General features: G+C 29.7%; 58 protein-coding genes, 4 pseudogenes and 1 CRISPR repeat array (1 of these 63 running past the window's edge). Of the genes and pseudogenes, 12 read left to right on the forward strand and 50 right to left on the reverse strand.

All coding sequences use genetic code 11. From position 1 onward, the window contains the following. From tet to IO99_RS04870, 9 genes and pseudogenes are all read right to left on the reverse strand, one after another. The coding region (gene tet / locus IO99_RS04840) for a tetracycline resistance ribosomal protection protein (RefSeq protein ID WP_035130938.1) at positions 1–1,772 on the reverse strand (1,772 nt) is incomplete at its 3' end. Continuing rightward, complete coding sequence (locus tag IO99_RS19605; RefSeq protein ID WP_278245223.1) at positions 1,759–1,890, reverse strand: hypothetical protein; 132 nt, start codon at positions 1,888–1,890, stop codon at positions 1,759–1,761. The genes tet and IO99_RS19605, both read right to left, overlap by 14 nt. Positions 1,891–2,821: 931 nt before the next feature. Further along, positions 2,822–4,795: an ABC transporter permease gene (locus IO99_RS04845; protein ID WP_035130939.1), complete on the reverse strand. Its 1,974-nt coding sequence runs from the start codon at positions 4,793–4,795 to the stop codon at positions 2,822–2,824. Next, positions 4,788–5,555, reverse strand: coding sequence for an ABC transporter ATP-binding protein (locus tag IO99_RS04850; protein WP_035130940.1), 768 nt, complete (start codon positions 5,553–5,555; stop codon positions 4,788–4,790). The genes IO99_RS04845 and IO99_RS04850 overlap by 8 nt, the downstream gene beginning before the upstream one ends. A 214-nt stretch (positions 5,556–5,769) precedes the next feature. Beyond that, positions 5,770–6,783: a sensor histidine kinase gene (locus IO99_RS04855; RefSeq protein ID WP_035130941.1), complete on the reverse strand. Its 1,014-nt coding sequence runs from the start codon at positions 6,781–6,783 to the stop codon at positions 5,770–5,772. Position 6,784: 1 nt separating this feature from the next. Next, the gene (locus IO99_RS04860; RefSeq protein WP_035130942.1) at positions 6,785–7,456 is read right to left on the reverse strand and encodes a response regulator transcription factor; all 672 of its coding nucleotides are present in this window, start codon (positions 7,454–7,456) and stop codon (positions 6,785–6,787) included. A 33-nt stretch (positions 7,457–7,489) separates the two neighbouring features. After that, positions 7,490–7,612, reverse strand: a pseudogene (locus tag IO99_RS18645) (methylated-DNA--[protein]-cysteine S-methyltransferase); the annotation flags it as partial. Next, entirely contained in the window at positions 7,603–8,061 is a 459-nt protein-coding gene (locus tag IO99_RS19610; RefSeq protein WP_084178073.1) for a helix-turn-helix domain-containing protein, read from the reverse strand. The pseudogene IO99_RS18645 and the gene IO99_RS19610, both read right to left, overlap by 10 nt. Positions 8,062–8,285: 224 nt before the next feature. After that, the gene (locus tag IO99_RS04870) at positions 8,286–10,058 is read right to left on the reverse strand and encodes an ABC transporter ATP-binding protein (protein ID WP_035130943.1); all 1,773 of its coding nucleotides are present in this window, start codon (positions 10,056–10,058) and stop codon (positions 8,286–8,288) included. Positions 10,059–10,640: 582 nt separating this feature from the next. Between IO99_RS04870 and IO99_RS19265 the strand changes: the two genes are divergently transcribed. Then, positions 10,641–10,802 carry a hypothetical protein gene (locus IO99_RS19265; protein ID WP_198028560.1) on the forward strand — a complete coding sequence of 54 codons (162 nt, stop codon included), beginning with the start codon at positions 10,641–10,643 and terminating at the stop codon, positions 10,800–10,802. 292 nt (positions 10,803–11,094) lie between these two features. Here the strand turns inward: IO99_RS19265 and IO99_RS04880 are convergent, their stop codons facing one another. The 6 genes and pseudogenes from IO99_RS04880 to IO99_RS18280 all read right to left on the reverse strand — a co-directional run bounded on the left by IO99_RS04880 (position 11,095) and on the right by IO99_RS18280 (position 14,955). Beyond that, complete coding sequence (locus IO99_RS04880; RefSeq protein WP_035130946.1) at positions 11,095–11,562, reverse strand: NUDIX hydrolase; 468 nt, start codon at positions 11,560–11,562, stop codon at positions 11,095–11,097. A 284-nt stretch (positions 11,563–11,846) separates the two neighbouring features. Then, positions 11,847–12,422, reverse strand: a pseudogene (locus IO99_RS04885) (His/Gly/Thr/Pro-type tRNA ligase C-terminal domain-containing protein); the annotation flags it as partial. 502 nt (positions 12,423–12,924) lie between these two features. Beyond that, positions 12,925–13,497 (reverse strand): hypothetical protein, encoded by a 573-nt coding sequence (locus IO99_RS04890; RefSeq protein ID WP_156964287.1) that lies wholly within the window; start codon positions 13,495–13,497, stop codon positions 12,925–12,927. A gap of 130 nt (positions 13,498–13,627) precedes the next feature. After that, positions 13,628–14,074 carry a hypothetical protein gene (locus IO99_RS04895; protein WP_035130950.1) on the reverse strand — a complete coding sequence of 149 codons (447 nt, stop codon included), beginning with the start codon at positions 14,072–14,074 and terminating at the stop codon, positions 13,628–13,630. Between the two features lie 53 nt (positions 14,075–14,127). Next, complete coding sequence (locus IO99_RS04900) at positions 14,128–14,424, reverse strand: BhlA/UviB family holin-like peptide (RefSeq protein WP_051823925.1); 297 nt, start codon at positions 14,422–14,424, stop codon at positions 14,128–14,130. A gap of 12 nt (positions 14,425–14,436) precedes the next feature. Next, positions 14,437–14,955, reverse strand: a complete 519-nt coding sequence (locus IO99_RS18280) for an RNA polymerase sigma factor (protein WP_051823926.1) — start codon at positions 14,953–14,955, stop codon at positions 14,437–14,439. A gap of 472 nt (positions 14,956–15,427) precedes the next feature. On the opposite strand from IO99_RS18280, the gene IO99_RS19270 reads away from it, so the two are divergent. Further along, positions 15,428–15,856, forward strand: a complete 429-nt coding sequence (locus IO99_RS19270; protein WP_051823927.1) for a hypothetical protein — start codon at positions 15,428–15,430, stop codon at positions 15,854–15,856. 140 nt (positions 15,857–15,996) lie between these two features. Here the strand turns inward: IO99_RS19270 and IO99_RS04915 are convergent, their stop codons facing one another. The 3 genes and pseudogenes from IO99_RS04915 to IO99_RS19800 all read right to left on the reverse strand — a co-directional run. After that, complete coding sequence (locus IO99_RS04915) at positions 15,997–17,343, reverse strand: IS3 family transposase (protein ID WP_051823928.1); 1,347 nt, start codon at positions 17,341–17,343, stop codon at positions 15,997–15,999. A 367-nt stretch (positions 17,344–17,710) separates the two neighbouring features. Then, on the reverse strand, positions 17,711–18,004 hold the full coding sequence (locus IO99_RS18290) for a hypothetical protein (protein ID WP_051823929.1): 294 nt from the start codon (positions 18,002–18,004) through the stop codon (positions 17,711–17,713). Positions 18,005–18,091: 87 nt separating this feature from the next. Further along, positions 18,092–18,388: pseudogene (locus IO99_RS19800) on the reverse strand (DNA methyltransferase); the annotation flags it as partial. 563 nt (positions 18,389–18,951) lie between these two features. Between IO99_RS19800 and IO99_RS19275 the strand changes: the two are divergent. Further along, positions 18,952–19,113 carry a hypothetical protein gene (locus tag IO99_RS19275; RefSeq protein WP_167402960.1) on the forward strand — a complete coding sequence of 54 codons (162 nt, stop codon included), beginning with the start codon at positions 18,952–18,954 and terminating at the stop codon, positions 19,111–19,113. A 259-nt stretch (positions 19,114–19,372) separates the two neighbouring features. On the opposite strand, the gene IO99_RS04930 is transcribed toward IO99_RS19275, so the two are convergent. The 3 genes from IO99_RS04930 to IO99_RS04940 all read right to left on the reverse strand — a co-directional run bounded on the left by IO99_RS04930 (position 19,373) and on the right by IO99_RS04940 (position 22,023). Then, a complete protein-coding gene (locus tag IO99_RS04930; RefSeq protein WP_035130954.1) occupies positions 19,373–19,900 on the reverse strand; it encodes a GNAT family N-acetyltransferase in 528 nt (175 codons plus the stop codon). 283 nt (positions 19,901–20,183) lie between these two features. Next, positions 20,184–21,224, reverse strand: coding sequence for a tRNA (adenosine(37)-N6)-threonylcarbamoyltransferase complex transferase subunit TsaD (tsaD, locus tag IO99_RS04935; protein WP_035130958.1), 1,041 nt, complete (start codon positions 21,222–21,224; stop codon positions 20,184–20,186). Between the two features lie 415 nt (positions 21,225–21,639). Further along, a complete protein-coding gene (locus tag IO99_RS04940) occupies positions 21,640–22,023 on the reverse strand; it encodes a nucleotidyltransferase domain-containing protein (RefSeq protein ID WP_051823931.1) in 384 nt (127 codons plus the stop codon). A gap of 369 nt (positions 22,024–22,392) precedes the next feature. Here IO99_RS04940 and IO99_RS04945 point away from each other — a divergent pair, with 369 nt between their 5' ends. Next, positions 22,393–23,061 (forward strand): RusA family crossover junction endodeoxyribonuclease, encoded by a 669-nt coding sequence (locus IO99_RS04945; RefSeq protein WP_035130962.1) that lies wholly within the window; start codon positions 22,393–22,395, stop codon positions 23,059–23,061. A 109-nt stretch (positions 23,062–23,170) separates the two neighbouring features. Here IO99_RS04945 and IO99_RS04950 read toward each other — a convergent pair whose 3' ends face one another. After that, on the reverse strand, positions 23,171–24,094 hold the full coding sequence (locus IO99_RS04950; protein WP_035130964.1) for a hypothetical protein: 924 nt from the start codon (positions 24,092–24,094) through the stop codon (positions 23,171–23,173). Between the two features lie 80 nt (positions 24,095–24,174). Beyond that, positions 24,175–25,017 (reverse strand): class I SAM-dependent methyltransferase, encoded by an 843-nt coding sequence (locus IO99_RS04955; protein WP_035130966.1) that lies wholly within the window; start codon positions 25,015–25,017, stop codon positions 24,175–24,177. A gap of 280 nt (positions 25,018–25,297) precedes the next feature. Here IO99_RS04955 and IO99_RS04960 point away from each other — a divergent pair, with 280 nt between their 5' ends. After that, the gene (locus IO99_RS04960) at positions 25,298–25,567 is read left to right on the forward strand and encodes a hypothetical protein (protein WP_035130968.1); all 270 of its coding nucleotides are present in this window, start codon (positions 25,298–25,300) and stop codon (positions 25,565–25,567) included. Positions 25,568–25,719: 152 nt separating this feature from the next. On the opposite strand, the gene IO99_RS04965 is transcribed toward IO99_RS04960, so the two are convergent. Next, positions 25,720–25,935: a heavy-metal-associated domain-containing protein gene (locus IO99_RS04965; RefSeq protein WP_035130970.1), complete on the reverse strand. Its 216-nt coding sequence runs from the start codon at positions 25,933–25,935 to the stop codon at positions 25,720–25,722. A 253-nt stretch (positions 25,936–26,188) separates the two neighbouring features. Between IO99_RS04965 and IO99_RS04970 the strand changes: the two genes are divergently transcribed. Further along, entirely contained in the window at positions 26,189–27,211 is a 1,023-nt protein-coding gene (locus IO99_RS04970) for a branched-chain amino acid aminotransferase (protein ID WP_035130972.1), read from the forward strand. A gap of 160 nt (positions 27,212–27,371) precedes the next feature. Continuing rightward, positions 27,372–27,602 carry a BhlA/UviB family holin-like peptide gene (locus IO99_RS04975; RefSeq protein WP_035130974.1) on the forward strand — a complete coding sequence of 77 codons (231 nt, stop codon included), beginning with the start codon at positions 27,372–27,374 and terminating at the stop codon, positions 27,600–27,602. A gap of 339 nt (positions 27,603–27,941) precedes the next feature. Next, positions 27,942–30,599: direct repeats of the CRISPR family, unit length 37 nt; unit sequence GTTTCAATCCTTGTTTTAATGGATTAGCCTCTATGGC. A 200-nt stretch (positions 30,600–30,799) separates the two neighbouring features. On the opposite strand, the gene IO99_RS04980 is transcribed toward IO99_RS04975, so the two are convergent. The 22 genes and pseudogenes from IO99_RS04980 to IO99_RS05090 form a co-directional block, all read right to left on the reverse strand. Next, positions 30,800–31,450 (reverse strand): CRISPR-associated endonuclease Cas6, encoded by a 651-nt coding sequence (locus IO99_RS04980; protein ID WP_051823932.1) that lies wholly within the window; start codon positions 31,448–31,450, stop codon positions 30,800–30,802. Between the two features lie 12 nt (positions 31,451–31,462). Beyond that, the gene (locus IO99_RS04985; RefSeq protein ID WP_035130977.1) at positions 31,463–33,775 is read right to left on the reverse strand and encodes a CRISPR-associated helicase/endonuclease Cas3; all 2,313 of its coding nucleotides are present in this window, start codon (positions 33,773–33,775) and stop codon (positions 31,463–31,465) included. Then, on the reverse strand, positions 33,759–34,427 hold the full coding sequence (gene cas5b / locus IO99_RS04990; RefSeq protein WP_035130979.1) for a type I-B CRISPR-associated protein Cas5b: 669 nt from the start codon (positions 34,425–34,427) through the stop codon (positions 33,759–33,761). Before cas5b ends, IO99_RS04985 begins: the two co-directional genes overlap by 17 nt. Positions 34,428–34,447: 20 nt before the next feature. Beyond that, positions 34,448–35,368 (reverse strand): type I-B CRISPR-associated protein Cas7/Csh2, encoded by a 921-nt coding sequence (cas7b, locus tag IO99_RS04995; protein ID WP_035130981.1) that lies wholly within the window; start codon positions 35,366–35,368, stop codon positions 34,448–34,450. 1 nt (position 35,369) lies between these two features. Beyond that, positions 35,370–37,098 (reverse strand): annotated as a pseudogene (locus IO99_RS05000) (TIGR02556 family CRISPR-associated protein). A gap of 180 nt (positions 37,099–37,278) precedes the next feature. After that, positions 37,279–37,890, reverse strand: coding sequence for a CRISPR-associated protein Cas4 (gene cas4 / locus IO99_RS05010; RefSeq protein WP_035130997.1), 612 nt, complete (start codon positions 37,888–37,890; stop codon positions 37,279–37,281). Next, positions 37,865–38,155 (reverse strand): CRISPR-associated endonuclease Cas2, encoded by a 291-nt coding sequence (cas2, locus tag IO99_RS05015; RefSeq protein ID WP_035130999.1) that lies wholly within the window; start codon positions 38,153–38,155, stop codon positions 37,865–37,867. Before cas2 ends, cas4 begins: the two co-directional genes overlap by 26 nt. Then, on the reverse strand, positions 38,155–39,141 hold the full coding sequence (cas1, locus tag IO99_RS05020; protein WP_035131001.1) for a CRISPR-associated endonuclease Cas1: 987 nt from the start codon (positions 39,139–39,141) through the stop codon (positions 38,155–38,157). The genes cas2 and cas1 overlap by 1 nt, the downstream gene beginning before the upstream one ends. Positions 39,142–39,314: 173 nt before the next feature. Then, positions 39,315–39,890 carry a hypothetical protein gene (locus IO99_RS05025; protein ID WP_035131003.1) on the reverse strand — a complete coding sequence of 192 codons (576 nt, stop codon included), beginning with the start codon at positions 39,888–39,890 and terminating at the stop codon, positions 39,315–39,317. A 111-nt stretch (positions 39,891–40,001) separates the two neighbouring features. Next, positions 40,002–40,196, reverse strand: coding sequence for a hypothetical protein (locus IO99_RS05030; protein ID WP_156964290.1), 195 nt, complete (start codon positions 40,194–40,196; stop codon positions 40,002–40,004). Between the two features lie 20 nt (positions 40,197–40,216). Further along, positions 40,217–41,188, reverse strand: coding sequence for a hypothetical protein (locus IO99_RS05035; RefSeq protein ID WP_035131007.1), 972 nt, complete (start codon positions 41,186–41,188; stop codon positions 40,217–40,219). An 11-nt stretch (positions 41,189–41,199) separates the two neighbouring features. Beyond that, a complete protein-coding gene (locus IO99_RS05040) occupies positions 41,200–41,454 on the reverse strand; it encodes a Smr/MutS family protein (protein WP_051823933.1) in 255 nt (84 codons plus the stop codon). 415 nt (positions 41,455–41,869) lie between these two features. After that, positions 41,870–42,484, reverse strand: a complete 615-nt coding sequence (locus IO99_RS05045; protein ID WP_035131009.1) for a hypothetical protein — start codon at positions 42,482–42,484, stop codon at positions 41,870–41,872. Positions 42,485–42,947: 463 nt separating this feature from the next. After that, the gene (locus IO99_RS05050) at positions 42,948–43,634 is read right to left on the reverse strand and encodes a DUF4352 domain-containing protein (protein ID WP_035131011.1); all 687 of its coding nucleotides are present in this window, start codon (positions 43,632–43,634) and stop codon (positions 42,948–42,950) included. Positions 43,635–43,651: 17 nt separating this feature from the next. Further along, complete coding sequence (locus IO99_RS05055; protein WP_035131013.1) at positions 43,652–44,215, reverse strand: DUF5028 domain-containing protein; 564 nt, start codon at positions 44,213–44,215, stop codon at positions 43,652–43,654. After that, complete coding sequence (locus IO99_RS05060) at positions 44,199–44,873, reverse strand: ATP-binding cassette domain-containing protein (protein WP_035131015.1); 675 nt, start codon at positions 44,871–44,873, stop codon at positions 44,199–44,201. The genes IO99_RS05055 and IO99_RS05060 overlap by 17 nt, the downstream gene beginning before the upstream one ends. 17 nt (positions 44,874–44,890) lie before the next feature. Continuing rightward, complete coding sequence (locus IO99_RS05065) at positions 44,891–45,763, reverse strand: DUF2705 family protein (protein ID WP_035131017.1); 873 nt, start codon at positions 45,761–45,763, stop codon at positions 44,891–44,893. Next, positions 45,756–46,493 (reverse strand): hypothetical protein, encoded by a 738-nt coding sequence (locus IO99_RS05070; protein ID WP_035131019.1) that lies wholly within the window; start codon positions 46,491–46,493, stop codon positions 45,756–45,758. Before IO99_RS05070 ends, IO99_RS05065 begins: the two co-directional genes overlap by 8 nt. Positions 46,494–46,518: 25 nt before the next feature. Next, positions 46,519–47,343, reverse strand: coding sequence for a hypothetical protein (locus IO99_RS05075; protein WP_156964291.1), 825 nt, complete (start codon positions 47,341–47,343; stop codon positions 46,519–46,521). 517 nt (positions 47,344–47,860) lie between these two features. Further along, positions 47,861–49,189, reverse strand: a complete 1,329-nt coding sequence (gene dnaB, locus IO99_RS05080; RefSeq protein WP_035131022.1) for a replicative DNA helicase — start codon at positions 49,187–49,189, stop codon at positions 47,861–47,863. A 1-nt stretch (position 49,190) separates the two neighbouring features. Continuing rightward, complete coding sequence (locus tag IO99_RS05085; RefSeq protein WP_035131023.1) at positions 49,191–50,069, reverse strand: conserved phage C-terminal domain-containing protein; 879 nt, start codon at positions 50,067–50,069, stop codon at positions 49,191–49,193. 636 nt (positions 50,070–50,705) lie between these two features. Then, a complete protein-coding gene (locus IO99_RS05090) occupies positions 50,706–50,918 on the reverse strand; it encodes a hypothetical protein (protein WP_035131024.1) in 213 nt (70 codons plus the stop codon). A 309-nt stretch (positions 50,919–51,227) separates the two neighbouring features. On the opposite strand from IO99_RS05090, the gene IO99_RS18300 reads away from it, so the two are divergent. The 3 genes from IO99_RS18300 to IO99_RS05105 all read left to right on the forward strand — a co-directional run bounded on the left by IO99_RS18300 (position 51,228) and on the right by IO99_RS05105 (position 52,235). Beyond that, the gene (locus IO99_RS18300; protein WP_051823934.1) at positions 51,228–51,653 is read left to right on the forward strand and encodes a hypothetical protein; all 426 of its coding nucleotides are present in this window, start codon (positions 51,228–51,230) and stop codon (positions 51,651–51,653) included. A gap of 80 nt (positions 51,654–51,733) precedes the next feature. Beyond that, entirely contained in the window at positions 51,734–51,958 is a 225-nt protein-coding gene (locus IO99_RS05100) for a DUF1659 domain-containing protein (RefSeq protein WP_035131025.1), read from the forward strand. A 58-nt stretch (positions 51,959–52,016) separates the two neighbouring features. Continuing rightward, positions 52,017–52,235 (forward strand): DUF2922 domain-containing protein, encoded by a 219-nt coding sequence (locus IO99_RS05105; RefSeq protein WP_035131026.1) that lies wholly within the window; start codon positions 52,017–52,019, stop codon positions 52,233–52,235. 98 nt (positions 52,236–52,333) lie between these two features. Here IO99_RS05105 and IO99_RS05110 read toward each other — a convergent pair whose 3' ends face one another. After that, a complete protein-coding gene (locus IO99_RS05110) occupies positions 52,334–53,272 on the reverse strand; it encodes a hypothetical protein (RefSeq protein ID WP_051823935.1) in 939 nt (312 codons plus the stop codon). A 193-nt stretch (positions 53,273–53,465) separates the two neighbouring features. Between IO99_RS05110 and IO99_RS05115 the strand changes: the two genes are divergently transcribed. Next, a complete protein-coding gene (locus tag IO99_RS05115; RefSeq protein WP_051823936.1) occupies positions 53,466–54,077 on the forward strand; it encodes a DUF4230 domain-containing protein in 612 nt (203 codons plus the stop codon). 120 nt (positions 54,078–54,197) lie between these two features. On the opposite strand, the gene IO99_RS05120 is transcribed toward IO99_RS05115, so the two are convergent. From IO99_RS05120 to IO99_RS18650, 3 genes are all read right to left on the reverse strand, one after another. After that, positions 54,198–55,430: a DUF2812 domain-containing protein gene (locus IO99_RS05120; protein ID WP_035131027.1), complete on the reverse strand. Its 1,233-nt coding sequence runs from the start codon at positions 55,428–55,430 to the stop codon at positions 54,198–54,200. Beyond that, positions 55,427–55,756 (reverse strand): PadR family transcriptional regulator, encoded by a 330-nt coding sequence (locus IO99_RS05125; protein WP_035131028.1) that lies wholly within the window; start codon positions 55,754–55,756, stop codon positions 55,427–55,429. Before IO99_RS05125 ends, IO99_RS05120 begins: the two co-directional genes overlap by 4 nt. 180 nt (positions 55,757–55,936) lie before the next feature. Continuing rightward, positions 55,937–56,950: a DUF4351 domain-containing protein gene (locus tag IO99_RS18650; protein ID WP_084178076.1), complete on the reverse strand. Its 1,014-nt coding sequence runs from the start codon at positions 56,948–56,950 to the stop codon at positions 55,937–55,939. Between the two features lie 301 nt (positions 56,951–57,251). Between IO99_RS18650 and IO99_RS05135 the strand changes: the two genes are divergently transcribed. Continuing rightward, positions 57,252–57,671 carry the 5' portion of a lytic transglycosylase domain-containing protein gene (locus tag IO99_RS05135; RefSeq protein ID WP_035131029.1) on the forward strand. 159 nt of this gene lie beyond the right edge of the window, so the window shows 420 of its 579 coding nt (coding positions 1–420); its start codon is at positions 57,252–57,254; the stop codon falls past the right edge of the window.

Raw genomic sequence — 57,671 nt, forward strand, 5'->3', positions numbered from 1 at the left:
TTTGAATTTTCTACTGGTATTAACCCTTTTATTAAAAATTCATCTTCAACAATAATGTAGTTATCAAAGGTTGCTCTCATAGTTTCTAAGTCCCAAATAGCTTTACCAAAAACATTTTGTGGAATCCTTAGTTCAAACTCATGCAGAGGTTCCAACAAGTAAGTTTTAGCTTCATATAATGCTTCCATAAATACCATAGGAGTTACATTTCTAAAGTCCGCTGGAGTGCTAACTGGACTAGAAAACTCTCCACATGTGAGTGTAACTTTTATATCAGTAACTTCCCAACCAAACAGACCCTGTTTGCTTGTCTTAACAACTGCTTCCTCAATGGCATTTTGAAAAGATTTTGGTAATGATCCTACTGAAACAGTGGAAATATATTTTAATCCCTCGCCTCTACCTGCAGGTTCTATTTTTAAACCTACTGTTGCCCAGAAAGGATTTAATTCTTCCTGCATACGCATTATCGCTGTACCAATATTTTTAGGAGTTTCTTTATAAATAGTCTGGATATTTGAAAACTCTACCTTAATTCCATAGAAATCATCTAATATAGAACTTAGTATTTCCATTTGAACTTCACCAAATAAGTTAATATAAATCTCTTTATCTCCATCATCCATACCTAATTCTAATAGTGGATCTTCTTCTGTGAGGAAGGTTAATGCCTTAAATAGCTCTCTATTTTCTTCTTTGTTAACAGCAGATATATTCGTTTTTAATGTTGGTTTAACTATAGATATATTTTTAGTTCTATCATTTGCAATTCCAATAACATCTCCAACCTGAAAATTTGTGAGCCCATATAAAATACCTATATCTCCTGCTTCTATACTAGATGTTTCAACAAGTTTACCATTTTCTAAGCCACTAATTTTATTCACTTTTTCTATCATATCTTTATTGGGTACTTCAATTTTATCTCTTACAGATATTTTACCGCCAAATAATCTTACATAAACTTTCTTTTCATTTGTATTTGTTCTTTCAATTTTAAAAACTACTCCAGATAGCCCACCGATGCAATCTTCACTGGCAAATGGTAGATAACTGCAAATTCCATCTAATAAATCTTTGATGCCAAGTCCAACTGATGCGGCGCCAAAAAGCACAGGATATAAACTTCCTTTCCTTGAATAGAGTGAAAGCTTTTCTTGTATTTCTTTTTTATCATATTCTATTCCGTTAATATATTTCTCTAAAAATACTTCATCTATATCTGATAAAACATTAATAACATCATCATTTGTTTCATCTAAATTATTTAGATAGACACCTCTGCTTCCTTCACCATCTACCTTTTGTAATCTGACTATTTTATTAGACATTGTCTTTTTTATTTCTTCAAAAACTTTATTACAATTTGCTCCAACTCTATCTACTTTATTTATAAAAATTATGGTTGGAATTTTTAAAGCCTTTAATGTGTTAAATAATATTCTCGTTTGTGATTGAATACCTTCTACTGCAGATATAACTAATATAGCTCCATCTAAAACACTTAAAGAGCGTTCTACTTCAGAAATAAAATCCGCATGTCCTGGGGTGTCGATAATATTTACTTTAACATTGTTCCAAGTGTAGGATATTGCTGATGATTTTATAGTAATTCCTCTCTTACGTTCAAGCTCCATTGAGTCTGTTTGAGTATTACCTAAGTCTACCATACCAATTGTTTTTATAGCTCCACTGTAGAATAAAAGATTTTCAGTTGTAGTTGTTTTTCCCGCATCAACGTGAGCCACGATTCCTATATTAATTGTTTTCATATGCATCATCTCCCTCTCTAGTGCTCTTAATATCTTCTTTTTCCATCTTCTCAGCTATAACAGTCCTTATATTACAAAAAAGTTTGTTTGTGCGTTGTGATCTCGATATCTTAATCATCCTAATAATCTCCTTAAAAAACAAAAAGCCGCAAATGAACACAGGTTCACTTACAGCCTCATAATTATATGATCTAAATATAAACATAAAATATATGACTTTAATTTAGGCACTATCAAATAAATAATAGATCAGTTTTCTCGCCTATTTACCACGAATACTGCGTCGTTAAAATCCTTGTCTCGTGACAAATATACTTCGAATCTTTGGTCTATTATTTATTTTCACGTGCCTTATACAACTTATTACTAAGTTATATACACTAAAATCTTATATCATATTTATAAATGCAGCAAAAATAGGCATAAAAATACCGTGTTTAGAACACGGCTTTCCTACTTATGCAAATAAGGTGTAACATGCTCATTTTAATACTGATTATTTTAGAAGTACATAAATAAGCATGGTAGTCATTAATATTTCTTAAATTAATTCCACCACTAATAAACCTTGATAACTCAAGATTTTTTAAACGTACTTTCTAAAAACAATCCTTATTCAGTTAGTCTACTTAAAAACTACCTCTTTGCGCATATTTACAACACCTTTTCATTTATATTTTTTTCATGTTTATATTTAAATCTATTTATCTATATTATACATAAATTTAGTATTTTTTCAACAGTTTAACATATTATTTCATACAATTGTTCCTTAATTATATATAAAAAAAGCCATAGATTTCTCTATGACTTTAAATAGAATTAGCTTCAATGCACTAATTAGTATCTTATCATATCTCTAGTAATTTCTTCTAAAGAATAAGAAGGAGAACCTCCTCCCTCTAGATTTGGCTCTCCTCCAATACTTAAATACGTTGTATTGAAAATTATCTGCAATTGAAATTTTAAAAAAACATAAGGGATTGTCTCAAAACCTCTGAATCCAGCATGTTTTAAGATAGTCCCTTTTTATTAAACTAAAAATCAAATCAGCTGACAATTTTATAATAAACTCGTGAAGTGAGAAAATAAACAATAGCATAGAAAATAGCAAAGACAAAAATTGTTCCTGCTGTGCAGATTGCAAACAATGTAACATTAGTGAGATTTAATACTGCAAGAAGCTTCACGATAACCTTGAAGGCAAAGGCAATATGAATAATTGCTGTTACAACTGGAAGGAAGAACACCATAAGCACTTGGTTACCAATTGATTTTTTAATCTCTTCTTTGCTCATGCCAACCTTCTTCATAATTTCAAAGCGCTCCTTATCATCATAACCTTCTGAAATCTGCTTGTAGTATATAATAAGAACAGTAGCCATAATAAAGAGTGCTCCAAGGAATATCCCTAGGAAGAAAAGTCCTCCGTATAGAGAAAAGAAAGATTCTCTGGATTCTTCCAAGCCTTCACAACGTGCATCAATAGATAATTGTTTTATTTTGCTATTAATTTCATTAGTTAAAGCAATTTCCTTTTCCGCATTATCATCAGTATCAAAGGCAAAGTAATAAGATAAATCCTCTATTTTGCTATCAGCCTGAGTGCTGGAAGCATATATTTTTTCAATTGTCTTTTCATCAGGTACGATAATAAAGTAGCCGTTAGCAACTACTGCGGAGGATATTCCATCCACTGTCATGCTATTTATACGTTCTTTGATTTTAAACTCATTGCCTAGAATATTAATGCTGTCTTCAGCTATTTCTCCTCTATAAGTAAAGAGAAGCACTTCATTTTCCTTTAAAGTAATAGATTTATTTTCCAAGTCATTATATTCACTTAGTGGTACAAACTCTAGGAAGCCTAAATTGTTTACGTCCAAATCACTGCCATTATCTGTGAAATAATTCTTATCTTGTATCATAGCTAGAGATGAAGAGCGGTATTTAACTATATTTTTCAAAGTAATATTATCTTTGTCTGCTTGCTCTTTTATAAGATTATTAATCATTTCTGTCTTTTCTTTTGATATATTTTTTGCGCTTATTGAAATATCTCTTGGATATCTTGTTCTAAGCACATCTTCCATACCAATATACAGCGACACTGTTGTAGATAACATCACTAGAACAGTAGTTGAAAGAATACAAATGTTAGCAAGCCCTACTGCATTCTGTTTCATACGATAAATCATGCCAGACACATTTATAAAATGATTGGTCTTATAATAAAACTTCTTATTTTTTCTAAGGATTTTTAAAAGGGCAATACTTCCTGCAGTAAATAAAGCCCAAGTACCTATCATAACAAGAATTGCTGCCAGAAAGAACATATTAAGTGCAGCTAGAGGCGATTCTGTAGTTAAGGCAATATAGTAGCCTGCTCCAAGGCTGAGAATTCCAATTAAAGTAAGAATCCACTTTGTTTTTGGTTCCTTTTCACCAACCTGACCGCCCTTAAGAAGCTCAACAGGTTTTGCAAGATGAATTTGTCTCATATTATTTATAAGAGTTAAGACAAAAATAAAGCCAAAGAGAATAACTGTTTTAACTATGGAGTTAGTTGATATAACAAATCCCATTGTAACCTTAAAGTTTAAAATCTTAAGAAGTACTAAAAACATAAGCTTACTTACTGCAATTCCAGATATCAGTCCCAATATCATGGTTATAATTGCCACCAAGAGGGTTTCCCAAAGCAACAACCTAGCAATATGCTTTTTCTCCATACCTAAAATATTATATAAACCCAGCTCTTTTTTACGCCTCTTTATAAGAAAGCTGTTAGTATAAAAAAGAAAAACCACTGAGAAAAAACCAATAACATAAGTACCTAAATTGAGTATTATTTTAAGTGACCTTCCCCCAGACATACTATTTAGTCCATCATTTACTGATATAAAATGCATGATATAAAACATGGCAATAGTGCTTATACAAGTTAGTATATATGGAAAATATGTCTTTCCATTCTTTTTAATGTTATTTACAGCCAGCTTTTGATAAAACATCTTACTCATTTTTTACACCGCCTGTAGCAATTATAGTAAGTGTATCGGAAATTTTTTGATACATTTCTTCTTGGGACATGGAAGCTCTATATAGCTGATGAAACACCTCTCCATCCTTTATAAAAAGCACGCGACTTGCATGGCTGGCTGCTTTAGTGCTGTGAGTAACCATTATTATAGTTTCTCCTTCTTTATTTATATCATTAAACAGGTGAAGAAGCTCATCACTTGAATGAGAATCCAATGCTCCAGTAGGCTCGTCTGCAAGAATAAGCTGAGGATTAGTAATTAATGCCCTAGCAACGGCAGCTCTCTGCTTTTGACCTCCAGAAACCTCATAAGGATATTTTTGCAAAATATCATCTATTCCAAGTTTCTTTGCAATAGGTTTTAAACGATTATTCATTTCATTAAAGGACTTACCAGATAAAACAAGGGGCAAAAATATATTATCCTGCAAAGAAAAGGTATCAAGAAGATTAAAGTCTTGAAATACAAAGCCTAAATTATCACGACGAAACTTAGAAATTTCCTTTTCCTTAAGATTCATACTGCTTATACCACTAAGCACCACCTCGCCGTTTGAGGGCTTATCTAGAGCTGCAATAATATTTAAAAGGGTAGTCTTACCTGATCCAGACTCCCCCATGATAGCTAAGTACTCACCCTTCTCAACTGAAAAGGACACATCGGATAAAGCCTGAACATGGTTTGTACCAAAACGGCTGGTATATATTTTTTTAAGTTTTTTTACTTCTAATATTGACATAATTTTCTCCTTTCACTCGAAACACTGAATAGTCTGCCTTACTCGTTCCCTTTTAGGAACTTGTTAATCTAGAACACCCATCAAAGTTTATTTAGTAATGTTATATCCTAACTTCTTATCATGTTCAGTATAACAAAAGGAAGAAATGTATGCCTTAACTTTGGCTTACATTTCTTCCTTTAACCTTACACAGTTGTAAGGCTGCATCAAAATCTTATTCTATTTGCACTTCAATTGTTGCCAGATTGATCATTACTTTTGTCCCTTCATCAACCCTGGAGTCTATAGCTATACTGTGAGATAGCTTACTTAAAATCTGCTTACATAAATATAATCCAAGGCCTGTAGACTTTTTATCCCATCGACCATTATAGCCTGTAAAACCTCTTTCACATATACGATTTATGTCTTCTTCCCTTATGCCAATACCCGTATCTTCTATTACAAGAGTCTTTTCACTGAAATTATCCATGTATATTGAAATAGTCCCCTCTTTAGTATACTTCAATGCGTTTGATAGAATCTGCTCAATGACAAATACCAGCCACTTTTCATCCGTTAAAACCTCACAGCTTAATTCTTTAAAATCTAACTTAATTTTCTTTCTTACAAACATCCTTGCATATTTTCGTACTGCCTGCTTTACTATATCATCAAGACTATATTTTTTTAACACAAGGTCAGAAGACATGCTCTCAAGCCTTAGATACTGTAACACAAACTCTACATACTGCTCAATCTTAAAAAGCTCCATGGAAAGCTCTGAGTTTAGCTCACTTTCCGACCACTGAAGAATTAGACCCATCGCTGAAATAGGTATCTTAATTTGATGCGCCCATAAAGTATAGTAGTCTATTAAATTACTTCGACTCATATCTGCGCTATGAGCAATCTGAATATTATTGCTATAGAGGGTAGTAAGCAAATCCTTATAGTCTTTTTCAATTATATCTTTAGGCTCAGGGAGTTTATCAAAGCTTAAGGTAATGCTGCTTTTTAAATCTTGAAGCAATTTATGTCTATTATATAATCCTATAAAATCTATTATAAGGAAGATAACACCTATGCATGCACATAGTACACTAGCATAAACTACTGGCTCTACAGGAAGATTATATAAAGAAAATACAAGTGCAAAGGTGGTACAAAACAATCCTAATAGAATAATTCCTTTAACACGCACTTTGAAATAGGAAATCATAAAATTAAAAACCTCTGTTTTCTTCATATCATTCCACCATATACCCTATACCTTTTTTTGTCGTAATAAAATCAGACAGGCCTGCCTCCTGTAGCTTTTTACGAAGTCTTGTTATATTAACGGTTAAGGTATTGTCATCGATATAGCTGTCAGTTTCCCAAAGCCTTGTCATAATGGTATCCCGAGACACAGCCTTGCCTTTATTTTCGAGAAGAATCTGCAGTATCTTGTTTTCATTCTTCGAAAGCTCAATTTTTCTGTCGTGATAATTTAAGGTAGCATCACTTATATTAAGTATTGAACCTTTATGCTCAAGCAAGTTAGTCTGTCCTGTAAAATCATAGGTTCGACGTAATAAAGCCTGTACCTTTGCAGTCATCACGTTAAGGTCAAAAGGTTTTGCAATAAAATCGTCTCCCCCCATATTCATAGCCATAACTATGTTCATACTATCTGATGCTGATGAAATAAAAATAATAGGAACCTTAGAAACCTTTCTAATCTCACTACACCAATGGTAGCCATTAAAAAATGGCAAGGTAATATCTAAAAGAACAAGCTGCGGACTATAGGAAACAAATGTAGCAAGTACATCCTTAAAATCAGTCACACATTCTGCCTCAAATCCCCAAGACCTTATGTGGTTCTTCACTGTTTTAGCAATTATCAAATCATCTTCTACTATAAGAATTTTATACATTTATTGCTCACCTTACTTTTCTTTCTAATATTTCTAAATCGATAGTATATTCTTCTCATGGTTTAAAAGCCATTGCTTTCTATCTATGCCACCAGCATATCCAGTTAAACTTCCATTAGTTCCAATAACCCTATGACAAGGTACTATTATCCATATTTTATCTCAATTATACTATTTCTTTTTCTATACTCCTTAGGAGCAATACCTGCATTTTGTTTAAAACATTTATAAAAATTAGAAAGGCTTTTAAAGCCTACATCGTATGCAATCTCTAAAATAGTATCATTACTTTTACTTAAAAGCTGCATCGCTTTATTTATTCTTATTTGTGATACATATTCGTTAGGTGTTAGTCCTGTATATTCTTTAAACAATCTTGTTAAATGACTAATACTAACACCAAATTCCTTTGAAATAAACCTGAAATTAATTGGTTTATTATAATTCTGGATTAACTTTTCCTTTACTTTTTCAATTAATTCTCTATTCGGTTCAAAATTATGTTCCTTTATATCAGGTCTGCATAATTTACATGGTCTGAAACCTGCTTTGATGGCATCATCTACACTATTAAAAAACAATATATTCTCTGATATGCATTGCAAACTCTAACGATATAGATCTAAAAATGAAATCCACTTATCCATATTTAGATTCTGTCTAAACAACTTATTAGAACATTTTTTATAAATAGTTCATATAAATCTTATTTTATTATAATACTATATTTTCACTTATAAAAATAGTCCTAACCATTCAATACCAATGGTTAAGACCAGTTTTCGCATTTATTTATGATAAGGTTCTCCGTGATAGGTATAACAATTCCCTAAACAGTGTTCTCCTGCATCATATACTTCTGCCAAAGTGTCCTGAAATGACCTTCATTACTTACTAGATTTGAAAAATGACCTTCTTGAATAATTCTACCGTTATCCATAACCAATATTTTGTCAAACATATGAAGTAAATGAAGTCTGTGAACGCTACATATAATGCATCGGTCTTTATAATTATCAAATATATTCTGCATTATGGCTCTTTCGTTTATTGCATCTATACTACTTGTAACCTCATCCAGCAGCATAATACTCTTATCTTGAGCAAAATAAAGCCCTCTTGCCAATGCAAGCCTTTGCTTTTCCCCGCCTGATAAGTTTATTCCCTTTTCTCTTATATCTGTTTCTAAACCCTTTGGCATTCTAGCTAATACCTCATTCAGACAAGCCATTTTCATTACCCTTTTAAGCTTTTCTTCATTTAGCTCCAGTCCAAAATTAATATTCCAACCAATAGTATTTTCGAATATTGCAGAATCCTGAGGTACAAACAGAGCCATATCCTGAATTACTTTTAAATCGTTATACTCTTTTCCATCCATTATAAGATTAACATGATCAGGCTTGTATAAGCCTGCAAGCATATTAAGAAATGTACTTTTACCTGACCCACTAGAACCTACCACAGCAATCTTTTCACAAGACTTCATATCAAGATTAACATTGCATAGAGCATTGCCCTTATCTCCATATTTAAAATCAAGTCCTTTAACCGACATACGCTTCCAATTAAATCTACTCTTTTTATTCTGTTTTAGTACTTTTGTGTATTTCTCCATGTGTTTTACTAAATAACTTTGCTCTGCAGCTAAATTTATTGGATCTACAGACTTTATTGATGCCTTCCAATGTATGATTTCATAAAAATTACTTGTAATCTGAAAGAATGCATCCCTCAACTGCCTAAAATAGTTAACAATCATTACAAGATTTCCTGTCATTATAGGTCCACCAGAATTACGGCATGACCATAAATAAAATATTATAATTGTAAGTTCTGTAAATATACCTCCAAAGGCAATAATAAAGCAGCGAGGCTGGTTGATCCAGAATTCATTCATGTTCTCGCTATAATACTCATCATACTTCTCATAAAGGTCTTTTCCTGTCTTTCTACCAAGCCCAAGATTTATAATTGTTTTAATATTTCCCACAAAATCGGATATCCTGGCAGAAAACACATGAAAGCTCTCATTTTGTCTGTCTAGAATAGGCTCAATTGCCTTATTCATTTTCGAAACAACAAATAAGTTAATTGATAAAAGTGTAATGCTTATTAGAGCTATCCTGATGTCAACCGTTGACAGGATAATAACTGGTCCTATTATTAAGATTATATTCTCCATATAATTATTCTGTGAAAATCCAAAGTTGCGAATAGCCTCACCTGCAACCCTCACCCTGTTTACTATCTCTCCGGAATGATGTTCTGCATGCCACTTCAATGGTAGAGTACATAATTTATCATAAACATCATCTACTAAACGCTGCTGGTTTTTTAAGGCTGTACTAAACTCGAACCATCGTCCCGAATGATGAAAAACCTGAAATATAAAAAATCCTGCTACATAAAGTCCAAACCATTTTATGATTTTCGTTGGGTCATTTAACTGATAGGTTTGAAGAGAATTTATAGCCATCCCAAATGTATAGGGCTGTAAAAGTTCCCCGCATATGGAAATTGAATGTAAAAAATATAGCGTAACCAATTTCCACCTATCTTTACCTGCATATTTCCACGTACTAACGAATAAATATAACATACTTTTTCCTCCTGTAAACTTTCATTCAATAAACTCAACATTATATTGAACAATAATTAGGAGGTGACCTTATGCGATATTTACTCTTCTTTCGTAATACATATCAACGTCACAATTTCTCAAATAACCTTTTCATTTATATTTCACCTCATCTCTTTTAAAATTATCTAGTATTAATTACCAATCTTTACCCAACATTATATCATATTGTCAATGCAAATCCACTTTAAACCTTAATTAACGTTTTATGTAATATATCAGACTGTAGACTAACTTTATATTTATTTCATTTTGATAATATGCTTCCAACGTTACTTATGATATGGTTCTCCATATCACCTCTAAGTGAGATTTTTCCATTTTATTCTTGTGTATATATTCTACATAGAGGAAACTCACTATTCACATACGTTCATAGGAGTAAGTTCAATTAACTAAATCATAGATTTAGAATTTCACTTATGGTATAATTCTAAAGTAGAATTTAACAATTCCGTAGTGGATGGCTACGGGGGTTTTGAACGTTTTATCCCCCTTGGACTATTGGTGACATTTCATCATAGTTAGGGGGTGGTATTGGATATGCTAGAATTAACTATAAAAGGCTTTTTTGCTATTTATATTATACGCTTAGTTTTAAAACATAATCTTTTCATTCATTATTTAAAGATTTCAGTAAAATTTATTGGTGTTGATATTGAGATTAAGAGCAAAGAAAAAAGTGCCCCATCCTTCAAAGAGTAGCACTTTTTCTAGAAATTAATATTTTATTAAATTCATCCAATAGCCCTAAAACAAAATAAATGTTCTAAGGATTGCTTAGTGTTACAGCACTAAGCTATTCTTATTTTGCTTTGCATAAGTTCGATTAACTAAATCATAGATTTAGAATCTTACTTATATTATATCAAATTTTTATAAAAAATAAACCTATATAATTTTTTCTATTTAAAAATTTTAATCTCAATAATATAAATTGGAATTTATCTAACTGTGAAATATGATCTTAATTTGTTGCAACATGATACAATTGTCATCAAAGTAAATTCATCTTTATTTTGTTATCTAATTCCCACAAGGTTATCTTATTACTTTCAAATTTCAATAATTCAACTGCTGTATCATAATTAACCCATCTATATTCTTTATGTTCATCAGATATTTGAATATTATTGTTCCTAACGTAAACAGCAAATTTATACTCTGGAATTACAAGGCAATCCATTCCCCATTTTTTGCGTCTTTGCATTGAAAAACAGTTCGTTGGTACATAACTGATACTTTCTAAGTTATAAAATATAGCATTTTCTTTTATACCAGTTTCTTCCCATGTTTCTCTTATCGCTGCTTCTAACGGCTTTTCATCATTTTCACCACCACCAGCCACAAACTGCCAGAAATCTTCATTGTCTTCTGCATCGGCTCTATTGAATATACAATATTTTATTTCCTCTTCATTTTTAATATACGGAATTATTAAAACTTGCATTTTTGCTCTTGACATTTACTATCCCCCCTATAAATCCCTATTTATGTTTACTTAAAACTTATTATAAAATATTTTGTAAATATGTTATTGCTTATGATACGGTACTTTTAGACATAAAAATAGCCTTAGGCAAGTTATATCAATACCTAAGGCTATAAACCTCACTTAGTCTTAAAGGAAACTTGACTCACTTCGTTCGCTGAGTAAGTTCGCCTAACTAAATCAAAGATTTAGAGGCTTACTTATGATATAATTCTCCGTAACACTCGCAAGTGATATAGCAACAATAATAATAAACCTTAATATGCTTTCCCCCAATAAATCATTTTTTCTTCTTTTCTACCACAGCATGCACACTTGGTATCAATCTCTTCTTGTTCAAATGGAATACATCTAGAAGTTAATCCTGCTACTGCCTTAATTTTTTCTTCACATTCTCTTTCACCACACCATATCGCTTTAGTGAAACCTGATTTATTTTTAGCATTATATTTAAGCTCTTCTATTGTTTTAGCAACAAAAGTTCGTTCTTCCCTATTCTTTAACGTCTTCTCATATAAGCTCTTGTGAATTTCATCTAGTACAGCTAAAATTCTATCATTCAAACAATTTAAATTACATACTTCTTTTGCTCTAGTATCTCTTCTAACTAAAACTGCTTGATTGTTTTCTATATCCTTTGGTCCAATTTCAATTCTAACTGGTATCCCCTTCATTTCATATTGATTGAACTTCCATCCTGGCATCTTATCAGAATCATCTAGCTTAACTCTTACAACACTAGAAAGAATATTTTTTAGTTCATTAGCCTTATCAAGAACTCCCTCTCTATGTTGAGCAATTGGAACAATGACTGCTTGAATTGGTGCTACCTTAGTATTATTAACTTAATCTCTTTATCCATGTATTATATGTCCTTTAAAATTGACTAGACTAACATTTTATACCACATGTTAAAATATAGATTATATAAACATTGTTTACTATTAATTGTATTATTTTATTAAGAATTGTATATTTAAGTAATTTTTATTACTACTTATAATAATCTATTTTTCACATTTATTTATACAGTGTATAAATTCTACTCACCAAATCAAAGATCTGGAGATCACTTACGGTACGGTTATTAACAACATCCCTAAGTAAATTTTCCCATTTTCCCAGTTTGATATTCCTCCTGCTTACATCCTATTGTTGGGAGTGTGGTGGTGCTATCAAATCTATTTTTAATCACTATTTTTTAATATGTAAAATATATTTTGTATGAGATTCAAAATTTTAACAATATGATTATACTCTTTTGCTTTAAAAAACAACCTAAATCACTTTAGCTTAAAGTTGATTCAGGTTGTTTCTCTATTCAGTTAAATAGTTTCATTCACCATCTTCTACTATAGAATTTATCTCATCAAAATAACCCTTTACCTTAGGAGCAAGTTCAAAATTATGATTAAAATTAAATTTAAATTGATAATAATAATTTCGACTAAAATCAGTAGCGTAAAATTCTTCTGATGGTATTCCAGCAATCTTCTGTGAAATTATATATACTTTATTGATTTTTTCTATTGTATCATTTAAATATTCAGTATCATTCAGTAATGAACTGTCATTAAGTCCAGCTAAGTAATCAACAACGGGTTCTATTTTTGAAGATAAATCTTGATTAAAACGGCTATTATTCATGATAGTACTTAAACGGTCTAATCTAGGTAACATTTTTTTTATCGAGTCATATTTTTCAGTTGTTGTTTCAGCCTCCATAATAATTTCATTATAATCTTCCATTATGTATCCAAACAACTTTATAGTGTTACTCGAATTAATATATATAGTATTGTTTACTCTATATACCATATTAGAAAAAGACCAAATTAGAAAAACTACTAAGATTAATAACCCAACTATGGTTATACCATAAATATCTTGAGTCTTCATTTTTCTCATAAAACTCCTCCTATATTCATTTTTGAAATTAGCATCATACCTAAATAACATTATACCACTTATTGATAATACAATAAATAAATGGAAGGAAAAATCCCTTCCACTTATCTTATTAATTTTCATTTTATTGTTAGAAAGTTACTGATGCCTCCAAAAACTCCGGTGCTATTTTCCAATACTGCTTGTTTTTTCCTTGGTATTCCCATACATATTTCTCCTTAAGTATAATAGTTGTATATCTTCCAAGAGCCAGCAAGTCTATATATTTATCTACTGCTTCATATATTTTTCTAGCATGGTTCTTTTGGTCTACAGTAGACAGCATAGATATGAGATCAACTGCTGTTAATGCGCTTCCAAAGTATTCTGTTGAACCTATTATTACTGACACTATTTCTTTAAACACACTTACTTGTCCAGAATCAAATACATTAAAACATTTTCTTTTCATATCGCTTGCTTTTTGATAGCCATACAAATATGTTGTTTTGTATTTAACTGTCCCTGCAGCTGGATCTCCTAAAAGAGATACTTGACCATTTACTAATGACTCATTGATTACTTTTTCATTTTCCATAATTATCTTAAATCCTCCTTAAAATTATAAATATCTTTTATTTTCTTAATCGATTAAGTAATTACATATATAAAAGAGTGTTTTTCTATAAGATTTAGCAATATTGATTTTAATTTTTTTTCAAATTTTTTTATGACATGTTTTTTTATTGTATCAACATCCTGTTTCACAACCTCTACAATATTAAGCTTTTCTGTCATCTGCTCAATTATATCCTGATAGTTTTTTTCTCTTTCTTCCTGCCGTTGGTCCCTTTTTTCTTGAGCTTTTAATATATAGAAAATTAAAAATATACTTAATATTGCCCACACACCTTGCCCTATTGCTCCTTCCATGAGTGCATTCTCCATATTATCACCCCTTTAATTTAAATAATTACGTAAGTTTGAAATAGCTGTATTATGAAGCCTAGTTACAGCTTGTCTACTAATTGAAATCTTAATAGCTATTTCCTTATCAGTAAAATCATTAACATACTTATCCTTTAAAACTAATCTCTGCTTTGGTGTCAATACATTGCTTTGAACTAAATCACTTAGAAATACATCAAATTCTTTATCTCTAAATTCGTTATCTATTTCTGAATATATATCTACAAGTGCTATTGTTTCTACTTTTTTTATTTTTAATAATCTGAGGCTTTCATATTTCAATGAATTGACTAAATACATAACTAATGCACCTTCACTCAATTCTTCAACCTTTTCATTGTCAATTTTATATATAAGTTTAAGTAAAAAAATCGTTAAATCAGTCTCTAGATATTCATTTTTATACTTTCTTGAGATTGACTGTATAAGTTTTTCAAATCTTTCTAGTATTATCTTTAAGCTCTCACTATTCCCCATTTTTGCTAAAATAATATTATCCTTTAACGACACTATTACATTCCCCCTTATAATATTATAAAATCATTATATTATATAAAGAGTATTTTTATATCAAAAAGGCAACATATGTTCTTAAATTTTGAAAAAAATTTCCTAATGTTCTCTTGACAGGGCCTCAATTATCGATTAACCATATTCATGATTTTTTTAATCATTTAGTTGATCTAACCGAGCCTATTTGTAAAAGCTAAACTCTGATTTATCAAAATAATAATTGCTGATACTACTGAAATCAAAGCTTACACTAAAGAAAATAATCCCAAATTCTTCGAATCTATCTTAAATACAGATAAGACAGCTAAGAGATCTAATCCAGACATAAATCCATACATATTTGCTTGTAGTAAAATGCCCAAGTCAACCTATGCTAACGATGAAATCAAGCGTTCATACATCAATGGTCATTATTGCTACGCATTAAAAGCAACTATATTAGTTAATTGCCTTGGTATCGTTAGACACATTGATTTTAACGACTCTCACTCTCAAGTCATTAGATTTTCAAAATCACGATACAGCTGAAAGTGCTAAAGATGATTATGCTTCAAAAGCTTTAATTCCCATAATGAGACGTTATTTTTCTATTCACCAGGACTTTAAATATAATTTCTTTCTTGGTGATGCTGCTTATGATTGTGATGATAACTATAAATATTTAACTAAGGATTGTAGCATAGTTCCAATAATACCTATTAATTCTCGTAATTCTTCTTCTTTACCACAGCCTAGCCGCTTTACTGATTATGGCACTTCTTTATGTCCGAATGACCCTAGCCTCCCTATGAAGTTTGATGGTATAACTAGAGAAAAGGGCCGTGTTATAAGAATCAAGTGGTTATGTCCAAAATCTAAAAATACTTATGAAAATAAAACAACAAAATACATTCTTTAAGAAGATTAGTCTCTTAAAGCCTATCCATAGTGTTTAAAACTTCCAATTAAATATCCTAGAGCTACTTTAGCCTAAATTCTTTTAATAGTTTTGCAATAGGCTATAAAAAAAGAGTTATTCAATATAAAGTGGTCCCTATGTCAAGGACATTTTAAAAAGAGAGCTATGCAGCTAAAAAGCTGATTCCTGTATTGTACGGGAGTCAGCTTTTTCAAATTCCACTGACATCTATAATTGTTATAGTAGTCTATATAGTTATCTATACTAATTTGAAGTTCATCTAATGTAATGCAATTTTTGTAGGCAACCTCATCTTTCAAGTGACCAAAGAAAGACTCCTGCGGAGCATTATCCCAGCAGTTTTCTCTTCTAGACATAGATTGTCCAAGTTTGTATTTCTTTAATAAGTGTTGGAATTTGGGGCTAGTATAATGTACACCTTGATCAGAATGTATAAAAGCAGCATTATCTAGATGTAGCCCTGGCGTAGCCATTAGTTTATGAATTGTACCTGTAGCTATATCAAGAGTGATTTTATCTGACAAGTTATATGCTAATATTTCATTTGTTGAAGCATCTTTAATGGTCGATAAATAGGCCATATGATTATCACCATATGGAAGATAAGTAATATCTGTTAATAGTACTTTACCTGTAATTCCTTGCTTAAATTCTCTATTAAGCAGATTAGGAAGTACTGAATGTTCTTTAGTTGCTTTCGCAATTCGTTTATATGGATTGGCACATCTTATAGGGCATACAATATTATACTTTTTCATAATACGTTGAATTTTTTTCCTACTATAGACTATATTAAATTCATTTTCTAATGTCATTTTGATAGAACGAGAGCCCTTTTTATAACCTCTATGATTAAAAGCAATTAATATGGTATCACGCACTACCAAGTCTTCTTCTTCGCGTTGTTTCCTTTTATTATTGCATTTTAAGTAGTTATAATATCCCGAACGGGATACATTAGCTGTTTTACACAAATGAGTAACAACATTAGAAAAACTAGAACTATTGACAATAGACTCAATTAATCCAAATGCATCTGTTGTTGCTAATTTATTTCTTTTCACCTGCCTTTCGCATAGCTCTAATTTTTTTAGCATTTCTACCTCTGTCTTGAGATATTCAATTTCTGCATCTTTTCTAGCTATTATTTCATCCTTTGAAAGCTCACGCTTGAGCTTTGCTCCACTATTATGCTTTCTAGTATCATCTAAGCCTAATACGCCCTTATCTTTGAAAGCTTTTCGCCATCTAGCCCCAGCGACTTCACAACGCCTTTCACCTATAATACCAATATCAAAACCAGCTTCTTCGAAGATTAATCTAGATGTTTTTCCTTTCTTAGATTCAGCTATAAAATGTATTTTAAATTCATTCGAATATGTTATTGATTTTTCGCTTACACTTTGAACATATTTATTCTTTGATAATAATTCAACTTCTTCAACAGTAAAAGTCTTTTTACTCATTTTAATCACCTCATACTTTTATTGTACAAAAAAAGAACCTATACTGATAGCTCTCTTTTTATAGTGTCTATCATATAGGTTCCATTTTATAAAAGAACACCTCTTTTATACTTCATTATAATATATATTTATGATAATAATTAATTAACACTAAAAATACTTATATTATTAAGGAAATTGCACAATTCCTTGAGATCCTTCTAAAATATTGTTATTCATCCATACCGGTAAACAATCATGGTGTTGTAAAAATTGTATATGTTCGTCACTAATCCTAAATTCAAATAAAGCTATTTTATATACACTACCAGTATTTAAATTATATAAATAGTATATATTTATCATCTATTCTTATTTTATTTATAAGTTAGATAATATCACTATGGAACCTAACAAATTCAGATTGATTTCTGAAATCAGACACAATAATGCACATATACTTATTTTCCTTTAATACCCTTGCACTTTTAATAAATATATCTTTTAGTTGAATTAAAAAATCTCTATAATCATCTATATTAGCTAAATCTCTCTTATCATTGGAATAGTTTGTAGCTAATCCTTCTTGAACTCTTTTTTTAGTTTTTGGGTCTATCTTTTTATTTAACATAGACCAATCAGGCGGACTTGTTACAATTAAGTCTATACTTTCTCTTTCCATAGCTTCAAGAGCTTCCCTACAGTCTTTGTTTATAAATGTGTGTTTTTCAGATTCCCCTTTTCCAACCTCATATTCAATCCTATATTTTTACAAATCATACCAATGTTTAGACAACTCTATGCCCACTCCGATACGATTTGAAACTGCACACGCTTTTATTGTTGAACCTGTACCACTAAATGGGTCTAATACTTTTTGACCTTTTTTAGTGAAAAATAATATCAACTGTTCAACATCTTGAAATGAAAATGGTGCTGGGTGCTGTTTTTCCACTTGAGCATGAGGATGATTTGCTCCCAATCCTTTTTGATACCAAAAACTCTTTGTTTCTGGCAGCCACTCTTTTCCTGTTAAATCATTTAAGTTGTTCCTAGAATCAACAGTTGGCTTTAAACTATCTCCATGTTCATCCTTATATTTTTATATTTCCGCTCTACTAAACTCATTTCTACTCTTTTCATTTTTATGTACACCTATCTCTCCATCTTTTATTAATTTATTTAATTTGTGCTTTCTAATATCTAAATACTCCATAACTTCAGATGTTTTTAGTATTTTACACTATTTATTTTCTGTATTTATTAAATCAAATAGTGTATCCATTATGTTTCACCTCATTTTACTAGCATAGCTATTCCATAGTATCAACTTATTGTTTTTTACACCATTGTTATTATATGTTAGTAAAGAAGTCTTATACATTCTTATTATAGTATCTATGAAAAATATGTAAAAACCGCCTTTACTTATGATACGCTTCTACGTATCGGTAGTAAGTGAGGTTTTCCCATTTTATTCTTGTGTATACTTTCTACATAATTATGGTATAATTCTAAGGTGCTATTTTGAAATCCGTAGTAGGATGGCTGCGGAGGTTTTGAACGTTTTATCCTCCTTATGGGCTATTGGTGAATTATTTCACTGTAGCTTAGGAGGTGGTATTGGATATGTTTGATACTTTTATAAAATGTATATCAGTTGTTTATGTGATTAGATTAATTCTGAAACATAATCTTTTTATACATCATTTAAAAATTAAGATTAAATTTCTTGGTCTTGATATAGAAGTTAAAAGCAAAGAAAAAAGTGCTCCATCCTGCAAAGATTAGCACTTTTTCTAAGATTCGTAATTAAAACATAAATCTAATCCAATAGCCCTAAAACAAAATAAATGCTCTAAGGATTGCTTAGTGTTGACGCACTAAGCTTTTCTTACTAGAATTCCTAGAAACTTGTTTCTTTAGAATTCTGTACTCCTCAGCTCGCCTGAGTGAGTTTCCTATTTATATTATATCAAATTTTTATAAAAAATAAACATATATAACTTTTCTCTATAAAAACTTTTTAACTAATAAATAAATTAGAAATTTATAAATCTATCCAATATCGTTCAATAATACAATTCTCATCTTCAATTAATACTTCATTTTCTATTTTTCCACCTTGAGATAAAATAGTTTTCTGAGAAGCAAAATTATCATTATCACAAGTTAATAAAACTCTATTAATACGTAATATCTCCTTACAATAAATTAATGCTTGCCTTAATTCTTCTTTTGCATATCCCTTATTTCTTTCAGACTTTCTTACAGAATATCCTATATGACCACCATATTGTAAAAGATAATCATTTAAAAAATGCCTTATTTGTATCATTCCAACAATACGATTATCACTTTTCCTAATTGCTAATAATTGTGTTGATGTAACCACTCTTCCGTCTACTTCTTTTGTTTCATTCAATAATGATTTCTCAATATATTCATTTGGAGAATTCGCACTTCTTAAAAAACCTGTTCCATCCATTGATTCATCATTATAAATAAACTCATTTTTATACGAAAATATGTCATCACCATATTCTATTGATACTTTCTTTAATACCAAATCTTCCATAAAATCACCTCTATAAATTACTATTTGTCTACTACTTAAACTTGTTCCTAATTTTATTATAACATATTTTGTAAATATACCATTACTTATGATACGCTATTTTCACTTATAAAAATAGCCTTAGGCAAGTTATGTCAATGCCTAAGGCTATAAACCACGCTTAGTCTTAAAGGAAACTTGACTCACTTCGTTCGCTGAGTAAGTTCCCTAACTAAATCGAAGATTTAGAGCATCACTTATTATACGTTTCAACATATGAAATCCTAAATTTAAATCTTTACGCCTATCTTTGTCCTAACTTCAAGTTTGGTACTGCATTTAGTGTTAAATCTGCAATTCTACCAGCTTTATACTCATAATAAGCAGCACTTCCAATCATTGCTGCATTATCTGTACATAAAATTGGTGCTGGGAATAAAACTTTTATCCCTTCCTTTTCTCCTCTTTCCATAAGCTTTGCTCTAAGATAAGAGTTAGATGCAACTCCTCCTGATATAGCTATTTTATCTACTTGTTTCTCTTTACAAGCCTTCATAGCATTATCTACTAGTACATCTACCACAGCCTTTTGGAAGGAAGCAGCCACATCAGCTTGATTATAGCTTTCACCCTTCATTTGAAGAGAGTTTAAGTAGTTAAGTACTGCTGATTTAACTCCACTAAATGAGAAATCCAGTGTCTTATCGTGGAAATTTGCCCTTGGAAACTTAATGGCATTTTCATTTCCCTCTTTAGCAATCTTATCAATTTTAGGTCCACCAGGATATCCAAGTCCAATAGCTCTAGCCACTTTATCATAAGCTTCCCCTGCTGCATCATCTCTAGTTTCTCCTAGAACCTGAAAGCTGCCATAATCCTTCATATGAACAATAAAGGTATGTCCTCCTGATACTACTAAAGTAATAAAAGGTGGTTTTAGATCCTTATGCTCAATAAAATTAGCACTTATATGACCTTCAATATGATTTACTCCTATAAGGGGAATATTTAATCCATAAGCCAAAGCCTTAGCATATTGAAGCCCCACAAGTAAAGCTCCCACAAGCCCTGGCCCATAGGTAACGCCCACTGCATCTATATCTTGAAAAGTCAGATTTGCTTCTCTAAGTGCTTCTTCCACCACAGCACTAATTGCCTCTATATGCATTCTTGAAGCTACCTCTGGCACAACTCCACCAAATTTTTTGTGTATATCAATTTGAGAAGCTATAACATTAGATAAAACTTCTCTTCCATTCACTACTACTGAAGCTGCTGTTTCATCACAACTTGACTCTATAGCAAGTATTTTAAAATTTTCTTTTACTTCATTTGCTTCTTTCATATTTTTCACCTACTTTTAAATAATTTACACACTATGAAAGTTTATATTAAAAGTTTACCCTTAAGGTACTAACTTAAACTTATCCACATGCTAAAATAATATATCCACACATTTATACAATTATATCAACAAATGTGATTACTTCATACATTTTATCATTTTTTTAATCTTCATAGAAGCTAAAAATTCTGTTAGTAATCTTCAAAGAAGCTAAAAACTCTGTTTATCCTGTAAAATTACTATTATCCTCACATTTTGATAACGTGTCAAGGATACTCTTTATAAATATTTCATACATTTCTTTATTATTTTTGTAGTAATCTATAAGAATTTCAGTATTAGGTTGCTTGTATCCATGGGCAATTCTATTTCTTAGTCTAACAGAAGGTATAACTAATTTTATTGATTTTAGACATTAGGCACGTCCCCTTTCAGACATTAGTTTTATCCAAAACGGATATTCAGTTTTATACCAATAATTTAATTTATCTAAATACTTATCAAAGTTCTTGTAATCCCTTATAAACAAAGCTTCATTCCTTATACTTATATCAAGTTGAATATGCTCAGGAAGTTCATCTAATATATTTAAATCAACTTTAACTCCTACCTTATTTTCAAGAAGTTCTTCTATTTCTAACAAACCTATATAGCTTATTTTCTTATTAGTTAAAATTGCAATGTCTATATCACTATCATCCATAAAGTCATCTGTTCCAAAGCTTCCAAACAAAAATGCACAATCAATAAAATCATATTCTTTAAGAGTACTAACTATTAAGTTTAGTATATTTTCCACAATAAATACCACCTCTCTATTTTAGTTTCCCTTGATACTTAGTATTATATACCAAATTGACTTTTTTAGTATAGATAAAGGTTTTTTGACCCTGAAATATCTAAGAGTATTTTATTCTTATTCAAACATAAGTTCCTGTGTTATAATATACTTACTAAAGTTATTTATATCAACAATTAGGCATCTGAAAATAAATAATAAGTCAAAGATGGGAAGTATATTTTGAGTTAGACAAGGAAACGGGTTCCGCAGATAGTAGCACTATCTAAGGGTTCTGTTGACGCAGTATAACACAAAATAGACGAGCATTCCGACTTACTTATTTTTTGAAGATACCTTAATCACACAATCATAGAAAGAGGAATTAAAATGAAAGATATTAACTATGCTAAAGTTGTGGTAAAGGGATCACCAATTTCTAAATCTAACTTTAAACTTTTCAATAGCAGTAACAGAGCTATTCTACCATATAACTCTGGAAAATATCATGATAGATATGCACTATACGAGGAAGAAATTGCCTACGAATGTAGGGTTCAAAATCCAAGTGTAACCTTAACAGAGGCGCTTATAGCTGTCCTTAAGGTTTATTATAAAAGTGAAAAACGTCATCCAGACACAAATAACATAACAAAAAGCATTTTAGATGGTGTTGAAAAAAGTGGCCTTATCATAAATGATGCCCAAGTAAGAAGACTTATTATAGAAGAATTTTACGATAAAGAGAACCCAAGATTTGAACTAGAACTCTTTGGGGAAAGTTCCTATGCCATGGATTATAAAATAGTTAAGCTAGAAGAAAAACAGCCCATAATAAATTATGAACCTCCTAGTAACAAAAAAAATAAAACCTTAGATAGCTATAGTGCCTCAGGTTTATGCAAAGAGTTTTCCCCTGGAGATAACAATCTATCTTCCAGTAAAGGCTCTAAACAAATCTGTGAACTTTGTCTAAAGGAAGTTTCCAAGGATAACATCATGTCCTGCAATAAAGGAAAAACTCTAATATGTAAAAGTTGCTTTAAAAAACTATTCTAAAAAACACAAGGAATTTAAAGTAATAAATTTATTTAAACAAAGATTGAGCATGTCCTTATAATTATTAAGTACATGCTCAACCTTTTATAACTTACAAAAGCCATAAATTTTAAATGGTTCTTCCATTAATGAGAACTACTCGTTTAGAAAACATGCCATGAACAACTTTAGCCTCTTCTCCCCGAGATATAAAAGGATAATTATAAGTTCTATAGGCAATTTCTCTTTTATTTTTAAAGTCAGTAACATAGACAGTCCAATACTGGCTTCTATTTTTGCTCTCCTGTGATTCTGTCACCCCAGTGCATATACCTATTAAAGATGTATATAATCCTAAGATATACTCTATAAGAGAAAAAATTTCTCTTATAACAATTATAAAAAATATAACCTCAAATATATCAGTTATTTTACTTTCTATTAGGGTATATGTAAATATAACCATAACAACAATATTATATAATCCAAGACTCCTTTTACTAAATGGCACCCTTTCAAAAGGCATAAACCAAGGTTTAAATCTCCAAAATATACTACTACCTTCCACAGGGTAATCCGTACCATTTACTGCTGCTCGCCACTTCATTTGATGGTCATTCAACCCTAAGACTATAATTTTCTCTGTAATAAATATTAGGTTCACATAAATTCCTAGCATTATAAAAGCGGCAACAATAAAATATGACTTCTTTATTATAAGTGCAGAAAAAAGAATATATAAAATAAAGAAAATAGTACCCGATTTCATTAATTTCATTTTAGATCTCATCTCATCCTTAGCTTCTTGGGATAAATCCTTAGCTCTATTTATTGCACTTGCAATAGCAGTAGCCACAAAAGGCAAAGTGAAAAATTCAACATAATTTTTTATATTTATTTCTTCAATTATACTAATTTCATATCCTAAATCTTGAATCATATTAACATCATATCCAAAATGCCGAAGTACAAGTACTATATTAATTACAATACTTATTAACAACATACATACTGAAAAATTTCTTACGGATTTCAAACCACGTTGATCTAACATTAATTCTGCTCCTTCCTAAAAATTTCCTTGGGGTCAGACCCCCTTACATTTTATTCCTGGGGGTCTGACCCCATTACACTTTATTCCATCTTAACGCCTCTAGCTAATAAAAACTCTCCGTTATCAGCTAAAGTTCTCTTACAATAAGACTTAAGCTCTATTTCAAGTAAAGTCTCCCAAGCTATCTTATCCTTCTCAATGTCATTTACAGCTTTCCTAAACCCACTAGATATACAAGGACTTCCCCCTAAGGTTATATTCTCTAATCCACAAGTTGATAGCAAATCCTCTAACTCTTCTGCTTCAAAAAAATGTCTTTCAGGATGAGACACTAACTCATGTTTTGGTAAATTACCAGTTTCCACAACTTCAGGTATATACCAATAATTTGGTTTTCCAAAGAAGGATACATAATCAAAATCCTCCCTACCTAATTGTGTTCTTATCACTCCCCATTTGCTATTTACGCTAACTAGAACTTGTCCACCTGGTTTCGTAACTCTAACTAGCTCCCTAACAGCCTTTTCCACATTTCCTAAAAGATAATTAAGAGGTGCTCCATAACAAATCACCGTATCAAAGGTATTATCTTCAAGCATTGATAAATCCGCTAAATCTCCATTTATAATTCCATCCACATAAGCCATCAAATTATTTTCCTTTAATTTATCTTCAGCAATTCTTAACTGCTCTGTAGATATATCAAATAAAGTAACTCTATTTTTTAGTTTAGCTAATTCTATACTAAATCTCCCTGCTCCACAGCCAGCATCTAAAACCTTTTTGCCTTCTCCTATATAGTCCTTAAGAAAATCCATGTGAAGATAATAATTAATCCTATCATAAGGTGTAAGCTCTAACCTTTGCCATTCTCTCTCACCATAGTTGTTATAAAAACTTTTAATTTCATTTGGATTATACATTAATATCCCTCCATGTCTTCTTAAAATAATACTGATATATTATTCTGCAATTAATACCATAATACCTTTTTATTTACATTGTAATTTTTGTAATGGGGTCTGACCCCCTTACATTTTATTCCTGGGGTCTGACCCCATAACATTTTATTCCAGAGATTTTACCCACTCTAAAGAATGTTCCCTTGATTAAATTCATTGATAAAGCAAGTCATTATAGGAAATACTAATTACGATTTACAATACAATAGACTTTTTAATAAAATAATGGAGGAATAAACCTATGGAAAACCTTGAAAGAGCAATTGACAGAATAAAAATACTTGAGTGTCCTACTGGAGACTTAGAAAATCGAGTTGCAGATATTCTTGAGGATTATAAGGTTGCAGATAAAAATAAAATAACTATAAATAGAGCCGAACAATTAGATGTAAATGGTGCTGAAGCTTATAGTGCTAAAATTTCAAGCAATTCACCACAGTCTATCACTATACTAGCAAAGTCAGGCATGGATGATTATGTAGCTAAAGTAATTGATGTGTCTATAGGTTAAGTTGCAGTAATACGTAAAGCCTGTTAAAACTTTCTTTTAAATTAAGATGCCTTATATTAACTTATTAAGAATATGCTAAATAAAAAATGCTTTTGCTAAACTTTAAGCAAAAGCATTTTTAAAGGTAAAAGGTATTCCATTACTTTTTTAAACTAAGCCTGCTCTATTTTTTCTACTATATAACCTGCATCTTCAATGGCACACTTCATTTCTTTATCATTAACAGAATCTGTTCCATCAACCACTACTATTTGAGATTTTAAGTGTACATCCACATTATCAACCCCATGAACTCCTTGTAATGCTATTTTCACATTGGTAACACACTTTCCACAAGTCATGCCTTCAACAGTTAATCTTTTTTTCATTTCTAATTTCTCCTTTCATTAATATACATATAGTATTAATATAATCATGAAAAATTATTGATAAAATATTTAAAAGTGTTAGTATAGTATTATAGGCACATAATTCTAAATTTTTTAAACATAAAAAAGTATACGATTTCATTTACATAGTTTCATTTTCAAGTATACGATTTCACTAAAAATTAAGGATTATGTTAACTACACATTAAAAAATCAAATAAAAAAGTTAATTTTATTAGGGGGAGATTTGGTAATGGAAAAAGAATTTAATTGGAAAGAATTAGGGTTCAATTACCTAAAAGCAGATTTTAACTTTATTTCTCATTATAAAGATGGACAATGGGATGAAGGAAACTTAGTTGAAGACGATAAAATAACAATTAGCCAAGGTTCAACATGCTTGCACTATGGACAACAATGTTTTGAAGGTTTAAAAGCATATACTCATAAAGATGGAACAGTATGCTTATTCAGACCTGATCAAAATGCTAAAAGATTAAACGAAAGCTGTAGAAGAGTTTTAATGCCAGAAGTACCAGTAGAATTTTTCTTAGATGCTTGCAGAAGAATTGTTAAAGCAAATAAAAGACTTATCCCACCATATGGAAGTGGAGCAACACTATATCTTAGACCTTACGTAATAGGCGTAGGTGACAATGTAGGTGTTCGTCCTGCTAGCGAATATATATTTGGAATCTTTGTTACACCAGTTGGACCATACTTCAAAGGTGGAATGGCTCCAGTTAACTTCATAACTTCTGACTACGACAGAGCTGCTCCTATGGGAACTGGTGCTGCTAAAGTTGGTGGTAACTATGCTGGAAGCTTATTACCTCATGCAGAAGCTGTTAAAGCAGGTTTTGCTGATTGTATCTATTTAGATCCAGCAACTCATACAAAAATAGAAGAAGTAGGTGCTGCAAACTTCTTTGGAATAACTAAAGATGGTACATTTGTTACACCTAAATCTCCATCTATACTACCAAGTATAACTAAGAGATCTCTATTATACTTAGCTGAGCATAACTTAGGTATGAAGGTAGAAGAAAGAGACGTATTAATAGATAACTTAGGTGAATTTGCAGAAGCTGGAGCTTGCGGTACTGCAGCTGTAATCACTCCAATCGGAGCAATCCAACATAAAGAAAACAAACACGTTTTCCATAGTGAAACAGAAGTTGGCCCAGTAACTAGAAAACTTTATGAAACTTTACTAGGAATTCAAGCTGGCGATATAGAAGCACCAGAAGGCTGGATATTCAACGTAGAAATTTAATATAATATTTAAGGCTCATCATAGATAAATTATGGTGAGCCTTTCCTTAGCTAATTGCATTAATAAACACATCTGCATATATAGTAATAAGGGATATTTTAAGCATGAGTAAAAGTTTAAGTATTATCCTAACTATAACTATGGGGGGGTGTTGAAATTAATGGAAGGTGAAATATTGAAAATAGCAATGTCTCAGGGAATATGGGCAGTGCTCAGCATATTTCTAATATTCTATATATTAAAAGCTCAAGAAAAAAGAGATGAAAAGCAAGAAGAGAGAGAAAAGAACTATCAGGAGATAATATCAAAAATAACAGATAAATTAAGCATAATGGAAGACGTAAAAAAAGATGTTGAAGATATAAAACAGCATGTTATAAAGAATAAATAAAGGTAAGCCAATGACGCTTTAGTGTCATTGGCTTATTTTTTATTGCTCTTACTATTGAGATTAAATCATGTTTAATAATATTTCAACACCTCTTGCTACTACATACATAACTGCACCTATTATCATTAATTCCATGCTATCATCTCCTTATAGAATAGATGTTTAAAGTTTTTATTTTTACACTAATAGTATGTCCAACTCTTTAAGGCTACATTCGTATTAGCTAAAATATTAAAATGCACTATGATAAAAACGTGGTTTCATAAAATTTTCAATCCTTATTTTAATGGAATAATCCTATGTCTTAAACATAAGATTAATTTGAACATGAAATGTATTGTTTCAATCCTTGTTTTAATGGATTAACCTCTATGGCACTAAGAACGAACCATCATAGTGCGCGTTGTCTGCGTTTCAATCCTTGTTTTAATGGATTAACCTCTATGGCGTAAGCCTGGGCTACGTTCTCTATTAACTTCGCGCGTTTCAATCCTTGTTTTAATGGATTAACCTCTATGGCACTGCTAAAAATGCATTAACGGATTTAGGAGTAAGTTTCAATCCTTGTTTTAATGGATTAACCTCTATGGCTTGGTTCATATAGTTCAAGACTCTTACTTTTTCCCTGTTTCAATCCTTGTTTTAATGGATTAACCTCTATGGCTTAATTCATCCGTATCATATCGAGTAATGAAATCAAGTTTCAATCCTTGTTTTAATGGATTAACCTCTATGGCTTTCTTCATAATCTATACTCACTTGCAATTCATCTGTTTCAATCCTTGTTTTAATGGATTAACCTCTATGGCCTGGGTGACTAATTACATCAACTTCCTTTGTTTCATGTTTCAATCCTTGTTTTAATGGATTAACCTCTATGGCATTGACGAGGTCCTATATAAATATGACATTAGGACGTTTCAATCCTTGTTTTAATGGATTAACCTCTATGGCCCAACAGAAACACTTTGACCTTCGTACGAATTAGGGTTTCAATCCTTGTTTTAATGGATTAACTTCTATGGCAATCTATAATACTAAGTGGAAGTGTAGAAATACCAAGTTTCAATCCTTGTTTTAATGGATTAGCCTCTATGGCATTTAATAATAAGATATGAGTGAAAAAGGGAGGTAATGTTTCAATCCTTGTTTTAATGGATTAGCCTCTATGGCGCTTCTGGGATAGACGAGTTTTCTTGTGAGTTATTGTTTCAATCCTTGTTTTAATGGATTAGCCTCTATGGCAGTTACATGCAGACTACACAGTTTCTATGTATTATTGTTTCAATCCTTGTTTTAATGGATTAGCCTCTATGGCCGGTTATATAATCATATACTCTACATGCTATTGAATCGTTTCAATCCTTGTTTTAATGGATTAGCCTCTATGGCCACTTTCATAATAATTCCTCCAAAATAATTACTTCTCTTGTTTCAATCCTTGTTTTAATGGATTAGCCTCTATGGCACTACCCGCGGAAGAAATACCTAGCAATGCAGAACGTTTCAATCCTTGTTTTAATGGATTAGCCTCTATGGCTTCTTGGTCTGCGTATACAGCCGCGCCGTCCCTTACGTTTCAATCCTTGTTTTAATGGATTAGCCTCTATGGCTCTGTCGCCTATATTTACAGCTACACTGTCTACTATGTTTCAATCCTTGTTTTAATGGATTAGCCTCTATGGCTTACCATTTTTCCAACCCCTTACTTTTATTAGAATTTGTTTCAATCCTTGTTTTAATGGATTAGCCTCTATGGCTTGTTCCATGAAGTAGGTATCTCTCGTCATCATATGGTTTCAATCCTTGTTTTAATGGATTAGCCTCTATGGCTTATCAAATAACCTTCTTTAATATTTTCTTTACTAGTTTCAATCCTTGTTTTAATGGATTAGCCTCTATGGCAACATTAAGAAAGGCAGATGGTGTCCAGTATGTAGTGTTTCAATCCTTGTTTTAATGGATTAGCCTCTATGGCGATTTAGGAGGATAGAGAAATGACTTGGGAGGAAGTGTTTCAATCCTTGTTTTAATGGATTAGCCTCTATGGCAGAGAATAAAGGTTATGATGTAAAACAAATGACAAGTTTCAATCCTTGTTTTAATGGATTAGCCTCTATGGCGGAGAGGTCGATTAAGGAGGTAAATATGGACTTATTGTTTCAATCCTTGTTTTAATGGATTAGCCTCTATGGCAGTATGGAGGAATAGATATGGAAGTGGTAAAGGATATGTTTCAATCCTTGTTTTAATGGATTAGCCTCTATGGCGGAAAGCTACTACAGCTACCAGGGGATACCTTAAGTTTCAATCCTTGTTTTAATGGATTAGCCTCTATGGCAATAACTAGAAATCTTATATCTCAAATAGAGAATAAGTTTCAATCCTTGTTTTAATGGATTAGCCTCTATGGCTCGACCTAGCAATAGCAGACGTAAGCAAAAGAACACAGTTTCAATCCTTGTTTTAATGGATTAGCCTCTATGGCAGGGGGCGACGGCATGGCAATAGCTTACTTAGGACTGTTTCAATCCTTGTTTTAATGGATTAGCCTCTATGGCGAAGGTGGTACGTGATAGCATACAAGCTAAAAGAAAGTTTCAATCCTTGTTTTAATGGATTAGCCTCTATGGCAGCTTATAGGGATGGTGAATTAAATCTAGCAGAAATGTTTCAATCCTTGTTTTAATGGATTAGCCTCTATGGCGAACTGTGCATCCTGGCTGTAGAGGATTTAATACTAGTTTCAATCCTTGTTTTAATGGATTAGCCTCTATGGCGCTAGGGTCATAGGAGTAACAGCGACGCCCGACCGGTTTCAATCCTTGTTTTAATGGATTAGCCTCTATGGCACAGAATTTAGGGAAGTAGGACCCGACGAGTACTTGTTTCAATCCTTGTTTTAATGGATTAGCCTCTATGGCAACTCATACAAATGACAGCCACAGGCGACGACAATAGTTTCAATCCTTGTTTTAATGGATTAGCCTCTATGGCGGCATTTTCTTAAATTCTATTGAATTAGTGCCCTTTATAGCAGTTTAAAGACAAGTTTAAAAATTTCATTAAGTATACTTTTTTAATCTAAAAGATGCTTATTTCTGTCCACATTACATACTTAGTATACCCTAAAACCTATTGATTTATCAACGTTATAAAACTTACCACTTGTCTACTTCTTAAAATTCAAATATATTTTATACTTTCTCTATGGTTCCAAATCCTCTTGATACAGATTTACCAATGCCAAAATAGTTTGGAATATTGAAGTTCACTTTAAAATCTCCTGTAAATGCTATATGCTTAATACCTTTTAACTTAACTTCTTTTTCTTTTAAATTAACCCAACAGGTAATTCTTTTATCCACAGTGTAGCCTATTCCCTTTGCCATAGAAATAATATTTCCTATTAGAATTTTCTTTAATATTTCTTCCTGCTCTATTTTATTTCCCTCTCTATAAGCTTCAATATTTTTTTGACTTAAAGATATCCAAGGAGTTAAAAATTTATATTCAATATAATCATCTTCACAACCAAATTCAAATTCTTTCTTAATTATTTCCTTTTGAAATGTATCGTATTTAATACCATCAAGTACTAATTCATCATCATTAACCCCTATCTTAGCTACAGTATTTGCTCCTTCCTTAATTCCTATAATAATTGGAATTTTTGATAACACCTTATACTGTACCATTGGATATCTATATATAAATTTATCTTCTTCATGATTATGTAGAAGATTATTTTCACTATATTTATTCCCTAAATATCCTCTTATCTTTTCCCCATGTCTTGGAGTTAATTTTATATCATCAAACATTACCTTACAAACTTCTAATCTCAATAATTTTCCTCCTTAAATACAAGTAGTATTTCTTCTTATTATTCCTCTATCCTTATCATAATCTTCTTTGTTTAAAAAATTGCTCCCCTTTATCTCATGTACCATATCTATAACATCATTTTTATTTACAGCTATTCTATATTTATTTAGTATCCTCCAAGCATTGACAACTTCCTGTTCTTCATAATTTTCACTGTTCTCAATTATTTTTATGCAATCTTCCGATTCACTATTATATCTAATAATTACATCTATTTTATTCTTATTTTCTTCTATCAACTCTAATTTTCTAATGTTTTGTAGCCTTAAAGCTTTTATTTCTTCACAGTACTCTTTATAATCCTGCAAACTTTTATTCTTAGTAACTTCTCTTAACTTAGAAAAATATTTATTATTAATTTCCCATAATTCATTCTCTTCAAATTTTTCTCTATCATCTAGTATTTTCAACGTAGCTTCTAATAACGGTCCAGCATAAACATATGAAGCAAATGTTTTTCCACTTTCACCTATTAACCTATAAATCTTAACTATTCCTTTACCATTAACCCCATTTCTATTAGCCCTGCCAGCCGATTGATTTATACAATCCATTGGAGCTATATCTCTGTACACAATATCAAAATCTAAATCTACCCCTGCTTCAATTAACTGTGTTGATACTAATACATATTTTTCTTTACTATTTTTGATTTCTTTTATTATCTTTAATCTTACTGCTGGAATAATTTCTGTACTTAAATATATAACTTTTCTAGTCCCACTTAATTCTTCTTTTAAAAAACCAAATACTCCTAAAGTTGATTTTACAGTGTTTAATATTATAAGAAAACTTTTATTTTTATTCTCCTCAATATCCTTAACTACTATTTCTTTAAAATCATCTAAATTCAACATATTTTCAGTATGATTTTCAAATACTATTCTATTCATTTTACTAAATATAACATCATTATCCTTAACTAATTCTTTACCTTGTAAAAATAAAGGCTTAGTTGCTGTTACCGTTATAACGTAACAATTAAATTTATCACATAAAATATTAAATAAGTCTTCAATTATATGATAATACTTAGGTGGTATGGCTTGAACCTCATCAAGTATTATTATTGATCCTGCAAGCTTATGAAATCTATGCATTATTGAATTCAACCCTGACTTAAACATAGTATTAAATAATTGAACAAATGTTGTGGTTATCACTGTACTCTGCCAGTTATCAACCAAAAACCTTGCATCATAATTTCTATATTCTTTCTCTTCGCTGTCCTTATATTCTATTGGTGACATAGAATGATGTTTTAGTATTAAATCACTAGTTACATCCATTTTACTCAAGTTTATTATTTCTTCTAATACATCATAGTTTTGGTCTATAACACTCATAAAAGGAATATTATAAATTATATTAGGTATTATCTTCTTCTCGTCTATCAATCTTTCACTTAATCTAAATGCTGCACCATAAACAGATATGGTTTTACCTGTACCTGTTGGCACATTAATAGACATTATCCTATCCTTATCTAAATCTATATTACTTATTGAATCTATAGTGTTATTATATATATCATCTCTAATACTAAATAATGGTGATTTTTCTATATCAGGAACTTTATTTATTAAATCTTTTCTCAATTTATTTTTATAATTTCCAGTAAACTCATCAGTTAATATTCCCTTATTTTTAAATGTATTTCCTGTAATTAGCTGAGTTTTATCTCCTGTAAGTAATAATGACCATAAATATTGAAGCCACATAAATTCTTCTTCTTGCTCTTTTATAGATTTCTTTTTAACAACTAATGCTCTTTTTATATAACTTAGTTTTACTTCTTTGATAAGGCTTCCATCCTTCATCTTATCAAAGAAATCTCCTAGATTCTTATTATATATTGATTGTAACTCATCTATATTTTTTCTAATATCTTCACTTATATCTTTTAAATTTTTCTCATTATCAGTGTTAAAAAAACTATTATCAATATCTATGTTCCCATGATGTCTCTTAACACATATAAATCCTAAAATCTTCCAAGAAGCAGGTAACATATAATAAGTAAAATAAGCTGATATCTCTCCATGTTGCTTCAGCTCACCATGATATCTACCTTGCAAATACTCTTGAAAATATGAACTTGCCTTTCCAAAATCATGACATAATCCTATGGTTTTTATAACTTCTTCTAGCTCATTATTTATAACACCATTATATTTTGTAGTATTCAAAGCTATTTCTGCAACACCAGTTAGGTGGTCAACTAAAAGTTGATCACCTTTACTGTTATCAAATATATGTGATTTTAACTTAAAAGAAGTACACATTAGATTCTCCCACCTTTAAAACACTTTTTAATTGTGCAACCATACTTCCTCCTGGTGCAAATCCTACTTTTTCATATTTAATGTATTCTCTATTTTTTTCATTCTTTATTGGAATTCTATCAAGGCAAAGTTGCACCTCTTGATTATCCTCCAATATAATTTGATCTTTAGGTATTACACAATTAGTTAATCCTACATCTTCTGATACCTTAGTTACTTCTTCTATACTTTCAAAATTTAACTTTGCTATATGTTCACTAGCTCCCAAATAAGGAGTAAATATATAACTTCTATTTATTAATATCTTCTTTATTTCCTTTAATTTTTCCTCAGAGTCCATAACATAAATTCTATAACCTACATCCCTTAAAAACTCTATTCTTGACGGAAATGTGGGTGAACCATTATTTTTAATTTGTGGAACTAAATTAAAACTTTGAGTATCTTTTTTTATAGGTTTTAATACTTCAATTCCTATCTTCATTTCCTTAGTATACTCATATAAATCTTTATAATCTATTCCCATTAATGCACCTATAAGGCCTTTTATCGCTATAGGATGCATAACAGTGTAGGTTAAAGCAGAAGTTGTTGTATAGGGGCACCTAAACCTTGCAAAATCTCCAGACGCTCTAAAACTTAAAGCCTTCATTATATACACCTCTAAGCTTTCTACATGTATACCACATTAAATTCTTCAGATATGTTATCTACTTGTACCTTAGGATGAAGATATATATTTACTTTTTCAACAACATCTTTATGCAAATCTACAAATCTTTTTAAGTTTATAAAGTCAAAAGTAAACTCATCTATTCCTCTTAATGCCAAATCTTCTTTATCATATTTTACATCTACATAATCAAGCTCACCGTCTATATAATTTTTATTATATATTACTTCAACTAATACTCTAGGCATTTGATTTTTAGATGTACTTTTATAGTTTCTAATACCAGATAATAACATATCCTTAAAGTTTTCTAATTCTTCATCAGTTACATTTATATCTTGTCTTTTCGCACATTGGTCATTATATACCATATATGTTTTAAACAAAGCATATGGTGTATAGTATTTAGACCATATTGTTCCTTGAACTTTACCTTCACCTGATGTAAATGAAGCTGTGCCTTGGGCAAATTTTATTTCAGCCTCATGTATACTTTTGCTCCACATAACTTGAAGCGGTCCAGTTATGTTAAATTTAGGTTCTGTAACAACAGCTCCAAATAATTTAACATCTATATAATCTGATTTTAATAATGATTCCAACTCTACTTTACCTTTTTCAGTTAACTCTTTTACTTTCTTTTTATCCGTTTCATCCTTTACGAAATTATCTAATATTATTTTATTTGCTACTCCTTTGCAATCTAAATACTTATCTTTATCATCTTTAGTTGCTCTAACAAATACTTTTAATCCTCTATTATCTGCTTCTTCTCTAAAATATCTTTTTATCCTAACATCAGACATTTCTAATTTTCCTGTACTCTCATCATATCTAGGTCTATTTTCATTTATCATATCACCATTAGGATTTGCCATAGTACAATCAGTAAATAACAAAAATTCTCTTGTATTCGTCATTTTATATTTCCTCCCTATTTTCTTGTATTTCTTCATTTTTATCATTTTCTAAATCAAGGACATTCTCTTGAACTTTTTTAAAGTAGCTATCCATTCCCCAAAAGAATATATATTTAGCTTCATCTGAACTTAGCTTACCACTAGGATTAGCCATTAGCTCTTTAGATTCTGTAAGAATATCTTTAAGCCATGCAGATGAAATTTTATATTTAATCATTTTATCACTTAACAAATTACTAAAATATATAAAATCTTTAAAGTTAAATTTTCTTGCAAAGAAGAAATTTTTATCTAGTGAACTTCTATCTGCAATCTTTCCTTCTTCATTTGAGTTTCCTTTTTTTATCATATAATTAACAAAATTATATGCCATACCAATTAAAAACCAAGATTTTTTTTCATTACTATTAAAATAACTTAGATTATCCATAAACAATTCTTTATAATCACCATATTGAGTCATAACTTTAAATCCTCCCTCTATACACCCTGCATCAACTAAGAAATTATAAACCTTACCTATATTGCTAATAGTAAATTTATTTTTACCGTTTATAAATTCATATTTATGCACCATCATAGCTCTAGTAAAAAAAGTGTTTCTATTAATACTTTTTCCTAAAAATATAGCATCTACCATTCTTAGTTTCTCTTTATTAGTAGTCTCAATTCCTTTTAATCCCACCTTTATAGCAGTGGAATAGTTTATAATATTATATAATTTAATACCATATTCAGTAAGTAGTACAGATAGTTCACCAAATCTTGATGGTAGCATACTCTTTATTGTATGTTGTATATAAAATGTCTTATTTCCTTCCTTTTCAAAGAAAATTATATCTGTCTCAGTATTTCCTTCACCTAATAATTCCAAGACTATTTCTTCATCATTATATATATTAGATATAAAATTCTTTTTATCTTCGCTAACAATTGTGCTATTCTCATATATCGCTTCTGTTTGTTCATTAAAATTATGTGGTAAAAACATTACACTTTTATCAATCCAATAAGTAGTTAATTTATCTTCAACATACTCTTTACCTATCAAAATATCATTTAAGCAGCTTTTACACATAGTTACTCCAAATTTATCTTTTTCATCTACAGAACCATATACATCCTTATCATTGGTGTAAAATTTATAAGTTGTAGTATTAAAAACCTGTTTTTTTTTCTCCACAAAAATGGCATATATGCTTTCCACTTATAGCTTTAAATCTAGTAGCATACATCTTATCTAAAAATTTATCTTTAAATAATTCATAAGGATATTTTCCATTTAATAATATTACTACTATAAAATTTTTATGTTGATTACTTATCTTTTGATAAATTATGTCTTTAACCTGGTTGTAATTGTTTTCAATGCCGCAATAAGCTAATGTAGTTTTTATTTTTTTATCAAACTTTTCTATTTCTTTAGAATCCTCTTTATAAAAATCTGCTCTTAAAGCTCCACCCTGAGCATCATTTCCCGCTTGATAAAAAAGTGCTTTAGTAGTTATATCTCCATAAAATTCTTCACTTTGTGTCTCTATTTCACCATTATCCTTAATATCTATATAAAGAATTTCCTTTACTGTATCCCCTTCAATTTTATTAACTAAACTTCTTACAATATCAACTTCTGTTATTCCATTATTTTCTCTTAAGTATGCTCCTATATCTCTTATTGCATTTATCATTCTTTCACCTCCTAAATTAAATGTTATTCTTATTATCTTCATTTTTATTAATTTTATACTTTAGTAATATCTATATCTTATGATTAATATATTTTATATGTATATTTTATCATGTAATTGTTAAATATTAATAAATACAGTAAAATAAGTTTTGAAATGTAATGTCTATTTCTTATTAGAATCCATTAAAACAAGGTTAAAGGGAGATTAAATCTCCCTTTTTTATTTTTCGCATATATTTCTATAACAACAGTCAATGCATCTAGCTTTACTTGAAGTAGCTTTTGGATAATATCCATCTACAACCTTTTTATAATCATTAATATACTTAATAGATTTCTTTTTCAACTTATCATCAAAGTCAATCTCTTTAAGTAAATTTTTACTTCTTAAATATACTAAAAACAATTTATTTACCTTAACTTTATATAACTCTTCAATAACTAACCCATACATAGCCATCTGAGTTTTATAAGTTTCAAAATCTTTATCTTTGTACTCTGCAAATTTATAATCTAATGGTGCATAGGTTCCATCATTTAACAGATATATTTCATCTACTATCCCTTTTATTCCATATCTTTTAGATACTATATATTTCTCCTGTTCCTTGCTTACTCCACCTATTCTTTTCCTAACTTGATTCACATTTTGTGATTTCTTATCTAAATGTTTCTCTCTTCCTATTTGTACCTTAAATCTATTTTCTTCATATTGTCTTATTGCTAAGTTCTTCATAAAGTATATAAATCTAGGACAATATAGAAATTCTATTATATCTGAAGGTGTTACATACTCCTCAAATTCACTAAAGGAATTTTGATACAATTTCATTGCTAATCAACTCCCTATCAAAACCATTGCCAATTATATCTGTATCATAGATATAATCTTTACTAGTTGGAAAAATATATATAGAATCTGTGCCATCATCCACTAATCTTTCCATGATAATCTTAAGCTCATCTTTTTGATTTTTATTAAGCTCTCCTAAAAAAATACTCTTTTGAACCCTATATAATCCTTTATTCTTACACGCTTTAACTGCTGTATTTCTAGCTCTATTCTCTGAAATATCATACATTACCCAATAAAGCATCACATCACCTCATTTAAAATTTTATTAGCAATGTTATGACAATCATATTGAATTACATTATTAAGCCTTATAACTCTACCTTTATATTTAATTTTTTCTTCAAATCTATTATTTACCGCCTCGATTAATGTCTGTTTACCTAACTTATTTAGCCAATATCCTCCACCTTCTATCTTATCAAACATGTCCTGCTTTATTTTCCTCTTAGAAAACAAACTAAAAACAACCTCATCCATATACCCTCTATACATTTCTATGAGATCAAAAACCAGAGCTGTTCTATTGTAATTATCAGTATGCATTATTCCTATATACGGATCTAATCCTGCAATTATACATGAACTTTCTACCCTAGAATAAAGTACCCCATAAGCATAATTAAGCATACAATTAAATTGATCACTAGCTGGATTTTTACTTCTACCCTTAAATTTATACTTCTCAGGTATCAGCTCTCCTAAAGTACTAAAATACCTTCTAGCACAGTAACCCTCATGTCCCTCCATTGTTCCCCTTATAATATCTATCGGCACATTGTTTAACACGGATAAAGCACACTTGTGTTCTTCCATATCTTTAATAGCTTCATCTATCAACTCAACCTTTTCTTCACTTCTATTTAACTTAAGTTTATTTAAATGATTTATTTGATTACTTATTTTTTGGTCTATCCATTCTTTAACAAACTCTGTTCCCATAGATATTTCATTTAATTTTAATTGATGTCTTCTAATTGTAGTTATACTACCTAACTTTGAATGCCATACCCTAGCAAAAGGTTTTCCACTATACTCCAAAAAAACAACATCAATATTATTTTCTATTGCTAACTTTAATGCATCTGTTGTTACAAGAGCAGATGTTGTTATTAATATTTTTTCTACCTTTTTACTTGAAAATTCTTGTTTAACTCCATCTATTGTAACTTGAAATCGCTCATCAACTTTGCTAATATGTGCTCCCCTTGAGTTAATTACTAATTCCATAAATATACCCACTCCTTATTATTTATATCTTAATTGTGGACATGCTTTTACTATTTTATTCTTCTTCTTACCTTTTCTTAATTATTAACCTTAAAATTATCCCCTTTACCAAATAAACACAAGCCATCTCTAAAAAGAAATGGCTTGTGATTATTTATATATAATATAACTTATTATCCTATTGATGATTTAATAAATACATCAAAAGTAATATCCTTATAAATTGGAATTTCATCTTGTAATTCAACTTTTTTAATTTGGCTTATTTTAGTTGTGTAAAAAGAGCATCTATCCAAGTTATTATAATCTAAGTCTATTGTAACCTCTATAGTATCATCATTTGTATTTTTTAAAACAGATAATACCTTTCCTTTTACCCATTTATCTTTTATTAAAAGTTTATATACGTATCCTTGTACTATATGATCTAATTTATATGGTTCAAATGGATTATATCCCTCCCCTTCAAGTTCTTGAAATGCTTCTATTACATACTCTTTGTCTTTTTCATCTATGATAGTATAATCTTTAATCATTGGTATCTCATCTAATAAGTATATTTCTCCATCAATAATATCCCCTCTTGATATAACTTCAATAATAGCTTTATTACTTAATCTATATTCTGTATCTATATATATACTTGAATCATCTATTCCAACAATAGTACCTATAAATTCAGCTCCTATTTTCATTATAAATCTGTACACTCTATTAGGCTTTATTTCATTAAAATCTATCTTTTTCATTTTACTTCCTACTTTCTATAAATTATTTATGATAGATAACCAAAATATTTATCTGTGCTTTTATATAATTATTCTTTTATTTAGAAAAATCATTAGAAATACTTCAATTCACTAATTAAAATTAGGAATATCAACAAATTTTGGTTCTTGTACTTCTAAATTTTTATCAATCTTTTCTTTTATAGTTGACATTGAAAAATCTATAGCAAAATTTTCATCATAAACATTTATTACATTATATTCTTTAGACTTAAGCCACTGTTCTTTATCTGTAAAATACTTCTTACTTTTTATCAAATTTATCATTCCTCTCTAATTTAATGAAATCATTTTCTAATCTCATCTTGATAATCGGTTTTATATTCTTCTACTAAATTTTCAAAATAAGAATCATCTATATCTGAAAAACCCCAATAAAATTCTTCTTCGTTATAATCTTCAAGACATATTTCTTCATAATACAACTCTTCATCATAAAACTTTTCTTGTTCTCTCATTTCTTTTTCCCATCTCATAGCTAATTCTAGGTTATGCTCTTCTTGCATATTGTTTCTTTTTTCTTTCTTTTCCTTTTCTAACTTATATTCTTCATTATCTAAGAACCTACCACTGATTAGTTTTTCAATTTTAAAAATTCTCTTACTTTTGTCCGGTTTAGTTGTAATCGATATCAAAGCTAATCCCTTAAAATACTTTTCTTTTTTATTTCTTATATTATAATCATGATCACAGATATCTATAAATTTATCTATCATCTTTAACTGATATTTTGTTCCTATTTTCCCTTGGTATTCTTTAACCTTTGAACCATTAAATCTAACTACAGTATTATATTCTTTATTTCGATTTACATTGTTAAATTCTTTTATATCGTTAAAGCTTTTTACAAAATTATAAATATGTTTTACTTCATAATTTTCAATAATATAATTATATTTTTTATAAAGTTTACCTATATTACTTTCACCAAGCTTTCTAAAATCACTAGTAATTCTTAGCAAGTTCAAATATTTATCGCTATTATAATTGTTAAAACTAGCTTGTATTACTGTATTTATGCTTATTTTTGAAATTTTTTCATTATAAGTATGCAATCCAAACTTAGCTCCATTAGTATCTATAATTCTAATAACTTTACCAGTAAATACATCAATCCCTATTATTTTTAAATACTTAACTTCTCTAAACTTTATTGTTTTTGTTACTTCTCGATTTAAAATTATCACTATATTTCTAGTTTTTTTAAAAGAGATATCTTCCATTAAAAATTCTTTATTTTTATTAATTATATCCGCCATTGTAATACCCCCTAATTAAGAATTAAACTAGTTATCCCCTGATTTATACCTAGTAACTTTTTCCCTACTCTTTTATTAATAAAGTCTTTTCTAACCATATCTAATAATGATGTGCCATTATGATAACCATGAATAACAATGATTTCCTTAATATTTTCAGGTGCATTATTAACCGCTTCATTTAGATACATAGCGGCTTCCCATACCCTCATCCTGTGAAGATCTACTTTCATTATTTCATTTTCTTTAAATTCATAATACAACATTGTAAGATTCCTCCTTTTATTTTGCTAAAAATAAAAAGACACTTCTAAAAAATGATTTTAAACTTAAAATAATACAACAAACTAAACCCTACAGAATTCTATTCCGTAAAGCTATGCTCTGTTGCGCTAACAACAAGAGTAATTATTGTATCAATCAAAACTAAATCACTTTTTACAAGCGTCTATATTAATTATAAATACCTTTATGCCAATTGTCAAATATTTTATTATTTATATTTATTATGTATATAACTTAATATTTAGCAATGACACTCACCATTTTATTTCTAACTTAAATAATTCATTACTAAATACATTTATATAAATATTAAAGTTTCAAATAATAAAAATTATGTTTATAAAAAATCACAAAAATAGTAGTACCAAAATGGATACTACTATTCCCACCTTATCGCTATTCTCCACCCTTACCTAGCGCTGAAGAATCCCCACTTTCAATAACTTCTCCAGTGGCTTTATCTTTAAAGTTCACTATTGTTTTTGCTGTATCAAAAGATTTTCCATTCATAGCTTGATACATATTTCCAGACATATAAAATCCTACTGCTACAAAAGGTTGAAGTCCACCATAGGATGCTTTATCAACCATAATATCAAATTGTGTCAAATCATCATTATATTTTATCTCTGCAAAAGAAGGATAATTTTCTTTATCAGCTAAAGTCTCCTTAATACTGTCGTCTACTGCCTGTTTCATACTTGCTAATAACTCTTTATGAGTTTTCTTATCCATAATGTAGGTTACAGAACCGTCTTCATTGACTTTAACTTCATGTACCCCTTTTGCTTTTGCTTCTGTCTCTATAGTAGTCTTATCACTTCCGTCAAAAAAGGCTGCAGGCAATGTTACTTCTACATCAAATAAATTTTTTTGTGAAGACATCTCTCCCCCGTTACTTTCTGTTTTCTTTTCTGCCTTATCTCCATGGTCTGAGTCCTTTACACCACAGCCTACCATTGCAATTGCCATTGTAGTTACAAGTAGTAATGCTAAAATTCTCTTCTTCATAGATTTTTACCCCCATATTTAGCTAATTATAGCCTTATTTTTATGTTCTTTAACATAATTTTTATAATAACTATGTAAAAACATTATATTTTTTATATTATACTTAAAATTTTAACATAAATTATATTATATATCATTAATTTTACTTAAAAGTATAAATTCAATACATGAAATTATCTATTAGACCTCTACTGAAGCCCCAAGACTCTCTGATACTTTCCAATCCATCCTAGATTTACATTTCTCACTTCACCATTTCTATTTTTACCTATGCAAATTTAACATAATAAAAAAGCAAGTAAGTTTTAGAGTAATACTTGTCTCAAAATCTTACTTGCTTACATTTTTTATTTATTACTATCCTTGCCTAGTGCTAAAGAATCCCAACTTTCAATGATTTCTCCTGTAGCTTTCTCTTTAAATTATATTTTATCTCTGCAAAAGAATGATAATTTTATAATCATCAATACTTTATTTTTATATATCGTGAATCATCATCATAACCAACAACTCCTGAAATATTTATATCAAAAATTTGATTATTATATTGTAATTTTTCATCTTCTACTATGTATACTAAATCACATGTATATTCTTCTTGTGGCTGGAAATTATATTCAAAATAATCCTTTTTATCAAAGTCTTCTAATTTGCTAGACATCCAACATTCATAATTATATATTTCATTTTTATCATCTATTACATCTAAACAACATGAATTAAGTGGAAACATTCTTTCTGTCTCTCTATTATTTTTAATTGTTACATTTACAATGACATATGACATATTATTAATTAAATTTCCTTTTTCATCTGTAACAAATTCATCACAATCTGGAGGATTTGGAAATTGTTTTTTTTCTTTTGTCTTTTCTACTGAGTTAACCTTAAATGTAAGATCAACCGTAAGAACATCTTCACCCATTTCAAAGATTTTATCAGCTTCAAATTCGTTAGCTGCAGCTAAACTCTCTTCTGCTTTAATTTCAGCATTTTCTTTGGTTTCTATACCTTCTTTTGTTTCTTTTTTGTTACTCCATAAGTTAGACTTAGGAAATAATTCATCATTTTTAAATACACTAACACCAATAATAACAACCATAATTATCATAGATGCAATAACAATTCCTTGTTTCGTTTTTCTATTCAACTTTATACCCTACCTTTCTAACTAAAATTAAGTTCTACGCATCTTTTTACCGGATACATTTCCAACGTTAGATAAAATTTTCTATTCTTCAATTCTTTCCATGTTTCTTTATCAAAATGCCTTTCAATCATAGAGTAGGGTAATATTAATTCTTTTTCTTCTCCAGGCTTTAATTCTACTACAGGACTTGCATCATCTTCTTTATTAACTTCTTTAAATAATTCTAAACTCAGTCCATTATGCCAACTTACTGATTCCGCCTCAAATTCATAAACCTCTATAGTTTTAGTCTCCTCACTATTATTCTTAAAGTTAACTTTTACAAAAATAGCCTTCTTTTCTTCATCAGGGAATGGATCCTCTATAGACGCATATATTATTTTAAGTTCATCATCATTTACAATTTTTGATTCTTCTACACTTAGCTGAACTCCTTCATAATCAAAGGTTTCATTTAAAGTAAATTTTTCTAGTGGTGCTTCAGGATATTTATTATTTATATATCTAAATCTCATAAAACATACACCTACTAAAATAAGAACTAAGCCTAAAATTATATAGTTCTTACTTCTCTGTTTCATTTAATTTTACCTCCTCCTTCACCTTTATATATTTTTTCATTTCTCCATTTTCTATAAAAAATATTTCATCTGATAGATAACTTAACTCCTCACTATCATGACAAGATATTATTATTAATGCTCCTTTATCACGAAGATCTCGAAGTATTTCACTAAGGTTTTTGATGCTGTTTTCATCTAGTGCATTAGTAGGTTCATCTAATACAATAATTTTAGCATCTTCCATAATAGCTGCTGCAATTCCTAATTTTTGCTTCATTCCTAGTGAATATTTTTTGAATTTCTTCTTATCTTCAGGATCTAATCCCACTAATGAAATAGTCTGTTTTATCTTTTCTTCACTAATTTTCCCTTGTATATCTGCAAGTATCTTTAGATTTTTATATCCTGAATAATTAGATATAAAACCAGGGCTTTCAATTAATGCTCCAATACTTTCAGGAAAAGAAAGCTCTTTACCTAAAACTTTTCCATCAATTATAACCTTTCCTTCAGTAGGAATCATAAGTCCACAAATTGCCCTCATAAGCATAGTCTTTCCTGAACCATTTTTTCCTTTTAGCCCATAAATTTTACCCTGTTCCATTTTTATATTTATATTGCTTAAAACTGTATTTTTAGAAATTACCTTAGTTAAATTTTCAACTTCAATATACATATTATCTCCTTTTACACTTAGTTATTTTTTCCTATAATATCATAAGTTTTAAACTTAAAAATCCCTAATGTTATTGATATAAAAGATATAGCCATGCTGAGTATTATACCAGTTGATGTTTCAATTCCCTTTATACCTACCATTAAGCTATTTCGTAACAACATTAAATAATTTCCCATTAAAATAGGACTACAATAATAGATCGAGACTATCAAAAAAGATATAATAAAAATATTGCTATATATTAAATTACTGAACATTGCTATGGTAAGCTGCATTAGAGAAAGGGCTACGGATGTGACTATGGGTAAGACTATGCAAGCACTAAACACTCCATTAGCTGCTAAACTAGAAGTATCTAACTTTAAAACAGCTAAACTAACCTTATGATTAGGAGTTAACGATAGTTCACCATTAATTAAAGAAAACATTGCAATAACTATATACCCTATTGCGTAAAAAATAAGAACATTTCCCATAATCCAAAGGCATTTACTAAGCCACCACTGCCATCGTTTTTTTGAACGTATTAATATTTGAGTTCCATATTCTTTTAAATCATTCAGTGGATAATAACCTATCACTATTGAAAGAAATATATTTAATAAAACCCATCCCGGTGGTATTTCAATTTTTTCTTTATTATCTACTCTATTAGAAATATCAACACCTTTATATAAATCAATAATGTAATTGCCAAAGGTTGGTTTCTCTTTGAAATTATCATATTCTCTACTGATTATTAATCCCCTTTGAAAATTAGCACATAGTAATATAAATATAATTAATACCACAGCATACTTTTTCCATCCTTTAATAGTTCCCATGTAATAGTCATGCTTTATTTGCATTAAAAAACTTGACTTATTTTCTCCTTTAAAACTATTCATTTAAAAATTCCTTTCTGTCAGCTTTGAACATACCCACATATGTAATAGAAATCATTAAAAAAATCCCATAGATTAATCCTATAGCCATGTTAATGGGATTTACCCATTTTGTATAATAAATACTTATAAGTCTATAAAATATAGGACAATAATAATCGACTATTCCCACTGTAATAATTACAATGAGAGAGATACTACTTTTATTGGTTATCCAATAAATAAGCATAGTTAATAAAGTTATAACAAGTATTCTAATAAAAGATATTATGAAAAATGCCATTACAACATTAATAAACTTAATATCACTACAGATCATATTGGTTTCTCCAAAGAAAATACTTCTTCTCCTATCCCAATTTATATAGCTATTGCACAATAAACCACCTACCCCATAGGTGCATAGTAGCAAATATATAGTTGAAAATAAGGAGAACAGTATACTTTTATACACTTCTTTTAACCAAAGTAATTTTTTACTCTTTTGCTTTAATACAAACATAGTAGAAAAATCATTTTTAAATAGGTGCAACAGCAAGAATACATTAACAATCATTAACTCAATGCCAAAAAATAATGTTCCAGAAACATCTACAAAGTAATCAGCTAATGTAAATTTAAATCCACCTAACAAAGAAACTTTCATTGAGTGTCTTAAATATAGAAAAGTTAATGATGCTACGATGATCATGTATACTATTACCCATAAAAAATTAGACTTAATATTTCTCATAAACTCTTTTGTCCATAATTTACACTTAATATATATCTTCTCTCACCCCACTAATTAAAAATGTTGTGGACGTTATAATTCCTAAAAATAAAGTTTCATATAAAATTATTCTATAATCACAGGTTCCATAACCTGGTTGTAGAAAATAAAGTGGTTCATAATTATTTAATCCCAAAGATGATAATAATGAATATAAGAATAAATAAATTAAGAATGGCGCAACTATTACCATAAATCTGTATTCTACTACTAAACTTATGGATAAAGCTATAGTAGCTAAAAATCCACTAAAAATAAAATCTATAATTAGATATCCTAATATATAAATAAATGGGTGAATAAAAAATAGCTCTCCCCACATTTGTGCAGCACCAATTAAATATCCTTCTCTTGCTTGTGGTGGATATGATGGTAAAAACATAGCTGTTATAATAAGACTTATTAATAGCGGTATTACTATAGCAAGTCCACCAGAAATAAATGTAGCTAAATATTTAGATATATAGTAATCTCGCTTCTTAGCTCTTATAAGCACATTTTTTATATATCCATTTTTCCTATCTAAGAAAAATGAATCTGCAAAGGGAATGGTAGCTAATATAGGAAGTAGCATATAAAATAAAAAGTTATGCATACTATAGCCAGCATTTCCTATCCACCCAACAAAAATCGTTGGTGGACAATACATTTTAGATTTATTATATTGAAGTACCTCATCTATCCCCATAGAGGCTGGAATAACAAATTGAATCACATAAGATATCGTTATAAAGCTACCTATAGCTAAAGCAAATAGCATAGATTTACTCTTTAAAGCTCTTTTTAATTCAATTTTAAATAAATTTTTCAAAATTTCACCTTCTTTTATTCTATTTTTAAATTCTATATTAATAAAGGTTAAGGTAGAAATAATATGTAATACTATTTCTACCTTTAAATTTAAAGTTACATAAAAACTTGCCATAATTTAATAAATATAACTCTCTATTAAATTGTATAAATACAGTATTGCTTCTGTATTTTTCAATTACAATACGTATCAATTAATAATATTATATAAATCTAAAATTACCAATAATCCTGTTATGTATTAAGTGATTTATCATATCAACTTAATAGTATACATTTCTAATATAATAATGTGCGCACATTATCTTCACATAAATGTTTAGCCTAGATTTAATATAACAAATTACATGTTACTCACTTGTTACTATTGTAACTAATGTTAAATTTTGCTTAAACCTTTAATGCACGAAAGGCTTAATTCTGTACCTAAAATTCGATAAATTTACATTTATTTCCACGAATTTTGAAAGATTTCAATATTTTAATTGTCTATTCTCATATTTTTTAAGAGTTTTTATCTACTGAAGCCCCAACACTCTCTGATACTTTCCAATCCATCCTAGATTTACATTTCTCACTTCACCATTTCTATTTTTACCTATGATAATTTCCATGATTTCCTTAGGTGCCTCCCCCTCTTCCTCTTTATTTTTATCTTTATTTTCAGTGTCATAATAACTTTCTCTGTAAGGAAAGAGCACCATATCTGCATCTTGTTCTATGGATCCAGATTCTCTTAGGTCTGACAGCATTGGTCTTGGATCATTTCTGCTTTCTGCTGCCCTGGAGAGTTGAGCTAATGCTATGACGGTGATTTTTAAGGATTTTGCCATTGCCTTTAGCTCCCTCGATATCTTTGCAACTTCTTGTTCTCTAGATGAACTTACTCCTACAGATTCTATGAGCTGAAGATAATCTATTATTATCACATCTAAACCTTCCTTTTGCTTTAAAGTCTTTGCCTTTCCTCTTATGGTTGGAAGTGTAGTTGATGTGTCATCTATAAAAATTTTTCTCTTTGAAAGTTCTGAGGCTCCTATGATAAGTTTATTTAGGTGATCTTCTTCTAGATTTCCACTCTGTATATTTTTTAAAGAAATCAAGCATCTAGCAGAAAGCATTCTTTGTACAAGTTGGTTCTTTGGCATCTCTAGGGAGAATAAGCCCACCTTTGCCTCTTTAGAAACATGTTGGGCAAGGTTTAAAGCAAAGGCTGTCTTTCCCATGGAGGGTCTTGCAGCTATAATAACTAGTTCTCCAGCTTTTAAGCCTGAGGTCACTTCATCTAAGTCCTTATACCCTGTGGAAATACCTTCAAGGGCCCTTTTATCCAGGTATCTTTTTTCAATGTGGCTTATGGTACTCTCCAGTGTATCCATAATGGGTTCCATATCTTCCATTGCTGCACTGCTATAGGCTTTATGAATATTATCCTCTAACTCTTCCACCACTTGGTCTACAAGGAACTCTCCATGACTCTCATCAATGGCTTTTCTGCAAGCTTTTATAACCCTTCTTCTGCTTGCTTTATCTATGATGATTTCACAATAATTTCTTATATTACTTAGGTACACAGCAGAACTAGAAAGCTTAGAAAGGTATGTTATACCATTGCATTTTTCTAAAACTTCCCTAGATTTTAGTTCCTCGGAAAGGGTTATTAAATCTATATTAATCTCCCTAGCTCTAAGATTTAAAATTCCTCTATAAATAACTTTATGATTTTCATAATAAAAATCGTCTAAGTTTAAAATATCCTCCACTTCATAAATTTTATCCTTATCGTTAATTAGCACCCCAAGGACTACCTGCTCTGCTTCTAGACTATGTGGCATCACCATATCCATGCTACATGTCCTCCTTCAAAACTATATTCTTTAACTTTTCCTTTAACTCAGCTTTATTTCTTTCATCACTAAGGACCATATTTCCCCTCTTAAATTTCCCGTCACTTTCCTTTTCTGGTTTTCTTTCTTGATTTAAATAGGTCTCAAATTTATTGCCAAAGAGAGTAGTAGGAACTAAATATTGCTGAAACTTGGTGCCTGTCCATTTATATTTCATATTATCAATAACGGTTTTAAAGTCCTCTACGGTAAAGCCTTCACTAAGCCTTGCTTTAATAAGCCTAATAGTTATCTTTGTTGAGCTTCTAAAGTTTTTTCCTGTTTTCAAATTCAGATACTCTATTATTTCAAAGGCACTTTTCTCCAGAAGAAGATTTTTATTTATTTTAGTAGATGAATCTTTAGTAGAGGGATTATTTGTTGTAGATTTAAATCCACACCCCTTAGGTTCTTCACAGATACCCTTAGATTTTTCATCAATACCCTTAGCTTCTTCACCCATACCTTTAACTCCTTCACAGATACCCTTAGAGTTTTCCTCCTCTGCTCCTTCTCTAGTTATAAGCTCCTTATAATTTTCACCTATGCCAAAAAAGGAGTATGTTCCCTTTTCCCTCACAACCAGATGAGTAAGCATTCCTGCATCTCTCAATTTAAAAAATCTAGATTGAACTGTACATTTCTTCATTCTAAAAATAGGAAACTCTCTTAAAACTGCATCATAACGAAGCCAATAATAAATATGTCCCTCTACCTCCCTTATGTTCATTCCATTGCTTTCTTTAAAATCAATGAAATACCTAAGAATACTTGCATCAATAATATCTAGTCCAAACTTTATTAATTTATCCTGCCTAAAACCCATAATTGTATGTTTCATAATCTTCTCTCTCCTATCCTTATTTAAATAAGTATCTCTATATACTAAATAAGCAATTTAGACGAAAAGTGGAAAATTATTTTATTAAAAATAAAAAAAGTGGCATGCACCACGTTCCTAACGGTAAAACCAATAAAACGTAAAAATCTATACTTTCCTATACATTGAAAAAGACAATCCAGAAGTTAATCCTGAACTGTCTAAAATACTTATACAATATTATTTTTTTAATTGGCTCTGTTGAAGATTACAGTGATAGAATATACAAGCTATGTGGATATTGATGGACATCCCATAAAGATTCTAGTTAAATACACAGCTTTTTATTTTTAATAACGTGGTCGAAACCAAATTATAAAAATCTTATTTTCATTAAGTTATATTATTAAAATCTCACCTTAAATTACACCACATTTTACCTAGGAAACTAGATAGCTAGAAAACTATATACCTATAGAAATATATAAATATGGATATATAGATATATAAAACTAGCTTAATAGTAATATATGAACCTAGTTAAATAGTAAAATAGTTAACTATTTGTTGTGTTCATGGGGGTTTCAAGGCTTTCTCTAATAAGCACTGTATGTTAATTACTAATTATAATGCTTTCTTAAACTTTTCTAAAATAACTTACTGAGTTTTACTTTTATAATACCCCATATCTTTCAAAAGTAAGGTAATAAAATATATGGCAAGCAATAAATAAGCTAAATTAAAAGCAACTAATAGGTTTCTATTTTCAATAATTTTACTAATAGGTTGATGTAATATAGCTATAACTAAAATGAAAATATTCCTACTTAATTGAATTCCTTTGGATTTCTTTCTCCTTATATCCTTCATACTTAATTCTCCTCAACTCACTATTATCAATTATTTTATTCTTCCCTTTAAAATCAAAATTCAACCCTTCAATATTTTTTAGCACAACCTCTTAGTTTGCATATGCCTTAAATTTATTATAATGCATTTAATGTTTTACATTCCATAAAAATACATGAAAGTACGATTTTACTGCATAAGATTACAATTTTATATATTGAAATCCCAGTAAATAATATCCAAAAACTTTTTTAAAACCCTTATCTCTAGTGAATTTTCTTAATAAAAGCATATATAGTAAGTGTTAAATAATTTATAAGGAGGTTTCTCATGAAAAAAGAAAATAAAATTAATGATTCCATAGATGAATTTAATTCTGAAGAAGATTTGGAAGAACTTAATGGCATCTGTGAGTCCATCACTGGTATTCCCATATCATCCTTTAATTTTGAAAAAGATATTCTCTCTAAGGAGAATTTATCCACAGCTAATCTAACTTCTCTACCATCTCCTGTTGATAGTTTTACTGATAATCGCAAGGTTAAAACTGAAGCTCCTGGAATAACTCCACCCATAGATGGTGAATTCTTTGATACTCAGAGATGTTATAAAATAAGAAATTCCACTGCTAGAATGCTAAATGAAATTAAAGCTGTTCATCCCAATGTTAATGTTTATATGAATACCATTGTGGATGCAGCAATTAGAAATTACTATGACTTTATTTTCAATAGAGATGGAATTAATACTTTATAATTATTCATCATTTATACTTTCCACTTATTTTTCAAAGTGCATATATAATCATTGAAACCACTGATAAGGAGGTGAATTTAATGGCAGTAGATAAAGTTTTAAACACCACTTCTTTTCATATTGAAGTTGAAAACGGAACTGATAAGACTGGAGCTACAATTTATAAGAAAAAAACTTTTTCTGGAGTAAAACCTAGTGTTGACCCTCAAAATGTTTTTGATGTGGCTGAGGCTATTAAAGATGTTTTAAGTGCTTCTACTAGAGATAGTTACTTAAATGAAACTTCAAAATTAGTTAATGCTTAAGAGTATTAACCGCGAGTATTAACTGTGACTTATCCTAGAGAAAGGAGGAAATTAAACTATGGAATATTCATTATTAATGACTTTTATTAATGCCAGTGGAGATAAAGTTAATTTATCAATTTCAGGAGTTAAGCAAGATATCACTGAACCTCAGGTATCAACTCTTATGGATACTATAATTGCTAAGGATGTTTTTCTTAGTAAGGGTGGCTCACTAGCTTCTAAATACGGAGCACAGCTTACCCAAAGACAAACTACTAAGTTCAGTCTTGCCTAAAATGACAAAAATAACGGGGTCAGACCTGAGGAATTTTTTTCCTCGGGGTCAGACCCCATTACATTTTTTTCCTTGGGGTCTGACCCCATTACAAATATTTACACTTCTTCAATAAGTGATTTCATATTCTCTTTTATTGAAGATAATTCATTTTCTACAGTAATTAGCTTTGCTCTAAGGGATTTTATTATGTCCTCTACATTATAAACAACGTTACATACACTTTTTAAAGAATCACTGATTTTTGATTGAACAATCCAGTCAGATATTAATCCATCAAAAAAGTAATCTGCAAAGGTTTCAAAAGAACCAATATTTATATCTATATCCATTGCTAAATCCACATCGGCTAATTCATTTTGAAATTTCATCAGTGCAATTTTTGTATTCTGTGCATACTCTTTAGCTTTATCAATTTCAGAGTGTTTGGCTGCTGTAGCTAAAAGACCTCCCCCTAGTATATCCCAGGTTCCCCATCCATCAGCACTTTCAAGAGAATCTACTACAAATTGAAGTTCATTTCTAGCAGCATCACCAGCAGCTATTGCTTCCTGCAACTCTTTCTTCTGAGCTTCAATAGAAGGAATCTTGTCCATAATTTCAAGTAACTTTTTAGAGTTCTCATTATTTAAACCTAATATAAATCCTTCTTTTTTCTTTAATACTGCTTCATATTCAGCCTCAGCATCAAGTAAATTATTAAATGACACTTTATAGGATTCAAGATCCTTTTCTAACATAAGAACTGAGTGGCAACATTCATCATACTTTAACTTTGCTGCAAGGAACTCTTGTCTCTCTTTATCCAGCTGCTGATCCTTACTTCCAAGTATAGAATAAAATATGTTAGCAATACTCAAAGATTCAAGCTTTTTTACATCCTTATCCTCATCATCAAGAGCTTCTTCAAGTTCAATCTTTCTAATTACTTCTTTTTCAAGAGCTTCTTCCGTATGCCTAATCATACCCTCAAACTTCTCTTTTCTCCACACTTTTTCCTTAGCCGCTATAAGTTCTTCATTAATATACTCAAACATACTAAACTTCCTTTCTTTTTTAAGGGAGATTATATCCCAAATTTTGTCACGGGGTCTGACCCCCTGGATATTTTTGTCATGGGGTCTGACCCCCTGGATAATATTTTACTTTATACCATTATATCTCATTGCATTCATAATATATACTCCCCTAGCATAAACATTAAAAAGATAATTTTGCGGGGTGATTATTTTGAAAAAATCCAAGATTAAAAAGTTCTTTTCCTTTTTTAATAAGATTAAGATTATGATTTTTATAATAGCTATAATTGCTGCTTGTTTATTTATAAATTCTTTAACTACTAAAAATAATTTAGAGAAAAAGAGTGATTTTGTATCTGAAAAACTTATATCCATATCCGAGCTAGCTACTTCCCGTTATGATTACTCTAATGTGATTTCTGTGAAGAATAGCTTAAGCTTTAAGGATATTACTATTCCTTTTACTGAAAAATCCTTTGTCATTAAATATAATGGCTATATTACTGCTGGACTAGATTTTAGTGCTGCTACTTTTTCTATAGATAAAAATATACTTACCATAACTATTCCACCTTGTTCTATCCTTACACATAATGTAAATGAAGATGAGGTTTTTATATTTGATGAAAAGAACTCCATATTTAATAAATTAACTATGGATGATATGTTAAGCGAAATTGTAGCAGAAAAATCTAAGACTGAAGAAAGGGTAATAAAAGACGGCTTCCTTGATAAGGTTACTGTGGACACTATAGACCTTCTTAAAAACATTTTCTTGAATTGCGGTTTTGATGAAGTAAAAGTTAAGATTGCAGCATCTTAATTCATATAATATAAAAATGCTATGTTTTTTCAACATAGCATTGTGACCTTATAAAATTATTAGTTTAGACTTAATATGTTTATTTAGAGGGAATGCAGTGAAATAATTCACCTTATAATACTAGTATTCCCTCCCTTTAGCCCTAATATAGAATGAAATTATTTTTGAATAAGGGAAACAAAATAAGAATAATATAGACACAAGAAATAATACTATGAAAATCATATATGGTAAAACTTCTATTGTCCTTGAAATATCACTAATTAAAAGAATAAATACTTTTATAATGCTATAGGAAATAATAGCTATAGTAGGTAGGTAAAATGCTGAATAAGTTAAAGCCATTTTCTTAGCATTAGCAACTTGTTCCTCCTTATTTGAATATATATTAGGTCTTTCGTCTGTGTACTCTTTACTCCATAGACTCCATTTAACTGGTAATGTTCCAACAGTATATGCAAGTTCCCATTGATCCAGCTTAAATATTTCATAATATGCAGCTGTAGGGTTATTTTGAAAATCTAATATATATCTAATTTTTCTAGGAGCTCCCTTAGTAAAATAAAATTTCATATTCCCTTTTTTAACTTTATAAAGATTAAAGCCTTTTGCTTCCATATCTTCTAACCATTTTTCTAATTTATCTGGTTCTAAAAAACTAGGACATCTTTTCTCTATTAACTTCCTATGTTCTTGTAGGGAACCTTCCTTTTCAGATACATATTCCCCATCAAATTTAACATAATCAGAGTCTAATTCCTCTTTTATCTGCGATTCATTCTTCCTTAATCTATATAGTGGATATATGAACAGAGCTATAATACCTAGTGCTTTTACAACATTTAAAATATCTAACAAAGTAAAATAAGAAGTTTCTATATGTTGTATTTTCTCAGGAGATACTTCTTTTATGAAGGTGATATCTCCAATACCTAAAAAATAAAAAATTATCATTGGAATTAAAATTATTAGGAAAATGCCAATATTTACAGAAAGATAAATTGGAATTAATGATAAAAGAATTTGAGCTATTTTAAATCTGCTTAGTAAAGGCTCTCGAGATGGCTGGGCTTTTATATCTTCTAGATTCTTTTCATTTGCTAAGAAAAACCATCTACCTTTACTACAAGCTTTGTACCATCCATTTTTTATTAAAGAAGGTTGTAACTCTGTAATCCCCCTTTTCTCAAATGAAATTCTATAGTTAATATTGCTTTCTTCTCCCTTTTCAAAGATAAATAGTCTTAGAAGAAGGTTAACATCTTTCAAAATATAGCCCTCTAAAGCTTTTTTACTTAACCAGTTTTCTATATTTTTAATATTTAAGCTCCAAAATGGTTTAAAAATTCTCATGAAAAATCCCCCTCATATTTTATTGCATTATCATGTAATTCTTTAATCCTTTCTATCTCTGCTTTTATTAATCTCTTCCCCACTTCTGTAATTTCATATATTGTTTTCCTATTTTCATCAGAGTAAATTGATATAATTTGACTTTTTTCCATTTTACCTAATGTTCCATAAACTGTACCAGAACCTAACTTTATTCTTCCATCAGTAATTTTATCTACATGTTGTATTATTCCATAACCATGTCTTGGTTCTGTAAGTGAAAGAAGAATATAGAAAGCTGTTTCTGTCATAGGCATGAATGCTTTTAAAATTTTATCCTCACTCATTAAAATACCTTCTTTCTAGTATTACTATATTTCTATATGTCACGATGTGATATATCATATTAAAACTATATCACGCTGCGACATATAAGTAAACATGCAATATAAAAAATGCTATGTTTTTTCAACATAGCATTATGTGACCTTATAAAATTATTGGCTTAGACTAAATAGATTAATTATTTATATCTTAAAATACTCTTCTAATTCCTCTACAGAATTTATATCAAAGATATCCATACCAATTTTATCAATGGCATTAATGGGTAAATTCATTATCTTATCCTCATACTCTGCTGGTAGATTTTTAAACTTTTTTAATAATAGTTTAATTAATAATTCTGCTTTGCCTTTATTAATTCCTTTTTCTATTCCCTTTTCTATTCCCCTCTTTTCAACCTCTGGATCATATAATGTTTTTGTCATTCTATTCACCTCATTTTCTAAAATTTCATCCTTAATAAAATTTCTATTCAGATATTCTATTAAATTCTGTATTGCTAACAACATCTTATGAAAGTCTTCTCCTAGGATTTCATTAGAATCGAAGAGTTCCTTAGATTCATTGGCTAATTTTGTTGCTAGTTTCTTTGCCTTATAGGATAATTCTTTCATCTTTTCAATGTTATTATTCTTGTTTGCCTTTATTAATTCCTTTTTTAATTGAAATAATTGTAGTGGCATAAGTGGATACATCTTTTTATGTATGAGGTCCTCATCTGAGTATTCCCAATACTTAAGCACTGGTACTGTATAATCAATTTCTTGACTATCCGGAAATACTATATTTAACCTTAATTTATCCTCTATATTTTTATTTTCTTCAAAAAATATGACCTTTTGCTTAGGAAAAACAATTCTTTTGACATGGTTGCTTTCATCCGCTTCTTCTTTAGCCTTTTTAAAGCCATATTCAAACATTCTCACTATCATGGTGCTATCATTTTTAGTTTGAAATTCTAGGTGATAACTTACTTTTTGATTTTCATTTTTTGAAATCTTAAAGAACATGTCACCCCGTAGCACATCTAAAGTGTCCTCAATAAACTCATTATTACTTACAGTTAAACTAACCTCATCTACATTAAAGTTCTCTTCAAAAACTCCATTTAACAGATTAATCAAAACCTTATTAGAGGTGGAAAACAAAAACTTTAATACCTGATCTAGTTTAACTTTTTCCTTTGTAGATTCCAAGTTTGCACCGTCCTTTATAATTAAATTATATATTAAAAAGAGCTCAAATTAAATATATTTTATAGCTATATATTAATTATAGGCACAAACACTTGTTCTTATACATTTTTAGCATACCTTTGATAAAATATTTCCTAAATCTATAATAAATATATTAAACACTTAAGAAATTTGTAATGAATTCCTTAAGTGTTTTAATCTATAATTAAATTAAGTAAGCTAGTTATAGATAAGTTTTAAAATATAAAAAAGTCTATAACTATTTCGCCTATGGTAAATAAGGCTTTGAGGAGGAACTTTTTTGAAGAAAAAAAGATTTAGTTTTAAAAAACTTTTATTTATTTTAATTATTATTGGTTGGGGTATGTTATTTATTTATTCTTTTAACAGTAAAAATTCTCATGAACAAGAAACCTTTCAGATTGAGTATAAAGATTCCATAAATAAATATTGTAAAGAGTTTGATGTCGATAAATATTTGGTCTATGCAATGATAAAACAGGAAAGCAATTTTAATAACCAGGCTATTTCTTCAGCTAAAGCAAGAGGTTTAATGCAGCTAACAGAAGATACCTTTAACTGGCTAAAACCTCAGTTAGGAGAGAGTTCTACCACCTATGATGATTTGTTTGATGCAGATACTAATATTCGATATGGTGTGTTTTTCATTTCTATCCTTCAGAAAAGTTTTTCTGAGCAAAACACTGTAGTTGCAGCCTAT

Source organism: Clostridium sulfidigenes (assembly GCF_000732635.1).
Classification (GTDB): Bacteria; Bacillota; Clostridia; order Clostridiales; family Clostridiaceae; genus Clostridium_J; species Clostridium_J sulfidigenes.

Bases quoted from the DNA above. Each gene is read 5' to 3' on its own strand.
- IO99_RS19605 (WP_278245223.1), bottom strand. From the start codon at position 1,890: ATGATTAAGATATCGAGATCACAACGCACAAACAAACTTTTTTGTAAT.
- IO99_RS04845 (WP_035130939.1), bottom strand. From the start codon at position 4,795: ATGAGTAAGATGTTTTATCAAAAGCTGGCTGTAAATAACATTAAAAAG.
- IO99_RS04850 (WP_035130940.1), bottom strand. From the start codon at position 5,555: ATGTCAATATTAGAAGTAAAAAAACTTAAAAAAATATATACCAGCCGT.
- IO99_RS04855 (WP_035130941.1), bottom strand. From the start codon at position 6,783: ATGAAGAAAACAGAGGTTTTTAATTTTATGATTTCCTATTTCAAAGTG.
- IO99_RS04860 (WP_035130942.1), bottom strand. From the start codon at position 7,456: ATGTATAAAATTCTTATAGTAGAAGATGATTTGATAATTGCTAAAACA.
- IO99_RS04870 (WP_035130943.1), bottom strand. From the start codon at position 10,058: ATGTTATATTTATTCGTTAGTACGTGGAAATATGCAGGTAAAGATAGG.
- IO99_RS19265 (WP_198028560.1), top strand. From the start codon at position 10,641: ATGCTAGAATTAACTATAAAAGGCTTTTTTGCTATTTATATTATACGC.
- IO99_RS04880 (WP_035130946.1), bottom strand. From the start codon at position 11,562: ATGTCAAGAGCAAAAATGCAAGTTTTAATAATTCCGTATATTAAAAAT.
- IO99_RS04890 (WP_156964287.1), bottom strand. From the start codon at position 13,497: ATGAGAAAAATGAAGACTCAAGATATTTATGGTATAACCATAGTTGGG.
- IO99_RS04895 (WP_035130950.1), bottom strand. From the start codon at position 14,074: ATGGAAAATGAAAAAGTAATCAATGAGTCATTAGTAAATGGTCAAGTA.
- IO99_RS04900 (WP_051823925.1), bottom strand. From the start codon at position 14,424: ATGGAGAATGCACTCATGGAAGGAGCAATAGGGCAAGGTGTGTGGGCA.
- IO99_RS04915 (WP_051823928.1), bottom strand. From the start codon at position 17,343: ATGAGTAAAAAGACTTTTACTGTTGAAGAAGTTGAATTATTATCAAAG.
- IO99_RS18290 (WP_051823929.1), bottom strand. From the start codon at position 18,004: ATGGAAAGAGAAAGTATAGACTTAATTGTAACAAGTCCGCCTGATTGG.
- IO99_RS19275 (WP_167402960.1), top strand. From the start codon at position 18,952: ATGTTTGATACTTTTATAAAATGTATATCAGTTGTTTATGTGATTAGA.
- IO99_RS04930 (WP_035130954.1), bottom strand. From the start codon at position 19,900: ATGGAAGATTTGGTATTAAAGAAAGTATCAATAGAATATGGTGATGAC.
- tsaD (WP_035130958.1), bottom strand. From the start codon at position 21,224: ATGAAAGAAGCAAATGAAGTAAAAGAAAATTTTAAAATACTTGCTATA.
- IO99_RS04945 (WP_035130962.1), top strand. From the start codon at position 22,393: ATGAAAGATATTAACTATGCTAAAGTTGTGGTAAAGGGATCACCAATT.
- IO99_RS04950 (WP_035130964.1), bottom strand. From the start codon at position 24,094: ATGTTAGATCAACGTGGTTTGAAATCCGTAAGAAATTTTTCAGTATGT.
- IO99_RS04955 (WP_035130966.1), bottom strand. From the start codon at position 25,017: ATGTATAATCCAAATGAAATTAAAAGTTTTTATAACAACTATGGTGAG.
- IO99_RS04960 (WP_035130968.1), top strand. From the start codon at position 25,298: ATGGAAAACCTTGAAAGAGCAATTGACAGAATAAAAATACTTGAGTGT.
- IO99_RS04965 (WP_035130970.1), bottom strand. From the start codon at position 25,935: ATGAAAAAAAGATTAACTGTTGAAGGCATGACTTGTGGAAAGTGTGTT.
- IO99_RS04970 (WP_035130972.1), top strand. From the start codon at position 26,189: ATGGAAAAAGAATTTAATTGGAAAGAATTAGGGTTCAATTACCTAAAA.
- IO99_RS04975 (WP_035130974.1), top strand. From the start codon at position 27,372: ATGGAAGGTGAAATATTGAAAATAGCAATGTCTCAGGGAATATGGGCA.
- IO99_RS04985 (WP_035130977.1), bottom strand. From the start codon at position 33,775: ATGTGTACTTCTTTTAAGTTAAAATCACATATATTTGATAACAGTAAA.
- cas5b (WP_035130979.1), bottom strand. From the start codon at position 34,427: ATGAAGGCTTTAAGTTTTAGAGCGTCTGGAGATTTTGCAAGGTTTAGG.
- cas7b (WP_035130981.1), bottom strand. From the start codon at position 35,368: ATGACGAATACAAGAGAATTTTTGTTATTTACTGATTGTACTATGGCA.
- cas4 (WP_035130997.1), bottom strand. From the start codon at position 37,890: ATGAAATTGTATCAAAATTCCTTTAGTGAATTTGAGGAGTATGTAACA.
- cas2 (WP_035130999.1), bottom strand. From the start codon at position 38,155: ATGCTTTATTGGGTAATGTATGATATTTCAGAGAATAGAGCTAGAAAT.
- cas1 (WP_035131001.1), bottom strand. From the start codon at position 39,141: ATGGAATTAGTAATTAACTCAAGGGGAGCACATATTAGCAAAGTTGAT.
- IO99_RS05025 (WP_035131003.1), bottom strand. From the start codon at position 39,890: ATGAAAAAGATAGATTTTAATGAAATAAAGCCTAATAGAGTGTACAGA.
- IO99_RS05030 (WP_156964290.1), bottom strand. From the start codon at position 40,196: ATGATAAATTTGATAAAAAGTAAGAAGTATTTTACAGATAAAGAACAG.
- IO99_RS05035 (WP_035131007.1), bottom strand. From the start codon at position 41,188: ATGGCGGATATAATTAATAAAAATAAAGAATTTTTAATGGAAGATATC.
- IO99_RS05040 (WP_051823933.1), bottom strand. From the start codon at position 41,454: ATGTTGTATTATGAATTTAAAGAAAATGAAATAATGAAAGTAGATCTT.
- IO99_RS05045 (WP_035131009.1), bottom strand. From the start codon at position 42,484: ATGAAGAAGAGAATTTTAGCATTACTACTTGTAACTACAATGGCAATT.
- IO99_RS05055 (WP_035131013.1), bottom strand. From the start codon at position 44,215: ATGAAACAGAGAAGTAAGAACTATATAATTTTAGGCTTAGTTCTTATT.
- IO99_RS05060 (WP_035131015.1), bottom strand. From the start codon at position 44,873: ATGTATATTGAAGTTGAAAATTTAACTAAGGTAATTTCTAAAAATACA.
- IO99_RS05065 (WP_035131017.1), bottom strand. From the start codon at position 45,763: ATGAATAGTTTTAAAGGAGAAAATAAGTCAAGTTTTTTAATGCAAATA.
- IO99_RS05070 (WP_035131019.1), bottom strand. From the start codon at position 46,493: ATGAGAAATATTAAGTCTAATTTTTTATGGGTAATAGTATACATGATC.
- dnaB (WP_035131022.1), bottom strand. From the start codon at position 49,189: ATGGATATGGTGATGCCACATAGTCTAGAAGCAGAGCAGGTAGTCCTT.
- IO99_RS05085 (WP_035131023.1), bottom strand. From the start codon at position 50,069: ATGAAACATACAATTATGGGTTTTAGGCAGGATAAATTAATAAAGTTT.
- IO99_RS05090 (WP_035131024.1), bottom strand. From the start codon at position 50,918: ATGAAGGATATAAGGAGAAAGAAATCCAAAGGAATTCAATTAAGTAGG.
- IO99_RS18300 (WP_051823934.1), top strand. From the start codon at position 51,228: ATGAAAAAAGAAAATAAAATTAATGATTCCATAGATGAATTTAATTCT.
- IO99_RS05100 (WP_035131025.1), top strand. From the start codon at position 51,734: ATGGCAGTAGATAAAGTTTTAAACACCACTTCTTTTCATATTGAAGTT.
- IO99_RS05105 (WP_035131026.1), top strand. From the start codon at position 52,017: ATGGAATATTCATTATTAATGACTTTTATTAATGCCAGTGGAGATAAA.
- IO99_RS05110 (WP_051823935.1), bottom strand. From the start codon at position 53,272: ATGTTTGAGTATATTAATGAAGAACTTATAGCGGCTAAGGAAAAAGTG.
- IO99_RS05120 (WP_035131027.1), bottom strand. From the start codon at position 55,430: ATGAGAATTTTTAAACCATTTTGGAGCTTAAATATTAAAAATATAGAA.
- IO99_RS05125 (WP_035131028.1), bottom strand. From the start codon at position 55,756: ATGAGTGAGGATAAAATTTTAAAAGCATTCATGCCTATGACAGAAACA.